The following is a 51,818-nucleotide window of genomic DNA, read 5'->3' on the forward strand; positions in this document are numbered from 1 at the left end:
GACGCAGCGGCGTGAGACGGGCATTCTTATGGATGTTCATTCGGACCCTCCGGCGAATCTGAAGCGTGGTAACTCCAGTCTCCTCGGTCAGGTCCGAATGGACAACCTTCTGAAAGCCCACAGCTAGAGCATGATGCCGAAAAGTGTGAAGCGGTTTTCGGATGACATCATGCTCTATTTCTCTGATCTTAGAGCCGGATGATTTCAGGTCGATCCGACCTGAAATCATTCGGCTCAGGGGCGAATTCTGCCCGGTGAGCAAGGCTCGCCATCAACAGCACGACGACCAGCAGGCCGGAAAGCGCGATGAAGATCGGGCCGAAGCTCGAGCGCTCCGCAACGAAGCCGATTGCCGACGGCGCCACCAGAATGCCGGAATAGCCCATGGTGGTGACGACGCTCATGCCGGTGCCGGAGGACATGCCTTCCTGGTTGCCGCCAGCCGAGAACAGGATCGGTACCATATTGGCGATGCCGAAGCCGCAGAAGGCGAAAGCGGCGATGGCAAGCCAGGGCGAGGGCGAGAGGGCCGGCCACGAACATGCCGGCGGCGGCGACGAGCGCCGAGCCGCGCAGCGTCGCCACCGCGCCGAAGCGGTTGCGCACGCCGTCGCCCAGGAAGCGCATCAACGCCATGACGCCGGAGAAGGCGGCATAGGCGAGGCCGGCAATCGCAAGGTCGGCGCCGATCTCCTGATGGAGGTAGAGCGCCGCCCAGTCGAGCACCGCGCCCTCGGAAACCATGGTGAGCAGCGCCATCAGCCCGACCAGATAGACGATCGTGTGCCGCGGCAGCGCGAATCTCTGATGTTCGGCGGCCTGCGGCTTTCCTTCCGCGATGAGGTAGCGAACAGCAAAGGCGATCACGGCGAAGGCGACCGCGGTCACCACGATCGCATGGGCGAGATAGCCGTAATTCTGGATGGTGTAGCCGCCCAACGCGCCGCCGGCGAAGCCGCCGAGGCTCCAGAAGCCATGCGATGACGACATGATGGCGCGGGACAGTCTTCTTTCCACCACCACGGCATTCGAGTTCATGGCGACGTCCATGCCGCCGATCGAGCCGCCGAAGACAAGCATGGCGATTGCCGCCAGTGGCACGTTGGGCGCGAGCGCCACGACCAGCAGGCCGAAGCTGCCGCAAAGGCCGAACCAGCGTAGCACCGGGCGCGAGCCATGCCTGGAAATGAGATGGCCGCACCAGGTCATCGCCATCACCGCGCCGACGCCGAACAAAAGGATCAGCAGGCCGAGCGTGAATTTCGAAATGTCCAGCCGGGTGAGAAACACCGGGATCTGCGGCGCCCAGCTGCCGGTGAGAAAACCGTTGGCGAGGAAGATGCCGGCGACGGCCCAACGGCCGCGGGTGGCGGCCTGCATCGTGGTTTGCGCGCCCATGGTCGAGAATCCGCTGCGAAAATGGCTTTGGCGGCAAATTAGATCGATTCAATTTTCAGCCAAGCGCTGCCGGCCGAAAGTGCTTGGGCCAAGCCACGTCAGCAATCCGGCGCTTCCCGTCCGCGCGAGAACGCGGCACAGTCTGGTCCCCATTTCCCGGACATCACAGGACCGCCGCATGACCGCTCTGCTTCCCGCCGAACTCGCCTGGTACGCCACCGGTCGCTTCTACCGCGCCAAGGACGGCTCGGTGGCCGACTACGGATATTTCCTGCATCTGCCCTTTCGCGACGTGCCAATGTTCGATGGCCAGCGCGCCGAGACCACCGCGCATTTCACCTTCGCCGCAAGGCCATTCAAGGCCCAGGGGATCGACAATGGCGCGCTGTCGCTCGGGCTCGACCCGGTGGGGGAGTTCTCGCTTTATCTGCAACGCCGGCCGATGGGGACCTTCGACGATCCGGCTTCATTCGAGCAAGGCGAACGCATCGCCACTTTCCGTCGCACGAGCCTGGTGGCGGGCACGACGGTCGCCGTCTCGGCCGGCGCGACGATGGTGCAACTGATCGGCACCAACGTGTTCTCCGCGCGTATGGTGGGAAGCAGCACATTTGAGTTCGGCGGCGGCCGCCACGATCTCGCGCACCATCTGGGTGAGGGCATCACCCAGTTCGGCACCTCCGCGGCCACGCCCATCGTGCCGCCGCCGGCCGGTTATGATCTGGTGTTGCCGTTCACGGGGTCGGCCATAGCGCTGGGCCGAGCCGGGTAGGGGTCTCAACGCGCAGGATCGAGGCCTCCGTTAGAGCAATTCCAGGAAAAGTGTGAAACGGTTTTCCGTCCGGAATTGCGTCAAAACAACGAGATAGAGCGGTTCGCCGTTTCCGTGAAACGGTGAAACGCTCTAGTGATCCTTCGGCCGCCTCGCCTCGAACTCGGCCTTCTTGGCCTCGGAGGCTTCGGTCTGGTTCAGCGCCTGCCATTCGACATAGGGCATGCCGTAAATGATCTCGCGCGACTGGTCCTTCGACAGTGCGACGCCGTCGGCCTCGGCGGCCTCGCGATACCAGTTGGACAGACAGTTGCGGCAGAAGCCGGCGAGGTTCATCAGGTCGATGTTCTGGACGTCGCCGCGCTCGCGCAGGTGCTCGACCAGCCGGCGGAAGGCGGCGGCCTCGAAATCGCGTTTTTTCTCTTCGCTGAGTTCGGTCATTGCTTGGAACTCCGTGGGCCTTTCCAGGCCTTCTTCAGACCGGCCCGGTGCGCGAGCCGAACATTTTCACCTGGTGTATATCGGCACGGCGGTCGATGGCGTCAACGATCGGGGCCAGCCGCTCGGCCCATGCAAGCGCGCCGGCGCGGTCGGCGATCAGGTCCTGGCGGATCTCGATCAGCGCATGGGCATAACCGTTGACGATGGCGTGGCGGAACATGGTGTCGCCGCGCAAAGCGCCGTCATAGGGTTCGTTGTCGCCGACGACGAGGTTCTTGTCTTCGGCCAGCATATCGATCAGCGGCCGCGCCACGCGATCGTCGCGGTCCCAGAGGATGCCGACATGCCAGCGGCGGATGAAGCCTTGCATGCGCGGGGTGAAGGAATGCACGGAGAAGATGAACGGCGCCTTGCCGGAGGCGTGCGCCACCGAGGAAATCATCGCGCCGACGGCGTCGTGGTAAGGCCGGTAGAAGCCGTCGAGCCGTTTTTCCCGTTCCTCTTCGGCCATGGGATAGTTTCCCGGCACGATGGTGCCGTCATAGAGCTGGCGGATCAGCGTCGGGTCGTCCTCGCCGCGGTTGGGGTCGATCAGAAGCCGCGAGAAGCCGGCAAGCACGGCCGGCGCATCGAGCGCCGCCGCCAGCTCGCGCGTCACCGTCTCGACGCCGATGTCATAGGCGATGTGGCGCTCGAACTCCGCCGCCGGCAGGCCGAGGCTGCCATACTCGTCCGGTATGTCGCGGCGGGCGTGATCGGCCAGAAGCACGATGCCTTTCTTGCGGTCGCCCTCGACGATGTCGAAAGGCGCGAAAACTGTGGATCGGGTCATCGGCTGAAAACGGTCGGTCGCTGGTGTCCGGGCGGGGTGGTATCGTCATTCCACGAAGAGGACGCAGGTGCAATGCCGTTGTTTGGCCACGGTTTCTGCAAAAAATCCCGGATAGGACGACTTATCGTGCGCCGGGCCCTTCTAAATCGATTGGAATTGAACAAAACGGCGCGTTGACATGCGCCCGGAGTTTGCTGAAAAGGGCTTCGAGAGATGCAGATGTGGTTCGCGAAGGGATATGGAATGGGTTTTGCCGGCAGGCTGCGCAAGCGCCTGACCCTGCCGCTCCTGATCTTTGGCGCGGCCGTGTTCGCGCTTTGCGTGACCTCGCCGGCGCGCGCCGACTTCCGCGTCTGCAATGCGACACAAAACCTGGTCGGGGTCGGCATCGGCTACCGCGCCAAGGCCGGCTGGATCACCGAAGGCTGGTGGCACATCGAAGGGTCGACCTGCAAGACGCTGATCGAGGGTCCGCTGTCATCAAGGTTTTACTATCTTTATGCAGAAGACGCCGAGCGCGGCGGGCGTTGGGACGGCCCGATCAACATGTGCGTCGCCGAAAAAGAGTTCAAGATTGCCGGCGTGAATGATTGCGTCGCCCGGGGCTTCCAGCGCGCCGGATTTCAGGAATATGACACGGGCGAGCAGGCTAGCTGGATGGTCCAGCTGACCGACGAGCCCGCAACGGGAGGCGCGCCAGCGACCCCCGCCCCGGGAACAAACAGTCAATGAGACGTAACCGCAAGGTCAAGATCCTCGCCACCATCGGCCCGGCTTCCTCGTCCGAGGAGATGCTGCGAAAGCTCTTCGAAGCAGGCGCCGATGTCTTCCGCATCAATATGAGCCATACCGACCACGAGCTGATGCGCACGCTCGTCGGCCGCATCCGCGCCGTCGAGGCGGCCGTCGGCCGGCCGATCGGCATCCTCGCCGACCTGCAGGGGCCGAAGCTCAGGGTGGGCAAGTTCGCCAACGTCAAGGAAGCGCTGACCGTCGGCCAGACCTTCACGCTCGACGACAATCCGGAGCCCGGCACGTCCAGTCGTGTCTACCTGCCGCATCCGGAAATCCTGAGCTCGGTCGAGGCCGGTCACCGTCTTTTGATCGACGACGGCAAGCTGGAGCTGAAGGCGATCAAAAGTGACGGCAAGTCGATCACCTGCAAGGTCGTCGCCGGCACCGGCATTTCCGACAAGAAGGGCGTCAGCCTGCCCGACACCGATCTGCCGGTCGGCGCGCTGACCGAGAAGGATCGCGCCGATCTCGACGCGGTGCTGGCGGCGAGCGTCGACTGGGTGGCGCTGTCCTTCGTGCAGCGGCCGGAGGATCTGGCGGAAGCCCGCAAGATCGCGCGCGGCAGGGCGCTGATCATGGCCAAGATCGAGAAGCCGCAGGCGGTGGCCCGCCTGCCCGAGATCATCGAACTGTCGGACGCGCTGATGGTCGCCCGCGGCGATCTCGGCGTCGAGATGCCGTTGGAGGCCGTGCCCGGCATCCAGAAGCAGATCACGCGCGCGGCGCGCCGCGCCGGCAAACCGGTGGTGATCGCCACCCAGATGCTGGAATCGATGATCACCGCGCCGGTGCCGACCCGCGCCGAGGTCTCCGACGTGTCGATCGCCGTGTTCGAGGGCGCGGACGCGATCATGCTTTCGGCCGAATCCGCGGCAGGCGCCTATCCGGTCGAGGCGGTCGCCATGATGAACCGCATCGCCACCAAGGTCGAAACCGACCCGACCTATGCCGGCATCATCAACGCGCAGCGCTCCGAGCCGGAAGCGACCGGAGCGGACGCGATCTCGCTCGCCGCGCGCGAGATCGCCGAGACGCTGAAGCTGTCGGCCATCATCACCTACACCGCCTCGGGCACCACCGGCCTGCGCGCCGCGCGCGAGCGCCCGCAGGTGCCGATCGTGGCGCTGTCGCCGATCGTCAACACGGCACGTCGGCTGTCGCTGTTGTGGGGCACGCATTGCGTGGTCTCGGAGGATGCCATCGACCTCGACGACATGGTGGACCGCGCCTGCCGCATCGCTCTCGACGAAGGCTTCGGCAAGCCGGGAGACCGGGTGATCATCACCGCGGGCGTGCCGCTCCGGACCCCCGGCTCGACCAACATGCTGCGGATTGCGTATGTCGGGTCGGAAACTCACTGAGGTGTGCCGATATTCAGGTGAGGCCGGCCTGCGAAGTGCGGCTTCCTGCGCTTCCGGTGCTCAGCCCGGCGCCAGCTCCGCATCCGGCACTTTGAGCTCGGGGCATCTGCCGGCGCCCTGAGCGTCGCCGGCGATGCGACCTTCCACCGTCCTGGCCATCGCCTCCAGATCGATATCCTTGCCGGCGGCCTTCTCGATGGCGCCGACGACGAGGTCGGGCGCGATCCAGTCAGGCTTGTGGCCGAGGTTGCGGACCCAGACCAATTCGGTGCCGGGAATGTCGCGCCCGAGGCCGATGGAATGGATGGTGGCGTAGACAACTTTGTCGCGATCGCCGGAGATGACGACCGTCGGGGCTTTGATCTCGCTGTAGCCGGGCGAGGCCTCGAGCACATAGTCGTAGAGCTGGGCCACATCGATGGCGTTGGCGCGGAAGGCACGCGGCCGCAGCACGAGCGGGATCGAGGTAGTCTCGACATAGCCGTCCGGCACCTTGTTCGGTGAGAAGACGCAGGCCGTGGCGCCGCCAATCTGCAGCATGCCCGCAGGATGGGCCAGAGTCTGCGAAAACAGCCAGCCGACAATCGGAGTCGCCGTCAGCTTGTAATACCAGGCGGTCGCGCCGCCTGGCCAGGGATGGCTCACGGGCGCCAGGAAGACCAGGCCGAGCGTCTTTTCGGGATGCGCGCGGGCAAAGGCGGTGGTGATCGCACCGCCGAAGGAATGGCCGACGATGATCGCCTTTTCGATGCCGAGGCGATCCATCAGCGCGGCGATGGTATCGGTCTGCGCCGCCAGCGTTTCGTTGTTGCCCGGTCCGCGTTCGGACCAGCCGAAGCCAGGCCGGTCGAGGAACAGCATCTCGGCGCGGCCTTCGAGCAGGGGCTTCAGCGGCAGCATCTGATCCTTGAGGTTGGCGCTGGCGCCATGGATGAAGACGATCGGCGGCAGATTGACATTGGCGGCGGCCGGAACGTGGACATAGTGGATTCGCGCTCCGTTGATGTCGGCGAATTCGCCGACCGGCGGATTGCGGCGCTCGATCAGCCAGGCACCGGCACGGCTGATGCCGGCGAGGGCGAAGATGAGTGCGATGAGGAAGAGAAACGCGGCGCAGATGAGGTTCATGCGGAGGAAGTACGGGGCGGATTGGAATTAGTTTGCGAGTGAGTGACTTTGACAGGTTACAGGCCGGTTGGCAGCCGGAATTTCAATGATCGCTTGTGCGCTGGAGAACCTTTGAGACGCCGGCGGGACAGCGCCCCCCTCTGCCCTGCCGGGCATCTCCCCCACTTGGGGGGAGGTCGGATGTCGCGCCGGCTTTCGCCAATCGCCAACATTGCAGGGAATGGCGCTTCGACGAAGCTGCCAATCTCCCCCCTTGTGGGGGAGATGTCCGGCAGGACAGAGGGGGGCGCGAAGGATCGCGACCTATCCCGATGGCTCTTCGCTAAACACAGGTGAAGCCGGTTTGCCCCTCAAATGCCTTCGCCGGCAAGCTCTTCGGAAAGCACCGAGACCTGGTCCTGGGCGCTGCGCATCATCGGATAGATCGTAAGCACCTTCTGCCAGGCTTCCAGCGCCGACTGCTTGTGGCCGGTTTCGGCCATGATTTGCGCCAGGCCGGAAAGCGCGCCGAAATGGCGCGGTTCGAGCTGCAGGGTGTGGTCGATGTCCGACATCGACTTCCCATAGTTCTTCATCAGGAAATGCACCGTGGCGCGGCGGTTCCAGCCTTCGGCATAGTCGGGCTGCAAGGTCACGACCTGGTCGAGGAAATCGAGCGCGACGTCGAATTTCTGGTCTTCCGTCGCCTTCTGCGCCCACTGCATCATCAGGTCGATCGAAGCGCTGCCGGACTGGTTCCACTCGCCCCAGATGCGGCCGGCGATGCGCTCGGCGGCCTTTTCGTTGCGCTCGCGTCTGAGATCGGCAAAGAGCTGGTCGAGCCGTCCCTGCCTGGTCGCAGCGACTGGCGGCGGTGTGATGGCGGGCGGCGGGGTCGCGGCGGGCGACTTGGCAGGCTCCTCAGCCCATCCGGGCATGCCGAAGAGGAGCAGGGCGGCGAAAGAAGCAAAAAGAATCCGCATCGCCGGAATCTAATGCCGGACGGCGGATCGTCAAAATGATTTTAGCGTGAAAGGGCCGGCGAACCGGCAATCGACATCAAGCGGGCGCGGCCTTCCATGTCGTTCGCCCAAAACCGCTACGCACTTTTGGGCGACATGCATCAAGCCGCGCGCAAGGGTCAGCCCTGGCGCGCCTTGTAGCGCGGAGCGGTCTTGTTGATGATGTAGATGCGTCCCTTGCGGCGAACCAGCCGGTTGTCGCGGTGACGCGCCTTGAGCGCCTTGAGCGAATTCTTGATCTTCATGGTCTTGCCTGTTCGGTCGGGGCCCGGTCCCGGGCCGAATTTTAAAGGCGCGCCCGGAAAAAGCGCGCCTTTGAACTTGCGTGGCTCATAAACGAGGAGCCTTGCCCATGTCAACCGCAAGCGCGGCTTGAATGCCGCAAATGGCGCGAGACATCAAATATTCGCCATCCGTATCGCGCGGCATTGTGCGACTCAAGGGCGGCTGGGATGGTGCGGCCGACGCAAAGCGATTGGAGATCCAGCATGCGCCGCCTCTTTCTGTCAGCCAGCCTCGTCCTTCTGGCAACCGTTCCGGCCGCCTGGGGGCAAGAATGCGACCGCAGCGACGACAGCCAGTCGATGATGACCATTTGCGCCAACACCGACTATGAGGCGGCCGATGCCAAGCTCAACGCCGCCTACAAGGATCTCGTCGGCGACAATAGCGAGAAGGCCAACAAGCTGCTGCAGACGGCACAGCGCGCCTGGATCGCCTTCCGCGACGCCGAATGCGCCTATTCGACCGCCGACAGCGAGGGCGGCTCCATCCATCCGATGGAGGTTTCACAGTGCCTGACGGAGCTGACCAACGAGCGCACAAAACAGCTCACCTCAGGCCCCAATTGCCAGGAAGGCGATCCGAGCTGCGCCAGCCCGGACGAGGGCGAAGATCAGGACATTCAGTGATTTGTTTCACGCAATTCCGGACGGAAAACCGCCATGCATTTTCCTGGAATTGCTTCAGCCCCAGCGGCTGGTCCGCGTGAAGTGGCCCATCTTGCGGCCAGGGCGCGATTCCGCCTTGCCGTAGAGATGCAGCATCAAGTCGGGCTCTGCGAGCAGCGCCGGGACCTTCAGAATGTCGTCGCCGACCAGGTTTTCCATCACGCAGTCGGAATGGCGGGCGGGTGAGCCGAGCGGCAGGCCGGCGACGGCGCGGATATGCTGCTCGAATTGCGAGACGACGCAGGCGGCCTCCGTCCAGTGGCCGGAATTGTGGACGCGCGGCGCCATCTCGTTGGCCAGCACCGAGCCGTCGGCGAGGACGAAGAACTCGACGCCGATGACGCCGACATAGCCGAGCGCCGCGAGGATTTTTGCCGCCGCCTCCTTTGCTGCCGCGGCCGTTTCGGCCTCGATTGAGGCCGGTAAGGTCGAGCTGCGCAGGATGCCGTCGCGGTGGACGTTCTCCGCCGGATCGTAGGCGGCGACACTTCCGTCAAGTCCACGCGCGGCGATCACCGAAATCTCGCGCTCGAAGGCGACCAGCGATTCGAGGATCAGCGGCACATTGCCCATCGCCTCGCAGGTGCCGGCAAAGCCGCCGGTTTCCATGTTGCGGAAGACGCGCTGTCCCTTGCCGTCATAACCCAGGCGGCGGGTCTTCAGCACGCCGCTGCCTTTGAATTTCTTCAGCGCCACCGTCAGCTGATCGTCATTGTCGACGGGGCAGAATTCGGCCGTGGGAATGCCAATGCCGTTCAGGAAGCTTTTTTCGGTCACGCGATCCTGCGCGACCTCGAGCGCGCGGGCAGGTGGATAGACGGGAACGCGCGCGGCGAGCGTTTCCACCGCTTGAACCGGGACGTTTTCGAACTCATAGGTGACAACGGCGCTGGCTGCTGTCAATTCGGCAAGCGCCGTCGAATCATCATAGGCGGCGACGATCTGCCTGTTGGCGACCTGCGCCGCTGGGCAATCGGCCTGCGGCTCCAATATGATTGTACGGTAGCCGAGGCGAGCGGCGGCCATCGCCAGCATGCGGCCAAGCTGGCCGCCGCCGATGATGCCGATGGTCGATCCCGCAGCGAGATTCACGGCGTGTCCGCCGGCTCGGCGGCGACCTTGGCGGTCTGGGCGGCGCGCCAGGCGTCGAGCCGGGCGGCGAGTTTTTCATCGTTCAGCGCCAGGACCGCGGCGGCGAGAAGGGCCGCGTTGGCAGCGCCCGCCTTGCCGATCGCCAGCGTGCCGACCGGGATGCCCGCCGGCATCTGCACGATGGAGAGCAGCGAGTCCTGGCCGGACAACGCCTTGGATTCGACGGGAACACCGAAGACGGGCAGCGGCGTCATCGCCGCCGTCATGCCGGGCAGGTGCGCCGCGCCGCCGGCGCCGGCGATGATCACCTTGTAGCCGGCCGCCTTGGCGCCCTTGGCGAATTCATAAAGACGGTCGGGCGTGCGGTGCGCGGAAACGATCAGCCTTTTGTGCGGAACGCCCAGCGCGTCCAGCGTTTCGGCCGCCTGGCGCATCGTCGCCCAGTCGGACTGGCTGCCCATAATGATGGCGACGTCGGCACGCTGATCGGTCAAGGTTTTCGCTCCCGGCGGCAAAGGCGCGCCTTAGCGGAATTCGCCGACAGCCGCAAGGATTGTCGCGGCTGCCGGCAACGCCGATGCTGATAGCGCCTAGTCCGGCCAGCGCAGCGCGCCGGCCGAATCCTTGCGCGCCGCTTTCATCGCATCCGCAGGGCGGTCCTTCGCCGTCAGCACGGCGCGCAGCCGTTCGGCCACGACCTCGGCCTCGCCGGGATGGAGGTTGCAGGGGTCGAGGAAGAAGTGTCCGCGCTCGACCTCATGGTTGCGCACGATGACCGGCGGCGAACCGGCGGCGAGCGCCGAGGCAAGGCCGGCAGCGGTGAAGCGGCTTTCCGGGCGAACGAAGACCTGAAGACGGTCGAGCGGGTTGGCGGTCGGGTCGGGCACGATCTCAGCGCCGATGCCCGGAATGCCCTGCAGCGCTTCCTTCCACAGATTGAGCGCCGCTTTCTCACGCTGGCGGATGCCGGCATGGTCGCGCTTTTCCCAGGCCTCAAGTGCGGCCATCGTGCCGGCGATGCTCTCCTTGCCGACCTTCATGGCCCGCGCGACGCCGCGGTTCTGCAGATAGGCGGCGCGGACCAGATCCTTGCGGCCGGTGACGATGCCGCTGGTCGGGCCACTGAGGAATTTGTGGCCGCTGTAGACGACGATGTCGGCGCCGCACGCCAGGAAGCTCCGCAGATCATATTCCGAAGCCGCGTCGACGATCACCGGAATGTTTTTGGCGTGACAAATCTCGCAGAACTCCTCCAGCGAAAGCATGCCGTACTGCACCGTGTGGTGCGCGACGACGTAGAGCGCCGCCACCGTGCGCTCGTTGATCGCCTCGCGTACGTGATAATCCTGCGTGACGCTGACGGTGCCGGCCGGAATTACCTTGGCGCCGGCGACGCGGATCGACTGGTCGATCGGCGCGCCGTAGTTGACGATATGGCCGAGCTGGATGACGACCTCGGACTTCAGCCCTTCGGTGTCGTCCGGCAGGCGTTCGATCGCCAAAAGGTTCGTTCCGGTCATCGCGCCGGCGATCGCCATGGTGATGCCTGAGGCGCAGCAGGCGGTGATGAAGCCGGCCTCGCCGCCGGTGAGGCGCGCGACGACCGCGCTCGCGGCGCGCTGCAAATCGTCCATCTCCACCCATTGCGAGGCGATCTCGGCCATGGCGCTGATCGCTTCGGGGACGATGATCGAAGCGCCAAGCGCGGTCATCGTGCCGGAGACGTTGATGATGGGCCTCAAGCCCAGCCGCTCGCGGATCGTGGTGTTGGAGCCGGTGTCGGAATAGGTTTTCATTTGAGTGGACTCCCTGAAAGTCAGGCGGCGATCTCGACGACCGCTTCGATTTCGACGGTGATGTTTCCAGGCAGCGAGCCGACGCCGATCGCCGAGCGCGCATGGCCGCCGATCTTGTCGAAGACGTCGGCGAAGAGATCGGAGCAGCCATTGACCACTTTCGGATGGTCGCTGAAGGTCGGCGTCGCGTTGACGAAGCCGAGCAGTTTGACGACACGCACGATACGGCCGAGGTCTCCCGCTGCCGCGTGCATGACGGCAAGCAAATTGAGGCCGGTGAGGCGGGCATGCTCATAGGCCTCTTCGACGGTCACGTCCTCGCCGACCTTACCCGTGCAAAGCGTGCCGTCGGCGCGCAGCGGCCCCTGGCCTGACAGGAAGATCAGCCGGCCGCTCTCGGCATGGGTGACGAAGTTGGCGATGGGCGTCGGCGGCTCGGGCAGCGTCAGGCCGAGTTCGGCGAGCCTGATGTAAGGCGTCATGGAAGAATGCTCCTTGGATGGTTTTTTGCCATCCGATGTCAGAATTGCGAGGCGCGGAAGCGCGCCAAAAACGTGCGGAGGCGCTCGTTTGTCGTCTCCGCGGCGAGGACCTGTTTCGGCGGGCCGACGGCGCTGACGCCGCCATCGGCCATGAAGACGATGCGGCTGGACGCGTCACGGGCGAAGGCCATCTCGTGCGTCACCATCACCATGGTCATGCCGTCCTCGGCGAGGCTCTTCACCACGGCCAGCACCTCGCCGACAAGTTCGGGATCGAGCGCAGAGGTGATCTCGTCGAGCAGCAGGATTTTTGGCTCCATGGCGACGGCGCGGGCAATGCCGACGCGCTGCTGCTGGCCGCCGGAAAGCTCCGCCGGCAGGCTGTCGGCCTTGTGAGCGAGGCCGACGCGTCCAAGCCAATGTTCGGCCATCGAGCGCGCTTCGGCATTGCTCTTGCCGCGCACCTTGGTGAGGCCGAGCATGATGTTGCCGGCTGCCGTCAGATGCGGGAACAGGTTGAAGCTCTGGAACACCATGCCGGTCTCGGCGCGCATGCTGGCCAAGTCGCGCTCGCTGCGCCGCTGGCGCGTGCCGCCGTCGCGAAAACCAACCTCCTTGCCGTCGATGCGGATCGAACCGCTGTCGTAACTTTCGAGGAAGTTGACGCAGCGCAGCAGCGTTGTCTTGCCACTGCCGGACGGGCCGATGACGGTGACGACCTCGCCCTTCGCCACCTTGAGGCTGACCGAGCGCAGCACCTCGACGGAGCCAAAGGATTTCGAGACCTCGGCAATGTCGAGAAGCGCTGGGCTGTTGTTCGAACTGGTGGCCATCGTGCTATTCCCGGATGAAGGCAAAGCGCTGTTCCAGCCGGCGGCTGGCGTAAGAAAGCGCGTAGTTGACGGCGAAATAGATGAGGGCGCCGAGGATATAGAGCGGCATCGCCTCGTAGGTGCGGCCGATGACCTGGTTGATGGCCTGCATCAGATCGGTGATGCCGAGCAGCGAGACCAGCGCGCTGCCCTTCACAGCGTCGGTGACGCCGTTGATCCAGGGCGGCAGGAAGCGGCGGAAGGCCTGCGGGAAGATGACGTAGGCCAGCCGCTGGCGGAAGGTGAGGCCGATCGCCATCGCCGCCTCCGACTGGCCTTTTGGGATCGAGGCGACCGCACCGCGCAGATATTCGACGACCTGGGCTGTCTTGAACAAGGTCAGCGCCAGCACCGCGGCCCAGAAGGACTGGAGGTGAACGCCGACGGCAGGCAGGCCGTAATAGACGAAGAAGATCAGCACCAGGATCGGGATGCCGCGAATGGTGTCGCTGAAGATGCGCACCGCCCAGCGCAGCGGCGCGGGGCTGTAGACGAGGCCGACGCCGAGGATGACGCCGGCAATCAGCGACAGCACCACGACCAGCAAAGACACCCAGAGCGTCAGCGCAAAACCTTCGGCGAGGAACGGCAGGGCATAGGCGATCTGGCCGAGCATCAGCGCGCCGTCCTGTACCAGCGCTCGACAAGTCGCAGCGCGAACAGAAGAGCGTAGCCCGTCACCAGGTACATCGCCGTCACGACGAGGTAGACCTCGACGATGCGGAAAGTGTTGAAGTTGATCCACTGCGCGCCATAGGTCAGCTCGGGCACCGAGATGACGGAGGCGACGGACGTGTCTTTGAACAGCGAGATGAAGGTGTTGGAGAGCGCGGGCAGCGTGATACGCATCATGGTCGGCAGGCGCACATGGATAAGCCGCTGCCAGGGCGTCAGGCCGATCGCCTTGCCGGCGTCGATCTGGCCGCGCGGCACGGCCTCCAGGCCGGAGCGGAACACCTCGACCAGATAGGCGCCGCTGTAGAGCGCAAGCGTCGCCACGAAGGAGGTCTGCGCGCTATAGGCGACGTCGACGACGGTCGGCAGGCCGTAGAAGACCAGATAGACCAGCAGGATCAGCGGCACGTTGCGGATGAATTCGACATAGGCCGCGATGATGCCGCGCACGACGCGCCCGGCCGAAACGTACCAGACCGCCAGCACCAGGCCGATGACGATGCCGATGGCGATCGAGATCACGGCAAGCTCGAGGCTGAGCAGCAGGCCGCCCGAAAGCTTGTCGAAATGCCGCCAGATCAGGTTGAAATTGAGCGTATAGCCCATGCTTCCGTCTCAATGGCCCGCGGTGACGGATCCAACATCCGCCACTCGCCAAGCCCGTGTCGAGGAGAAACGGGCGGAAGGAGGGGTTTCGGCACCCTTCCGCCGGCTTTTTTCAGATGGGCTTGTCAGATGATTGGGAAGCCCGGGTGGCGCGGCGGCGGCTCCTGGCCAAAATATTCCTTGAAAGCGGCATCGTAGAGCGCCGTCTCATGGCCGAACATGGCGATGGTGAAGGTCTGGTCGACGAAGGTCAGCCAATCGATGTCGCCTTGCCGGAGCGCTGCGCCGTAAAGCATCGAATACCAGCTTTTGCCGGCGTCGAAATATTTGTCCGGATTGCGCGAGGCGAGCCAGCGTACGGTGGAGAGATCGACGGCGGCGGCGTCGACGCGCTTCGATTCCAGCGCCTGCAAGACGTTGGCCTGGGTGTCGATCTGCATGACCTGCGCCTGCGGCAGGGCGTAATGCACCGAGGTTTCGGCATCGACATTCTGCAGGATCGAGACGCGGGTGGCGGAGCCGCCCGCAAGCAGCTTGTCGAAGGTCTTGTTCTCGGACGAAGGCAGCGTCAGCAGCGCGACGCCTTCGACATAGTAGGGCCTGGAGAAGTTGATGAGCTGCGAGCGCTGCGCGCTCATGGTCATGAACTGGATGGTGATGTCGACCTTGTTGGTGGTGACGTTCGGAATGCGCTGCGCCGGATCCTGCATGACGAACTCGACCTTGGTCGGATCGTCGAAAAGGCCCTTGGCGAGGATGCGGCCCATGGTGATGTCCATGCCGACCAGCTCGCCGGCATCGTTCTCGAAATGCCAGGGCGCATTGGTGCTGCCGGTGCCGACGATCAGCTTGCCACGATCGAGCACGGTGCGCAGCACGCTGTCGGATGCGGCCTGCGCGGCTGCCTTTTCGGCGCTGGCCGCGGTGAGCGCGCCGGCGGTAGCAAGTCCCGCCATTCCCAATTTCAGAAAATCACGTCTGCCGGATCTGTCGTTCACGGCGACCTCCTTTGATGGTTATTCCCCAATGAAGCAGCGATGCATGCGCCAATGGTTGATAGGTATTGTCTCTTATAAGAGACGCATGTATCCTGTACAAGACAGATACTAGCATCAGGAATCGACAATGCAAGACGGCGAAACGCTCACCGAATGGCCGGCCGTTGGCACGGACGAAGAGAAGCCCGCGAACTCGCGCGAGAAGGGCCTGAAGCGGGTGCTGGACATTCTGGAGTTCCTGCACGCCACGCAGCGCGCGATCGGCATCGGCGAGCTGGCCAAGGGGCTCAACGCGCCGCGCTCGACGACCTACACGCTGGTGCGCGAGCTGGTCGATGCCGGGCTGCTGGAGATGGCCGGCGACGGCAACCGCGTCTATTTCGGCAAGAAGCTCTACCTCTATGGAATGGCCTATATGCGCGGCAACGACCTGTTGCGGCGCGGACGGCAGGAGGTCGACACGCTGTCGCGCGAGACGGGCGAGACCTCGGAGCTGTGCATGCTGCAGAGCGGCCGCTACACGATCGTCCATTCAAGCCCGGGCACCAGGCCGTTCCGCATCAGCTCCGCAACCGGCCTGCAGATTCCGCTTCCGTGGACAGCGTCGGGAAGGCTGCTGCTCGCCGGCCTGGAACGGAGCCGGATCGAAGCCATGATCTCGCAGGACGATCTCGTGTTGCCGGACGGCCGCAAGATCGAGCTCGACGATTTCATCGACGACATCGCAAAAGCCCGCGTCACCGGCTATTGCGTGACGTCGGGCCTCGTCGACGCCTATACCAAATGCCTGGCGGCGCCGGTCTTTTCAGCGCCCGGCAAGGTCGAGGCGACGATGTGCCTGGTGGTTCCGATCGACACGTCGCAGGAGCTGACAGGCGAACTGGTCGCGCTGCTGCGCGAACGCGCGGCGCGGCTTTCGATCTCGTGATCCAGCTTATGCTGAAAGGGAAATTCCCGCTCAGGCGATAATGTCAGGGATGATGCGATCTTCGAGCGCCATCAGCCGGTCTTTCAACATCAGCTTCTTCTTCTTCATGCGCTGGATCTGCAGCGGGTCGCAACCCATGGCGATCATCGCATTGATGGCGGCGTCGAAATCGGCGTGTTCCTGTTTGAGCCGGGAATATTCTAGGCGTATTTCAGCCTGTTCCTGTTCGGACATTATCTACCGTCTGCGTATGCGTCGCCCAGGGATGGGCCTTTGGGCGGGGCCGGTGGGGTTTGTGACTTGTCGGTCTTGTCACCGGCGCGCCGCTGATATCACATTTCACATTGTCGTGGAATGCTACCACACGGCATTCGACATCGAGATTGGTTGGTGGCAGACTGTCATTGTGCCGTCACAGTAGCGACCTGCGGTGGACGTGCCTGCGACGGCTGCAATCGAGGAAACCATGAAAGGGAGAACCAATCATGTCTCTTGCATCCCATCTTGATGAGCTGCAGCGGAAGCACGGCGACATCGAGCGCGAAATCACCGATGCGATGACGCATCCTTCGGTAGACGACCTCGAAATCGCCAATCTCAAGCGGCGCAAGTTGGCAATCAAGGACGAGATTGAAAAGCTGAAGGCGAAACCGACGGCACACTGAAGCTCCTCTAGGCAACACGCGCCCATCATTTTGCGGCGCGACCATCCCGGTGGCTGCTATGCCGCCGGCGTCTGGATTTTTTAACTGGATTTTTGGCCAGTTTCGGCAGCGGCGGCGTGGCTTGGACGCCTTCGAAGCCGAACCAGGATCTTGTGGTCTCGGCAGCCGGTCAGGCAGCCGATTTGACTGGCCACTTGTCCGTTGCCATTGACAAGCCTTCTTTGCTCCTCCACCTCATGCCCGGACCCTTGAGCAGTTCTGCTCCAAGCAAAAGGCGGCCGGCATGACCGGATATTTTTCTTCTCCTTTCCCGCGCCGGGCATCTGTCGGCGTCGACGTCGGCGGCGTGATGGTCGGCGGCGGCGCGCCGGTCGTCGTGCAGTCGATGACCAACACCGACACCGCCGATGTCGACCAGACCGTCGCCCAGGTCGGGGCGCTCCATCGCGCCGGCTCGGAGATCGTGCGCATCACCGTCGATCGCGACGAGAGCGCCGCCGCCGTGCCGCGCATCCAGGAAAGGCTGTTGAGGCTCGGCGTCAACGTGCCGCTGGTCGGCGATTTCCACTATATCGGCCACAAGCTGCTCGCCGATCACCCGGCCTGCGCCGAGGCGCTGGCGAAATACCGCATCAATCCCGGCAATGTCGGCTTCAAGGAGAAGAAGGATCGGCAGTTCGCCGCGATCGTCGAGATGGCGATCAGATACGACAAACCGGTGCGCATCGGCGTCAACTGGGGCTCGCTCGACCAGGAGCTCTTGACCCGGCTGATGGACGAGAACCAGGCCCAGGGCTCGCCGCTTACCGCGCAGGAAGTCACCCGCGAGGCGATCGTGCAGTCGGCGATCCTGTCGGCCGAGATGGCGGAAGAGATTGGGCTTGGCCGCGACAAGATCATCCTGTCGGCCAAGGTGAGCGGCGTGCAAGACCTGATCGCCGTCTATACCGAGCTTGCCACACGCTCCGACCATGCGCTGCATCTTGGCCTGACCGAAGCCGGGATGGGCACCAAGGGCATCGTCGCCTCTTCCGCGGCGATGGGCATCCTCCTGCAGCAAGGCATCGGCGACACGATCCGCATCTCGCTGACGCCGGAGCCGAACGGCGACCGCACCCGCGAGGTGCAGGTGTCGCAGGAACTCTTGCAGACCATGGGGTTCCGCCAATTCGTGCCGATCGTCGCCGCGTGCCCCGGCTGCGGCCGCACGACGTCCACCGTGTTCCAGGAATTGGCCCAGAGCATCCAGGCCGACATCCGCAAGAACATGCCGGTGTGGCGCGAAAAATATCCCGGCGTCGAGAACCTCAAGGTCGCGGTGATGGGCTGCATCGTCAACGGCCCGGGCGAATCCAAGCATGCCGATATCGGCATTTCGTTGCCGGGCACCGGCGAAACGCCGACGGCGCCGGTCTTCATCGACGGCAAGAAGGCGGCGACGCTGCGCGGCCCCTCGATCGCGCAGGATTTCGAGAAAATGGTCGCCGACTATATCGAGCAGCGGTACGGACACGGCAAAGCCGCGGCGGAATGAGCCCATGCGTCGTTTGTTGAAGGCGACGCTTTTCCTGCTTTTAGGGCTGAACTCAGCCGGCCAGGCGCTGGCCGATCCGCCGCAATCGGCCGCCAAACGGCTGATTTCCCGCGTCTGCGATTTGATCGAGACTGAGGCCGAGCAAAACAGCCTGCCCAAGGATTTCTTCGCCAGGCTGATCTGGAAGGAGAGCCGCTTCGATCCCAATGCGGTCAGTCCGGTGGGCGCCGAAGGCATCGCGCAGTTCATGCCAGGCACGGCCAAGCTGCGCGGGCTTGCCGATCCCTTCGACATCGGGCAGGCCATCCCGGCTTCGGCGAAATATCTTGCCGAGATGAAGGTAGGCTACGGCAACCTCGGCCTCGCTGCGGCCGCCTACAATGCCGGCGAGAACCGGGTGTCGCGCTGGCTCTCCTCCGGCGGCTTCCTGCCAATGGAGACGGAAAGCTACGTCTTCGACGTCATGGGCGAGCCGGTCGACAAGTTTTCCGACGCCGCTTACGCCGGCGCCATCCAGCCGCTCGATCCGAAGACGAGCTTCGCGGTCGCCTGCCGCCGGCTGCCGGTGATCATGTCGCAGACCGTCGCCATGGCCTCGATCAACGTCAAGCCGTGGGGCGTGCAGGTGGCCGGCAATTTCCGCCGCTCCGCTGCGATCGGCCAGTGGCTGAGAGTCCGCGGCCGCTTCCCGGCTCTTCTGGCCAGCCATGATACGGTGGTGAGCCGCGTGCGCACGCCCATCGGCCGGCGCGGCATCTATGCGGTCAGGATCGGCGCCGACTCGCGGGCTGAGGCCAACGGCATTTGCGGCAAGCTCCATAGCGTCGGCGGCGCATGCGTGGTGCTGCGCAACCGGTAGGCGACACCGCAAAGAAAATTGGAGATGCTGGCGGGACAGCGCCCCCCTCTGGCCTGCCGGCCATCTCCCCCACTTGGGGGGAGATTGGACTTCGCCTCGGCTTTCACCAATCACCGGCGTTGCAGAATTGGCGGGGCGCGGAAGCTGCCGGTCTCCCCCCAAGTGGGGGAGATGTCCGGCAGACAGAGGGGGGCGCGAAGGAACTCGGCGTCAGGTCGTTGTCGCGACCTGATCCTTAACCTCAAGCCGTCTTCGCCGTCACCGTCTCGCTGAGCCAGGTGCCGATCTTGGCGCCGAGGCGGTCGGGCGAGACCGGCTTCGGCAGGTAGTCGTCCATGCCGGCCTCGATGCATTTTTCGCGGTCGCCCTTGAGCGCGTGCGCGGTGACGCCGATGATCGGCGTATGGCTGCCGTTCTGCCCTTCGATCGCGCGGATGGCGCGCGTCGCCTCATAGCCGTTCAGCTCCGGCATGGAGACGTCCATCAGCACCAGCCGCGGCCGCAGCGAGCGGTACATCTCGACCGCGGTGCGGCCGTTGCCGGCGATGCGGTAGCTCAAGCCAAGCCCGTTGAGGATCTGGCCGAAGACCAGCTGGTTCACGTCATTGTCCTCGGCGATCAGGATATCGATCGGGCCGCTCGGCGCTGCAGTCGATTCCGGCGCCGTGGGGACCGGAACGGCCGGGCCGCGGATGACGGTGAAAGCCGGTGGAGCTGCCTGGGCCACGGCCGGTTCGCGCACGAAATGCGCCTTGGCGCCCTGCGTGCGCGCCTTCTGGATGGCGGAGATCACGGTGCCGAGCAGCACCGCCGAGCGCGCTGGCTTGGTGAGATGCGCGACGATGCCGAAATCGATCACCATCCTGCCGAAATCGACCTGGTCGACCGAGGTCAGAAGCACGACCGGAATGGAAGAAAGGCGGTTGTCGGCGGCAATGGCTCTGGCGACATCGGCGCCGTTCATGCCGGGCATCTGATAGTCGAGGATGATGCAGTCGACCGAGGCGCCGAGCTGGCAGGCACGGTCGAGGAAGGCGAGGCCGACGGCGCCGCTTTCGGCGGCGGCGCAGTCGAAGCTCCAGCTTCTGAGCTGCTCCAGCAGGATCTCGCGGTTGACGGGGTTGTCGTCGATGACGAGCACGCGCGCGCCGGTGACGTCGACCGGCACGATCTCGTCGCGCGCGCCCTGCTTATGCACCGGCAGCGGCACGGCGAACCAGAAGACCGAGCCGCGGCCGATCTCGCTTTCGACGCCGATCTTGCCGCCCATCAGGTCGACCAGGCGGGCGGAGATGGCGAGGCCGAGGCCGGTGCCCTCGTGGCGGCGGGTGGACGAGCCGTCGACCTGGGCGAATTTCTCGAACACGCTCTGCAGCTTCTCGGCCGGGATGCCGATGCCGGTGTCCTCGACGCGGACCTTCAACTGGACCGCGCCGTCGACGACATCGCCGCCGACATCGATCAGCACATGCCCCTTCTCGGTGAACTTCACCGCGTTGCCGAGCAGGTTGGTGACGATCTGGCGGAAGCGCCCGGCATCGCCGACGACGAAGCCCGGCAGGCGCGGATCGACGCGTACGATGAGCTCGAGGTTCTTTTCGGCAACGCGGGCCGACACCAGCGTCGCCACGTCCTCGACCGCTTCGGCCAGGCGGAAGGGAGCGGGGTCGAGCGTCAGCTGGCCGGCATTGATCTTCGAGAAATCGAGGATGTCGTTGATGATGGTGAGCAGCGCGTTGCCGGATTTGACGATGACGTCGGTAAAGGTCTTCTGGCGCGGCGTCAGCTCGGTCTTGGCAAGAAGCTCGGCCATACCGAGCACCCCGTTCATCGGCGTGCGGATCTCATGGCTCATATTGGCGAGGAATTCCGACTTGGCGCGGTCCGCCGCCTCCGCCTTGAACAGCGATGCGGCGGTCTCGGCGAAGGCGCGGCGGATCGCATTCTCCATCGGCCGGAAGATCAGAACCGCGGCGACGGCGATCACGGCAAACAGCAGGCCGCTCGCCCACAACAACAACCGGTCGCTGGAGGCGTCGGCGAGGCGCCGCTCCTCATCGAGCGCGGTGCGCACGCGCACCAGCATCGGCTGGGCGAAAAGGTCGTTCTGGTTGCGGATCTCGCGATAGCTCCATTCGTCGACTTTCTGGGCCACCGACATCAGGTTGAAATTGCGCACCATGTCGCGCGTCGACCAGAACAGGTCGCCGTTCACCGAAGCCGATTCCAGCGCGTTGAGAGTGCCGCTCGACAGGCGCGGTCTGATCGCGGCAAGCTGCGCGTTGAGGATCTCGATCTCGCCCATCAGGCGTTCGGAATGGCCGCGCGCGGCGGCGGTCAGCGCATCGCGGGTCTCGGCCCGCCAGGCCGTTCCCGTCGTTTCGGCGAAATTGGTGGCGTTGCGCAGATCGCGGGAGAAGACGACGAAATTGCCGCTGAGAGCGTCGACTTCGTGGCGGTATGAATTCACGCGGTTGAGCGCGAACATGACGGCGGCCGAGGCCAGCGCGAAAACCAGCAATCCTGAAAAGTAACGAATCCGGATCGACCGGATGAAGGAGGAATATTCCGGCATGCGCAACCCCAAACCCATACGCACGATTTTAACGGTCGGGATTACGCTTGATTTACATTAAGATTTCGTTGGCGCCGCCAGGATGACCGATGCCGGGATCAAGTGAGGCGGGCCACGCAGCAGGCGGCCCGCCCCGGTTCAAATCAGGCGGTATCCTTCGCCCGGTAGGCGTCGGGAAGAATGAAGACTTCGTCGGCGCGGCCGTAGCCTCCATCAGGAACTTCTTCGATCAGCACCATGGTGTAGGGGCGCACGCCCTCGCCGAAATAGTCGACGAACATCTGCGTGGTCCTGTGGACGAGGTCTTCCTTCTGCGCTTTCGTAAGCGCGGCCTGCGGCGTCTTGAAGTTGGCAAAGGGCATTTCCAGGTTCCTCTTCGGGTTGGATTTCACGGCGCCGGATGGAGAAGGTCGGCGAGGCCGATGCGCTCCAGAAGCTGCGCCCGGACGCGGTCGGCGACGCCGTTGACGATGGCCGCGCCGTCATCGGACGGATCGATGTGGACACGCAACGGCCGGTGGCCATGCGGCATCGCGACGAGATCGACGATGGCGCGGGCGACTTCCGAAGGATCGGCATCGGCGGGCTCCAGCCCGGCAAGGCCGTGGAGCGCCTGGTCGTCCACACCGGCATAAGGTCCCGACCAATAGGCGGCGGCGCGTTCGGTGTCGGCTGGTTTGCCGGAGTGGGCGAAATGCTCCGTACCCTTTGTGAACGCGCCCGGCACCACGATGGTCGTCTCGATGCCGAAACGGGCAAGTTCGAGCGCGTAGCTTTGCGCCAGCGCATCCATGCCCGCCTTGGCGGCGAAATATGGCGCGAGGAACGGCGGCGTGCCGCCGCGCGTGCTGCTCGATCCGACCCATATCATTTGGGCTCGACCGAGCGAACGCATATGCGGAAGGATCGCCCGGTTGACGCGCTGGGTGCCGAGGACATTGACGTCGTAGAGCGCGGCCAGTTGCTCCGGCGTGAAGGCCTCGGTCGGCCCGAACACCATGTGGCCAGCATTGTGGATGACGACGTCGATGCTGGCGGCTTCCGCGAGGATCGTTTTGACGGCGGCCTCGATCGATGGTTCCGACAGCACGTCCAGCGCGACGGCGCGGAGCGCCAATTTCTCCTCGCGCGCCAGCCTTTCCATTTCGGCCGCCGCGGCGCCGCCGCGCGCCAGCGGGTCCCGCATCGAGGCATAGACCCGGTGACCGGCTCTGGCGAGCGCCTTCGCTGTCATCGCGCCGAAGCCGCTCGATGCTCCGGTGATAAGAATCGTCTGCTGCATGACTGCCTCTATCTTTTTGTTTTTTATGCAATTCCGGACGCAAAACCGCTGCGCGCTTCTGCTGGAATTGCTGCTAGATCGCGCCGCCATTGGCGCGGATGACCTGGCCGTTGACCCATTGGCTGTCGGGACCGGCGAGGAAGGCGACGAGCCCGGCGATGTCGTCGGGCTGGCCGAGGCGGCCGAGCGGGATGAGTTTCGTTATCGCCTCGATCTGCGCGGCACTCTTGCCGTCCATGAAGAGATCCGTCCCGACAGGGCCGGGCGCGACGGCGTTGACCGTGATGCGGCGCGGGCCGAGTTCCTTGGCCAGAACATGCGTCATGGCTTCGACGCCGGCCTTGGTCGCCGCGTAGACGCCATAGGCCGGCTGGTAGAAACCCACCACGCTCGAGGAAAAGTTGATAATGCGTCCGCCTTCGTTCAGGCGTCGGGCGGCTTCGCGCATGCCGCGGAACGGACCGCCGAGATTGATGGCGACCTGGCGTTCGAACGCCGCGTCGTCGGTCTCGGCGACCGGCGAGAGCCTCATCATGCCGGCGTTGTTGACGAGAATGTCGACCCCACCGAAAGCCTTTTCGGCTGCATCGAACAAAGCGCCCATGGCGGCCGGCTCGCCGATGTCGGCCTGGACCGCAAGGGCCGTGCCGCCGGCAGCCTCAATGGCGGAAACGACCGCCTCGGCATCGTCCTTGCCACGCGCGTAGTTGACGACGACCGCAATGCCGTCCTGGGCGAGCCGCTTGGCGATCGCCGCACCGATGCCTCTCGACGCACCGGTCACGATCGCCGTTCTTGTCCGCATGTTTTGCATGATTGATCTCCGTTCGTTGTTCTGGAGCGAATATAGATTGTTACGCCGGTCGGATAATCGGCCCGCTATTGACAGCAGTATTCGGATTGGTCGAACAATCCGGCATGGATCGACTCGACAGGATGCGGCTGTTCGTGCGCGTGGTGGAGCGGCGCAATTTCACCGCGGCCGCCGCCGATCTCGGCCTCCCGCGCTCGACCGCAACCGAAGCGATCAAGCAGCTGGAAGATCATCTGGGCACGAGGCTGCTGGACAGGACCACGCGCCACGTCGCCACGACGCTCGACGGGCAGGCCTATTACGAGCGCTGCCTTTCGATCCTGGGTGAAGTGGAGGATGCCGAAGCCGGGTTCCGCAGCGCCGAACCGCGCGGCCTGTTGCGCATCGATGCGCATCCGCTGCTGACGCAGCGATTCCTGCTGCCGGAATTGCCTGCGTTCCTCGAACGTTATCCTGAGGTCGATCTGCATATCGGCCAGGGCGACCGGCTGGTCGATCTGGTGCGCGAAGGCGTCGATTGCGTCATTCGCGCCGGCGAGTTGCAGGACAGCGGCATGATCATGCGACGGTTGGCGATGATCGGCGAAATCACCTGCGCGAGCCCGAGCTATCTGAAGCGCCACGGAGTGCCGGCATCGCCCGACGCGCTGGATGGCCATCGGGCCATCGGGTTCGTCTCCTCACGGACGGGCGAGGTCCTGCCGCTGGAGTTCACGATCGGCGCAAGGGTGCACCGGCTTGCGTTGCCAGGCCGGGTGAGGGTCAACAACTCGGACACCGCGGCCGCGTTGGCGCGGCTGGGCTTCGGCCTTCTGCAGGCACCGCGTTACCGGCTCGAAAGGGATCTGGCGGATGGGACGCTGGTCGAGGTGCTCAAGGATTTTCCGCCGACGCCGACGCCGCTGTCGGCGCTCTATCCACAGAACCGGCAGCTCGCGCCGCGGCTGCGTGTTTTCCTGGAATGGGCATCCCGCATTTTCGCCGAGGCAAAGCTATGAAACCGGATCGGCGCTGGGCCGGCATAACCCGTCGTCGGCCCGTGCCTGCTTCAGCTGCTCCGCGTCGCCACGAAAGTCGCGGCGGCCTTCAGCATATCCGCCTGCTCGCCATAGGGCTCGAGCAGCGCATGCGCCTGATCGATCAGGCCGTGGAGCTGCCCGCGCGCCCAGTCCGGCCCGTGCAGCGCGGCAAGCGTCGCCTTGCCGGCGGCGGCGTCTTTCTTCGTCGCCTTGCCCATCCGCTTTTCGTCGGCTGTCAGATCGAGCAGGTCGTCGGCAAGCTGGAAGGCAAGGCCGATTGCCGAGCCGAATTCCGCCAGTCTTTCACGATCCGCGGCCGGCGCGCCGGCAACGATGGCGCCCGCCTCGCAGGCGAAGCGGATCAGCGCGCCGGTCTTCATCGCCTGCAGCCGGATGATGCCGGCTTCGTCCGGCCGCTTGCGCTCGGCCTCGAGGTCGAGCGTCTGGCCGCCGACCATGCCGCCGGCGCCGGCGGCGCGCGCCAGCGCCAGCACGAGCGCCGCCCGGCGCTCGGCCGGCAGCGCGGTCGCCTCGTCGGCGATGATGTCGAAGGCCAAGGTCAGCAGCGCGTCGCCGGCCAGGATCGCGGTCGCCTCGTCGAAGGCTTTGTGCACCGTCGGCTGGCCGCGGCGCAAATCGTCGTCGTCCATAGACGGCAGATCGTCATGGATCAGCGAATAGCAATGCACGCATTCGAGCGCCGCAGCAATGCGCAACGCCGCCTCGCCATCGGCGGAGAAAAGGGCCGCACTTTCCATCACCAGAAAAGGGCGGAGCCGCTTGCCTCCGTTGAGAACGCCATGGCGCATGGCCGCCATCAGGCGCTCCGGCCGGGCTATTTCGCCGGAAAGCAGGGGCGCATCGAGGATCTGCCGCAGCAGAACCTCGATTGCGGCGGCGTGCGCGAAAAGCGCGGTTTCGAAGGCCGTCTGGTCGTCTTTCATCATGGCCGGGACCGGTAGCCGACACTCAGACATTGCGCAAGAAGCCCGGCACCTTTATGCCGTTGAGCGCGTGGCACGGGTGGGGCGGCTTGACGGAACCGATCGTCGAACATGAAAGCGAAGGGCTGGACATGGTGCGACCGCGGCGCCTGAACCGCGCCGGTCTCAAGCGCCTTGGCCGGCGTTGCCTGGTCGCGGCGATCGTGCTGGCGGCGATACCAGTCGTGCTCACATTCCTCTATCTGCCGTCCTTCGTGCATCCTGTCTCGACACTGATGCTGAAGGATCTCGCGACCTTCTCCGGCTACGACCGGCGTTGGGTGTCGATCGACGACGTGGCGCCGGTGCTGGCGCATTCGGTGATCATGTCGGAGGACGGGCAGTTCTGCTTCCACCGCGGCGTCGATCTCGGCGAATTGCGCGGCGTGGTCGACGATGCGCTGGCCGGCGAGGCGACGCGCGGCGCCTCCACCATCACCATGCAGACGGTCAAGAACCTGTTCTTGTGGTCGCGGCCGCTGGGCAGTGTGCGCAAGGTGGTCGAGCTGCCTCTGGCCATCTATTTCGACGCGGTGATGTCGAAGCGGCGTATCATGGAGATCTATCTCAACATCGCCGAGTGGGGGCCGGGCATCTACGGCATCGAGGCCGCCGCGCAGCATCATTTCGGCGTCTCGGCCAAGCAATTGTCGCGCCGGCAGGCGGCGCTGCTCGCCGTCAGCCTGCCCAACCCGATCGCGCGCAATCCGGCCAGGCCCGGCCCGGGGTTGAGGCGGCTCGCCAATCTGATCGAGCGGCGCGCAGGCCGTTCCGGCGCCTATGTCGGTTGCCTTGATTAGGGACGGTTGACGTTCATTCGCTCAAGGGGGATTCTTGCGGTGCTGACGGGGTGGCGTAACGAACCTCGCGTCAGCCTTATCCGCGATCAGAAGGAGCGGATCGATGAACACCACCAACGATCTCGAACAGGTCGTCGAGCAATACCACCGGGCGCTCGGCGCGTTCATGCAGGGAGACTACGAGCCCGCCGAGCAGCTGCTCTCCGAACAAGACGATGTCACCCTCGGCAACCCCTTCGGGCCTTTCGCGCGCGGATTGACGCAAGTCGTTGAGACGATGAAGCGTGCAGCATCGCATTACCGGGACGGCAATGCTATCGGCTTCGACACCATCTCGAAATACGTGACCCCCGGTCTCGCCTACATCGTCGAAGTAGAGCGGCTCCAATCCAAGGTGGGCGGGCGCAAGGATGTCTCCCCGGTATCTCTTCGGGCTACGAGCATCTTTCGCCACGAAGAAGGCGGCTGGAAGCTCATCCATCGGCACGCCGATCCGATAACCACAGTGCAGCCGGCGGACTCTGTCCTGCGGAAGAGTTAGGGCGAAGCGGCGGCTCAAAAAATTTCGCCAGCGGCGCTGGCCAAAACGGCGCAAGGCGTGTATAGGCACCCCACTTTCTCAGATTATGGCCTCGATGCGGCCCTTTCGCGAGGGTTGCCGGGGCATTTTGACCATGTAGTGGAGCATATCCATGGCCGTTCCAAAAAGAAAAACTTCTCCGTCGAAGCGCGGCATGCGCCGCTCGGCCGACGCTCTCAAGGCCCCGACCTATGTCGAGGACAAGAATTCCGGCGAAATGCGCCGCCCGCACCACATCGACCTGAAGACCGGCATGTATCGCGGCCGCCAGGTTCTGGAGCCGAAGGAAAGCTGAGCAGCTTCCACGTTTGTGACGTTTCAAAAGACCGGCCCCTGGCCGGTCTTTTTGTTTTTGGCGATTGCTTCATGTCGTCTGAGGAATCTCTGCGCAATGCAGGCAACCGGCTGACATCGTTATTTCATTAGGTCTCAGACCGTGTTCGTCGCAGGGCTTGAAAATTCTTGACGGCGCGCCTGCCGCGGATTTTACAAAGGGGTGCCTCATTGGAGTCGCCCAGATGTTCGGTGCCATCCCGCTGCTGATCGTGCCCTTCGTCCTCTACAATCTCGGACTGCTCGGGTTGTTCGGCGGCGGCGACGATCCATGGGCGATCGAAATGTTCTCGTTCCGCATGATGTCGGGCGGCGTGTTCTCGATGACGCTCGGCGACCTGATGGTGCTGATCGGCCTGGTGTTCCTGTTCATTGAAATCTCAAAATCGGTGCGCACCACCAATGCGTCGATCCTGGATCATCTTTTGTCGACGCTGGTCTTCGTCGCCTTCCTGGTCGAGTTCCTGCTGGTGAAGGGCGCGGCGCACTCGGTCTTCTTCACGCTGATGATCATCGCGCTGTTCGATGTGCTGGCCGGCTTCTCGGTGTCGATGCGGTCGGCAAGCCGCGATATCAACCTCAATTGACCGGCAGGCCGGCTCGAAGCGGCCTCACGCCGTGGCTGCCTCGGCCTTGCGCGCGACAACTTCTTCATAGGCTGCCTGCAGTTGCTGGCGCACGCTTGGTGTGCCAGGCGGCGTCTTCACCGGCGCGCCGAGATGTTCGTGGCGTAATTCGTCCATGAACTGCTCCCATAGCGGCGGGCCGCCTTTTTCGAGAAGCTCGGCGCGGATCGACAGCTCCTCGCTGACCGGAAGCCATACCCGCCCCCAGGCGCCGAGATGCGCCATGATCGGCACCAGCGTGATCGCCATCTCGGTCAGGCTGTAGATCGCTTTCTGCTTGTGGCTGGGATCGTCGGCCTTGGTCAGCAGGCCGAGCTCCATCAGCCGCCTCAGCCGGTCGGCCAGGATGTTGGAGGCGATGCCTTCGATCGAGCCGTTGAGCAGCTCGCGGAAATGGCGCCGGCCGCCGAAGATCATGTCGCGCAGGATGATCAGGCTCCAGCGGTCGCCGAAAACCTCGAGCGACAGATTGATCGGGCAGCCGGAGCGGTGCTCGGTGTTCATGACAGTCTCCCAAAAACCGGTTGCATTATGATATCGGTTTGATTATCGTGCAACTGATTGCAAAATGCAATCGGATTGAGAGAAGGAGGAGCAGATGACCGCGTTGCCACGTCCTGAAATCGTCTCGGAGAGTTTCGGCGATCCGGCCGATCCGGCGATCCTTCTGGTCATGGGCGCCATGGCCTCCATGCTCTGGTGGCCGGAAGTCTTCTGCCGGCAGCTTGCCGCACGCGGCCGCTTCGTCATCCGCTACGACAATCGCGATACGGGTCTCTCGACCAAATACACACCGGGCGAACCGCCCTACACGTTCGAGGACATGGACGCCGATGCCGTCCGCGTGCTCGACGATCACGACATCCGTCAGGCACATGTCGTCGGCATGTCGATGGGCGGCATGATCGCCCAGATCGTCGCGCTGAAATATCCCGAGCGCGTCAGCGCGCTCACCGTGATTTCCAGTTCGCCGCTCGGCGTCGATACGTCCGGGTTGCCGGGGGCAAGCCAGGCCTACAAGGAGCATTTCGCGGAAGGCGCCAATGTCGACTGGTCGAACCGGGGACAGGTGCTCGACTTCATGGTCAAGGACGCTCGCGCCATTGCCAGCACCTTGCATCCGTTCGACCAGGAGCGGACACGCGCGGCGATCGAGGAAGATTACGACCGTTCCGGCGGCCTCGCCAGCGCCTCCAACCATTTCCTGCTCAAAGGCAGCGGGCCGGAGCGGCGGATAAAGGACCTGATGGTGCCGCTGCTCGTCATCCACGGCACCGCCGATCCGCTCTTCCCGATCGAGCATGGCGAGGCGCTCGCCAAGGCGGTTGCCGGCGCCAGGCTGGTGCGGATCGAAGGCGGCGGCCACGAACTGCACCGCAACGACTGGCCGCAAATCATCGAAGCCATCACGACGCATCGCTAGAGCAGTTCATCGTTTCATGGAAACGCCGAACTGCTCTAACTATTTGTTTTTCCGCAACTCCGGACGGAAAACCGCTGCGCACTTTTCCTGGAATTGCTCTAGCCGGCAACGGCCGGCCTTGACTCCGGCGGTCTATGAAAATAGTTAAGTTGTTACTTCAGTATTGCCTCGACGTCCGACCGACCGGAGAAAAAATGTCCCTGACGCTGCATTTCCACCCACTTGCTTCCTTCTGCTGGAAGCCGCTGATCGCGTTCTATGAGAACGACACGCCCTTCAGGCCTGTGATCGTCGATCTTGGCGACGAGCAATCGCGCGCGGCTTTCCTGAAGGTTTCGCCGACCGGCAAGATGCCGGCCTTGCGCGACGACGCGCGGGACCGCACGATGCTGGAATCGACCATCGTCATCGAATATCTCACCGCCTACTACCCCGGCCCGGTCGAGCTCGTCCCCACCGACATCGACCTCGCCATCAAGGTCCGCCAGACCGACCGCTTCTACGACTTCTACGTGCAGCAGCCGATGCAGAAGATCGTCGCCGACCGGCTGCGGCCAAGGGACAAGACCGATCCGTTCGGGGTCGAGGAGGCGCGCGCGCAGCTGCGCAATTCCTACGCCATCGTCGAACAGGAGATGCAGGGAAAGCTCTGGGCGGTTGGCGAGACCTTCACCATGGCCGACTGCGCGGCCTCGCCGGCGCTGTTCTACGCCAACAAGGTCGAGCCGTTTGGCGACAAATTCCCCGCCGTGAAACGCTACCACGATCGTCTGCTCGCGCGCCCGGCTTTCGCTCGTGTGATCGAGGAAGCGCAGCCCTATTTCAAGCTCTTCCCGTACAATAACGGCTAGCCAGCGATGCTGCACGATCCCGCCCAGCTGGACCTGATGTTCCAGGCGCTCGCCGATCCCGCGCGGCGCCAGATGGTGGAACGCCTGTCGCGCGGGCCGGCCTCGGTCAGTCAGCTTGCCGAACCGCTGGCAATGTCGCTGTCGGCCGTCGTCCAGCACCTCAACGTGCTCGAGGCGAGCGGCCTGGTGAGCACCGAAAAGCTTGGCCGGGTGCGCACCTGCCGGATCGAGCCGCAGGCGCTCAGGGCCGCCGAGCGCTGGATCAACGAGCGGCGCCTCGCCTGGGAGCGCCGGCTGGATCGACTGGGCGATTTCCTCGCCGAGACCAAGCAAGAAAAGTGAAGGAAGCCGTCATGACCGAACGATCCGTCGTCCACTCCACCTTCGTCATTGAGCGCGTTTATCCGGCGGCGCCCGAAAAGGTCTATTTCGCGCTAAGCGATCCGGCCGCCAAGAAGCGCTGGTTTGTCGATCCCGACAATCCGATGCCGAGCCGGCATGAAATGGACTTTCGCGTCGGCGGCAAGGAAGCGAACGCTGGTTGCCCGAGCGACGGGCAGATGCATTTCTTCAACGCGGTCTACCAGGACATCGTGCCGAACCAGCGCATCGTCTACAGCTATGAGCTGCTGTTCGGCGAAACCTGCGTCTCGGTGTCGCTTGCGACGATCGAGCTCATCGCGGAAGGCCAGGGTACGCGACTGATACTGACGGAGCAGGGCGCCTTCTTCGACGGTCACGATACGTCAGCCACGCGCGAACACGGAACAGGCGAACTGCTCGACGCGCTCGGCGCCGCACTGGCCTCCGGGATCTGAGGCTTCAGCTTCCTGGCGCGCCCAGCTCCTCGACGTCCCAGAACTGGTCGAGCCAGATGTTGAGCCTGAGGAAGCCGGCGGTGCTGACGGCATAGACGCGTCTGGTGCCCTCCGCCTTGGCGTTGACCAAGCCGGCGTCGAGCAGGACTTTCAGGTGCTGGGAAACGGCCGGGCGCGATACCGGCAGCCCGGCGGCCAATTCGTTCACCGTCTTGGGGCCGCGCCGGAGCTCTTCCAAGAGATAGCGCCGGTTGGGATCGGCTATCGCCACGAAGGCGTCGGAAAAAATCATGCCTTATTTGTGAGGCAAAGCTTTCCAAATCTCAACTATCGGTTTCAACCTTTCTGCGCGGATCGAGCCGCGTGGCTTCCGGCGTGACCGCACGGTCGGCCGGCTGTGTCTTGAAGGCATCGCGGTTTTCGATCGGAACCGGCGCGCGGGCGCGGATGCGCAGCAGCGTGTAGCCGGCGAGACTGAGATGAGCGAGCGCGGTTGCGAGGAAGAGCCCTTCCGGCCGTAGCCAGCCCATCAGGGCGGCGCCAAGCAGCGGCCCGATCATGGTGCCAAAGCCATAAAGCAGAAGCAGGCCGCCCGAGACCTTTACGAAATCCTCGGCCCGCGCATGGTCGTTGGCATGCGCGACGGCGATCGAATAAAGCGTGTAGGCGAAGGCGCCATAGGCGGCGGTCAGCACGATGACGAAGACGCCCGCATGCGGCTCGATCAGGAAGATCAGCACCGCGAACAGCGCCGCGCCGAAGGCGGCGCCGGCCAGCACGAAGCGGCGGTCGGTGGTGTCGGAAAGCCGCCCCGCGGGAAGCTGCATGGCGGCACCGGCGACGACGACGAGGCTCATCATCAGCGCGATCTCGGCGGTGGAGATGCCGATGCGGGCGCCATAAACGGCGCCGAGCGTGCCCCAGGCGCCATTGGCGATGCCGATCAGAAGGCAGGCCACCGCCGACACCGGTGAATTTGCGTAAAGGCCTTTGACGTCGAGCTTGACGTCTTGCAGCGGCTTCGGATGCGACTGCGTCGAGACGGCGGTCGGAATGAGCGACAGGCAGAACAGGATGCCGGTGATCATGAACAGCGAGGCCGATTTCACGTCGCCGCCGGCGACGATCATCTGGCCGCCCATGATCGAGGCATAGGTGACCATCATATAAAGGCCGAAGACGGTGCCGCGATTCTCATTGGTGGCCTTCTCGTTCAGCCAGCTTTCGATGACCATGAAGGCGCCGGCCATGGTGAAGCCGGTGAAGGCGCGCAAAAGAATCCAGAAATACTCGTCGATGATGAGACCGGTGAGCAGCGCGATAATCGCCCCCGACGCGGCGAAGGCGCCAAAGGCCCTGACATGGCCGGCCCGGCGCACCAGCCGCGGCGCGAAGAAGCAGCCGGTGACGAAGCCGCCGGCCCAGGCCGTGCCCATCAGGCCGAGCGAGGCGGTCGAGAACCCTTCCACCTGGCCGCGCAACGGCAAAAGCAGGCCGTGCAGGCCTGACGCCGCCAGCAGGAACGCGGTGCCGCGCAGCAGCGAGAGGATCGGTCGGTAGGTTGCGAACATGGGCTGATCCGGCTGGAAATTTCAGAGCGCAGCTCTGTTTCAGAGTACAGCTCTGGCAGTCGCTTTCAGGCTTTTCCGGGGCGGGTTGGCATGCCGGCCGGATTATCCGCGGCGAAACAGCGCCTCGGCAGCGGATTTGGTGGAGCCTTTGGCCGCCCGTTCGGCTTCCAGCCTGGCGATCTCTTCGCGCAGCAGGGCAATGCGCTCGGACAATTCGTCGACGGACAGCAGCGAGAGATCCTGACCGATCTCGTGCGGGCGCGGCTTCTTCCTGGGTTCGTCGTCGAAGATCGCCATCGTCGCTCCTCCCTCACTTGGCCATTTGCCTGATTTGACAATCAGCATACATAGGGCAGGCGTGCCGATGCAAATAGCCGGCCAATGGCAGGAGGAGACGGGACAATCCATGGCAAGCGGACAGAAGATTCCCGCAAGGATGACGGCCATCGCGATCTCGCAGCCCGGCGGCCCCAGGGTGCTGAAGCCGGAGACGCGCGACGTGCCCGCGCCTGGCCCCGGCGAAATCCTCATCCGCGTGCATGCCGCCGGCGTCAACCGGCCGGACGTGCAGCAGCGCAAGGGCGCCTATCCACCGCCGCCGGGCGCTTCGGACCTGCCCGGCCTCGAGGTGGCCGGCGAAGTCGCTGCGCTCGGCGACGAGATATCGCGCTGGCGCATCGGCGACCGGGTCTGCGCGCTGACGCCGGGCGGCGGCTATGCCGAGTATGTCAAGGTCCATGCCGGCAGCGTGCTGCCGATCCCGGCCGGCTTCACCTATTCGGAAGCCGCCGCCGTGCCGGAGAATTACTTCACCGTCTGGCACAATGTGTTCGAGCGCGGCGGACTGAAGAAAGGCGAGACCCTGCTCGTCCATGGCGGCTCATCCGGCATCGGCACCACAGCCATTCAGCTTGCTTCGGCGTTCGGCGCCTATGTCGTCACCACGGCCGGTAGCAAGGAGAAGTGTGACGCCTGCCTGAAGCTCGGCGCCGACCGGGCGATCAATTATCGCGAGCAGGACTTCGTCGCGGAGGTCAAGGACGCAACCGGCGGCAAAGGCGCCGATGTCATCCTCGACATGGTCGGCGGCGACTATGTGGCGCGCAACTACGATGCCGCGGCGATCGAAGGGCGCATCGTCCAGATCGCCGTGCAGGCCGGCGCTGTCGCAAGCGCCGATTTCGCGAAGCTCATGGTCAAGCGCCTTGTCCATACCGGCTCGACGCTTCGCCCGCGCACGGTCGAATTCAAGGCGGCCATCGCGGCGGCTCTCGAGGCCCAGGTCTGGCCGCTGCTCGGCACCCGCAAGGTCGCCCCGGTCATGGACATGATCTTCCCGCTGACCGAAGCCTGGCGGGCGCATGAGCGGATGGAGGAGGGCGAGCATATCGGCAAGATCGTGCTCGACGTCGGTTGAGGGGAGTAGGGGAGTAGGGGAGTAGGGGAGTAGGGGAGTAGGGGAGTAGGGGAGTAGGGGAGTAGGGGATGCCCCTCGTTCGCCCTACTGCCCTATTCCCTTACTCCCCTACTCCCTCTCTTTTTGCTGCAATGCACAAAATGCATTGCCGCCATGCAAAAGCGTCCGTTCAATTCGTGGGCAAGGGTGCCTATTTACGCGGCATCGAAACAACTGATCCCACGAATGGAGGACTGAAATGAATCCGATCCGCGCTTTCCGCAACTGGCGCATGTACAACGAGACCGTGCGCGAGCTGAACCGGCTCAACGCTCGTCAACTGAACGACCTCGGCATCAACCGCGCCGACATCGAGAAGATCGCTCGCCAGGCTCTTTGATTTCAAGCGCGACCCGGCCGCAAGACCGGGCTGCGACCTCGAAGCCAGAGCCGTCGCAGACGCTTGCTCGTCTCCGGTTCCGAACCCGCTGGACCCTGTCCAGCGGGTTTTGTCTTTTTAGGGCCGCAAACCCTTCCTTCCAAAAACATTGCGAAATCGTGACGGAGCGTTTATACAGGCCGCGAATTTCCCATTTTGGTGGCTATAAACCACCGCCCGCGCGGGAACGCGGGCGAACGAGAAGGATTTTTAACATGGCCAATACGCTGCTGATGCCCAAGGCGACCGCCGTCTGGCTGGTCGATAACACGGCGCTCTCCTTCGAGCAGATCGCGCAGTTCTGTGGGCTGCATCCGCTGGAGGTCAAGGCAATCGCCGACGGCGAGTCGGCGCAGGGCATAAAGGGCATGGACCCGATCATGACCGGCCAGCTCACCCGCGACGAGATCGCGCGCGGCGAGAAGGACCAGAACCACCGGCTGAAACTGTCCGACCCCAAGGTGCGGGTGCCGGAATCGAAGCGCAAGGGTCCGCGCTACACGCCGCTGTCGAAGCGTCAGGACCGTCCGAATGCGATCCTGTGGCTGGTGCGCAACCATCCTGAGCTCAAGGACGCCCAGATTTCCCGCCTCGTCGGCACCACCAAGTCGACGATCGAGCAGATCCGCGAGCGCAAGCACTGGAACTCGGCCAATCTGCAGCCGATGGATCCGGTGACGCTCGGTCTGACTTCGCAGATCGACCTCGACCTGGAAGTCAACCGCGCCTCGCGCGGCCGCGAGCAGGCGCAGCCCGTCGCCGGCGACACGCTGTTGCCGGCCGCGCTTACCGAGCGGCTGGTGCCGGCTCCGGAAAAGCCGAAGGACGAGGATGCCGAGCTCGACGCCAGCGCCGTCTTCGCCAAGCTCTCCGCGCTGAAGTCGAAGGACAAGAACGAAGACGACGGCGAGGAGTGAGGAGAGGTCGGCCTTGGCCGATTGAAACGACGAACGCCCGGAGCCATAGCGAAGGGCAGCCGCTGAAACAAAAAAGCCCGCTCACGCGGGCTTTTTTGTTGGACGATCGCTTGGGAGGAGATCACGTCCGGGCGGCGCGGTCGGGCGCCATGCCATAATCCTCGCTGCGCTCCACGGCGCGATAGAAGTCGGCGAGTTGCTTGCCGCGCTCCGGCTTGTAGATGCGGCCGGCGATGACGACCGAGGCAATGCGGTCGATGCGGAAGGCGCGAAAATCGTCGCGCATCTCGCACCAGGCGACCAGGGTCCAGACCTTGCCCCAGAACCACAGGCCCAGAGGCCGGATGTCGCGCGCGGTGCCGCGGCCAGCCTCGTCCGAGTAATCGATGGTCAACACCTGGCGCTTCTCGATGGCGCGCTCGATCAGGTCGATCGCCTCGCGTGCGGCGTCGCTCACCACCCACATCGGCGTGTGGATCTCGGTGCGGGCGATGCGGTCCTTTTCGGTGTCGGGCAGCACCGCGCCGATCTTGACCAGCGCTTCGTCGGCGGCCCTTGCCATGGCGGCGCCGCCGAAGGCGCGCACCATGCGGGCGCCGGCAACCAGCGCCACGATCTCGTCACGCGTGAACATCAGCGGCGGAAGGTCGAAACCCTCCCTCATCATGTAGCCGACACCCGCCTCGCCGTCGATCGGCACGCCGGTCGACTGCAAGTCGGCTATGTCGCGATAGATGGTCCGCTCGGAAACTTCGAGCCACGTGCCGAGCTTTTGCGCGGTGACCAATCGGCCTCCGCGCAAATGCTGCACGATCTGGAAAAGCCTGTCGGCGCGGCGCATCATCTGACCCCTTGGCTTCGGCTCTACGCATGCCGCGGTCCCAAAACCGGTTCCCGCAGGTTCGAGGCTGCTTTAGTAACCCATGCCTCCTGACGACATACTGTCAGGAGGCTGCAGCCAATCCAACCCGGGGCGACGGCGTCTTTCCTGAAACCCAGCGTTTCAACCGACATTACATCTGGGCGCGGCATGGCCTCTATCCAAGTCGTGCGTCGAAAAATTTCAGTTCTTACGCACGCGGCCGTCATAAAGGTCCGGCCAGCCGATGTCCTTGCGGATGTCCGCCGGCAAAGTGTTCAGGAAACGCTGGGTGCGAATCTCATTCCGCACGGTGCGGATCTTGCCGACATAGTGCTGCACGCTACGCAGTATCGTAAAACCGTTCATGACCAGGCTCCTCTTTTTCGATGGGAGCAGTATCTCACAGCCCTGCTGACAGCAGTCTGTCAGGAGCCTGACAGATGGTCGGAGCAGTCGCCGGAAAGACTGGTGAAGCGCCGGGCAACCGGTCGTTTGTCAGGAGCGACGGGGCTGCAAGAAGCGCTTTGACAGCCACCAAAGATGCTGTTCAAAGGCGGCATGACGAAATTCCTCGCCCTTGTCATCATCGGCATCATGCTGATCCAGATCATCAAGCCGCTCGGCTGGCCGGGGCTGAAGCGCCGCAGCGATTTCTGGAAGCTGGCGCTGCTTGCCATGGCAGCGATCTCGCTGGCGGCTGTTCTCGGCCATTGGGCCTGAATACCTCAAACCGGGATGAGGACCTCGTCTCCCAGCACAAAATCCACCAGGTGCTCGGCCCAGGCGCGATAGCCCGCTTCCGAGGCATGAAAGCCATCGGAGGCAAAACCAGCCTGCGGATCGGTGATCGGCAGGCGCGCGGCCGGAACCGCGCCGCGCTCGTTGCAGAGGCGCATGCCCATCCGGTTCATCGCGATAGCGCGGATTTCGAGGATCTTGCCGAGCAATGGCGGCATCGCCGGCGCGCGGGTGAATTCCAGCACCGGCGACCAGACCACGCGCGCTTCCGGCCATTTGGCGCGCAGCGCATAGAGCAGGCCGCCGAACTCCTTCTTGAAGCGCGGCACGGAATGAAAATTCTTGGTGTCGTTGGTGCCGATGGCGAGCACGATATGCGTCCACGGATCGACCGACAGGTTGGGCAGGACGTAATCGCGGATCTGGCCGGATGTCGCCGAGTTGAAGCCGGCGGCGCGCCAGCGCACGGCGTGGCCAGTACGCTCGGCAATCAGCCCGGCTAGCTGCGCGGCGAGCCCATGCTCCGATTGTTCGATGCCAACCGATGCGGCGGACGAGTCGCCCAGGACCAGCAATGCGATTGTCGGGGCCGTGCCGGGTATCTCATGCAAGACCGGACCTTGCGCCGGCAGCATGCGGCTGGTGCGGCGGCGCACGCCAAGGCCCTGCCAGACATAGACCGGGAAAGCGAGCCAGGTGAGGAGGGCGAGCAGGCGCTGCATGGCAAATCCGTTGCTTGTTCTTGCGCAATTCCGGACGGAAAACCGCTATGCACTTTTCCTGGAATTGCTCTGGACGAAAGCCATTAGCGCATGTTTTGGCCGAGGTGAAAGAGACGGGTCACGCGCAGCAGTCCGGCCGATCCTTGGTCCTGTCCTGGTATTCGTCGTGCAGGCGCACCCAGTCCATCAGGCCATGATAGGGGCCGGTCTCGTTGCGACCCTTCGGCGTCATGTCGAGATAGTGGTAGGCGCCGATCAGCGCGTCGCCGCCGCGGGCGCGCGACATGAAGGTAAGGAAGATGTCGCCGGTTTCGTCGCGATAGAAGACGCTTGTGCCGGGCAGGTCCTTCGATCGCAGCGGGCGTTTCTCGAAATTGTAGGTGGTGTCGCCGGCCGCGATCTGTCTTTCGGTGAAGGAGACCTGCATGTCGAAGTTGAAGTCCGACGCGTAGGACGACACCCAGTCGAATTTCCAGCCCATGCGCTGCTTGTAGGGCAGGAGCTCGGCCAGCGGCGCTCGCGAGACGACAACCAGCGACACATCATGGTGCTTGAGATGCTGGTCGGCGCCGTCGATATGGTCGGCCAGGAACGAGCAGCCCTCGCAGCGGTGGTCCGATCCCGGCGTCATCATGAAGTGGTAGACGATCAGCTGGCTCTTGCCGGCGAACAGCTCGGCGAGGCGCTTCGGTCCCTGCTCGCTTTCGAAGACATAGTCCTTGCGCAGCTTGAGCCAGGGCAGTCTCCGCCGCTCGGCGGCAACGCAATCGCGAAGCCGCGTCAGCTCCTTCTCGCGCTCGAGGTGCTTTCTATGCGCCTCGAACCAGTCCTCCCGCGAAACCACGGCGTTGCGATTCATGACCATCTCCTGTCCTCTCCTGCCAAGGACGTTCGACACGGGCGCGACCCGACATGGCCGCCGCTGTTTCGACGCATCAGGTAGGAACGCGGCCAGGAAAAGACAAAACCCGGGCCAATGGCCCGGGTTTCGGTGCATTGAGAAAAGCGAGATGTCAGGCGGCTTTTTCCAGGGCCGGGCGCCATTTGCCGAGCGCCGCCAGATGGTTCATGTGGGCGCGGTGGATGAAAGCCGCCTGGCCGGCGGCGACGTTCGAGGCCTTGCCGCTCCAGGCCTTCTGCGCTGCCGCCTGCAGGGCGCGGCCGTAGGAGAAGGAGAGCTTCCACGGATGCGGGCCGATGACGTTGATGGCATTGAGGTTGGCCGTCGCCTCCTCGTCATCCTGGCCGCCGGAGAGGAAGGCGATGCCTGGCACCGCCACCGGCACGGTTTCGCGGAACAGCTTTATCGTCTTCTCGGCGACCTCTTCGGGATCGTCCTTCTTGCCCGATTTCTTGCCGGAGATGACCATGTTCGGCTTGAGGATAGTGCCCTCCAGCACGACGCGCGCCGCATAGAGCTCGCCATAGAGCTTCAGCAAGGTCGCCTTGCTCACCTCGTAGCAGGTGTCGATCGAGTGGGCGCCGTCCATCAGCACTTCCGGCTCGACGATCGGCACGATGCCAGCCTCCTGGCAGAGCGCCGCATAGCGGGCAAGCGCATGCGCGTTGGAGCCGATCGAGGTCGCCGAAGGCACCTCCTTGGCGACGTCGATATCGATCACCGCGCGCCATTTGGCGAAGCGAGCGCCGAGCTTGTAGTAGTCCGCAAGCCGCTCGCGCAGGCCGTCCAAGCCTTCGGTGATGGTGTCGCCGGGAAAGCCGGCGAGAGGCTTGGCACCCATATCGACCTTGATGCCCGGAATGGCGCCGGAAGCCTTGATGATGTCGACCAGCGGCGTGCCGTCGGCTGCCTTCTGGCGGATGGTCTCGTCATAGAGGATGACGCCGGAAATGTACTTGGTCATCGCCTCCTTGGCGCGGAACATCATCTCGCGATAGTCGCGCCGGCTGTCGGCGGTCGATTCGACGCCGATGACGTCGAAGCGCTTCTTGATGGTGCCGGAGCTCTCATCGGCGGCCAAAAGGCCCTTGCCATCGGCCACGATCGCGGCGGCTATGTCTTCGAGACGTTCGCTCATGGTGCTCTCCTTGACGGTTTCGTTCCGCGGCAAGGCAATTCAGCGGGCACCGCTGAATTGCTTAGTATCTCCCCTCTCGCAATTCCGGGCGGAAAACCGCTGCGCACTTTTCCTGGAATTGCTCCCAGCAGAACACTACCGCCAAAGGAATGACGCCGGAAAGCTCGAATCGATTGAAAGTATTCGATCCCTAGACGTGCTCGCCGAGTCTTGAGTGAACTCAGCGCTTCAGCACCTCGACGCCGGGCAGCGGCTTGCCTTCCATCCATTCCAGGAAGGCGCCGCCGGCGGTCGAGACATAGGTGAAGTCGTCGGCGACGCCGGCATGGTTGAGGGCTGCCACCGTGTCGCCGCCACCCGCAACCGACACCAGCTTGCCTTCCTTCGTGCGGGCCGCAGCATGCTTAGCCGCCGCCACCGTCGCGTGATCAAAAGGCTCGATCTCGAAAGCGCCGAGCGGGCCGTTCCACACCAGGGTCGCGGCGCGGTCGATCCAGTCGGTGACGCTTTTCACCGTCTTTGCGCCGACATCGAGAATCATGCCGTCGGCCGGCACGTCCTCGATGGCGACAGTTTCGCTGGCAGCACCGGCCTTGAATTCCTTCGCCACGACGCCGTCGGCAGGCAGGATGATGGCGCAGCCGGCTTCCGCCGCCTCGATCATGATCTGCTTGGCGGTGCCGGCGAGGTCATGCTCGCAGAGCGATTTGCCGACATCGGTGCCGCGCGCCGCCAGGAAGGTGTTGGCCATGCCGCCGCCGATAACCAGCGCATCGACCTTCTTCACCAGGTTCATCAAAAGATCGATCTTGGTCGAGACCTTGGCGCCGCCGACGATGGCGACCACGGGCCGCACCGGATTGCCGAGACCCTTTTCCAGCGCATCGAGCTCGGCCTGCATGGTGCGGCCGGCATAGGCCGGCAGCTGGTGCGCCAGGCCTTCGGTCGACGCGTGCGCCCGGTGCGCAGCGGAAAAAGCGTCGTTGACATAGATGTCGCCATTGGCGGCGAGCTTTTCGGTGAAGGCCTGATCGTTCTTTTCCTCGGACTTGTGGAAACGGGTGTTTTCCAGAAGCAGGATATCGCCATTCTTCATGGCGGCGACGGCTTCGGCGGCCTTGTCGCCGATGCAATCGGCGGCGAAGCCGACTGGCTTGCCGAGCACCTGCGCCGTCGCGCGGGCGATCGGCTCCAGCGAGAATTCGGCCGACGGGCCGTCCTTGGGGCGGCCGAAATGCGCGAGCAGGATCACCTTGGCGCCCTTGCCGGAGAGCTCGGAAATGGTCGGCGCGATGCGCTCGATGCGCGTGGCGTCGGTCACCTTGCCATCGGCAACGGGCACGTTGAGGTCGACGCGCACCAGGACGCGCTTGCCGCTGACGGCGCCGATATCGTCGAGTGTCTTGAAGCCGGCCATGGTCGTTCCTTTCCGCGAAAAACGCGGCGACCTTACCCGGCACCGGGGACGATGCAAGGGCTGCATTGAAGCACGCGCGCAAAAATGATGTCGTTGTGTGACGTCAGCTTTCGCTTGCCGCTTTTTGCGCCACAGGATCGGGCGCGGGAGCGTCTTCGGCTGGGGCCTCCACGACAGGCGCTTCCGCCGGTTTGCGCCAGTTGCGGATGAAGGCAGCGAGGCGGTCGGCAATCTCGCCGGCGCTCAGGAAGACCGGCACCCGCGCCACCGGCGCGGTCGGCTCGAAGGACAGGCCAAGCCCGGTGATGCGACCCTTCTCATCGACATCGCGCACGATCAGCTCGATCGGGCCGATCATCACACGGTCGGCATATTCGGCATGGCCGCCGAGCCGCTCGGTGACTAGCGCTGCGACGGTGAGCTTCTGCTCGGCCTCGGTGAGGCCTGGCGCGTAGGCGGCTTCCAGCTCTCCCGCCGGGCGGGCCGGATCGACGGCGAAGGCGCCGAAGAAGTCGGCATCCTCAGGGTCGACCACGGCGCGACTGGCGAACAGCTTGTCGAGCAGGCGCGGATAGCGGTCCGGCACGAAGATATAGACCTGATCGCCGGCGGTCAGCCGGCCCATGTCCTGGAAGCGCATGGAGCGGCCGTCGCGCAGCACCAGCGAAGGCCTCGCCCAGCGCGGAATGCGCTCGCCGCGCGCCACCGGGCTGCCTGGCGCCACGCGATAGGCGAGCAGCTCGTGATGCGCCGAGCCCGGCAGCTCGAGCTCGACCTTGTCGAGCGGTCCGAGCCGCGCCGGCACGATCAGGCCAAGGCGGCGCGCCAGCGGTCCGACGGTCCAGCCCTGCACCACCAGCGACACAAGCACGATGATGAAGGCGACATTGAAGATGAGGCGGCCGTTCGCCAGCCCGCCGAGCAGAGGCGTGATGGCAAGCAGGATCGAGACGGCGCCGCGCAGGCCGACCCAGGAGACGAAGGCGACTTCCGGGCGCGGCAGCCGGAATGGGGTGAGGCAAAGCCAGACGGCTAAAGGCCGCGCCACGAAGATCAGGAACAGGCCGAGCAGAACAGCAGGCACCATGATCGCGGGGAACTGCGAGGGCGTGGCGAACAGGCCGAGGATCAGGAACATGATGATCTGCGCCAGCCACGACATGCCGTCCTGGAAGCGCTTGAGGATGGTGACGGCGCGGATGTCGGAATTGCCGGCGACGAGGCCGGCGAGATAGACGGCGAGGAAGCCGGAGCCGCCGACGGCGCCGGCTGCCGCGAACACCATCAGCGAGAGCGTCAGCACGAAGATCGGCAGCAGGCCGTGGTCGAGGTTCAGCCGCTCGACGAGGCGCACGATGGCAAAGCCGCCGAGCACGCCGATGACGGCGCCAAGCCCCATATTGATGACGAAGCCGAGCGCAAGGTTGGTGGCAAGAACATCCGCTTGCGGATTTGCGTTGGCCGCAATGATCTCGACCAAAGTGATGGTGAGGAAAATGGCGATCGGGTCGTTGGTGCCGGATTCGACCTCGAGCGTCGAACGTACGCGCTCGCGCAAATGGATCTCGCCGGCGCGCAGCAGGAAGAACACGGCGGCGGCGTCGGTCGAAGCGACGGCGGCGCCGAGCAGCGAGGATTCCAGCCAGCTGAGGTTGAGCAGATAAAAGGCGGCGACGCCGAAAATGCCGGTGGTGAGGATGACGCCGACGGTCGCCAGCGACAGCGCCGGCCCGGCCGCCTGGCGCAAGGCGTTGAGCGGCGTGCCGAAGCCGGAATCGAACAGGATGATGGCTAAAGCCAGTGAGCCGGCAAAGTAAGCCAGGCGTGCATTGTCGAATTCGATGCCGAGGCCGTCGACGCCGGTGGCGAGCCCGATGCAGAGGAAGAGGAGCAGCAGGGGGGCACCGAAGCGGAAGGCGATCAAGCTCGAAAACGCGGCGGCCACGACAAGCGCGGTGCCGACCAGCGTTACAAGATAGATCGCATGCTCCATCCGGAATCGCCCCTCACATCCCCGTCCCTCCCGCTTTACGGCAGAGTGGGGCGAAGACATGACCAGTGCAAGGCGGCAACGTGGTTTTTTGGCCCGGGCTGCCGATCCTTGGGCCCAAGAGGACGAAGAGGGAATGCCTTTCTTGTCGTCATCCTAGGGCGGAGCAAGGAGCGAAGCGACGCGCGCAGACCCTAGGATCCATTCCGTGACGCTAAGGCGTTGCAGCGGTTAAGAATTCTGCTCCGTTGCACCCTTCAGCGACCGTCACGGAATGGATCCTCGGGTCAAGCCCGAGGATGACGACCGGAAAAGGCATTTCGGCCATTCTCCACCGTCTACGATCCACTGACTGAAGGATACCACCAAGTGCCAAACGAAAAACGCCCGGCCAAGGCCGGGCGTCTTCATCCGTAAACCATGCCCTGAGATCAAGCGATGGTCTTGCCGAAGGCGACGGCGGTGTCGCCCATGCGGTTCGAGAAGCCCCACTCGTTGTCGTACCAGGACAGCACCGAAACGAAGTTGCCGTCCATAACCTTGGTCTGGTCGAGCGCCGCGATCGAGGAATGCGGATCGTGGTTGAAGTCGATCGAGACATTCGGGTGATGGGTGACCGAGAGGATGCCCTTCAGCTTGCCCTTGGAGGCGGCGATCAGCGCTTCGTTGATCTCCTGCGCGGTGGTCGAGCGCTTGGCGATGAACTTGAAGTCGACGACCGAGACGTTCGGGGTCGGCACGCGGATCGAGATGCCGTCGAGCTTGCCCTTGAGGTCGGGCAGCACCAGGCCGATCGCCTTGGCAGCACCCGTCGAGGTCGGGATCTGCGAGAGCGCCGCCGCGCGGGCGCGGTAGAGGTCCTTGTGCATGGTGTCCAGCGTCGGCTGGTCGCCGGTGTAGGAGTGGATCGTCGTCATCATGCCCTTCTCGATGCCGACGGTCTCGTGCAGCACGGCGGCCAGCGGCGCCAGGCAGTTGGTGGTGCAGGACGCGTTGGAGATGACGACGTGGTCCTTGGTCAGCTTGTCGTGGTTGATGCCGTAAACGACGGTGAGGTCGGCGCCTTCGGCCGGGGCCGAGACGATGACGCGCTTGGCGCCGGCGGTCAGATGCGCGGCGGCCTTGTCGCGGGCGGTGAAGATGCCGGTGCATTCGAGCGCGATGTCGATGCCGAGTTCCTTCCAGGGCAGCTGGGTCGGATCCTTGATGGCGGTGACCTTGAACTTCTCCTTGCCGACCGAAATCTGGTCGCCGTCGACCGTCACCTCATGCGGGAAGCGGCCATGCACGCTGTCGTAGCGGAGCAGATGCGCGTTGGTCTCGACCGGGCCGAGATCGTTGACGGCGACGACGTCGATGTCCTTGCGGCCGGATTCGTGGATCGCGCGCAGGATGTTGCGGCCGATGCGGCCAAATCCGTTGATGGCAACTCTGACGGTCATTTTTCTCTCCCTGAAGGGCTGGAAAAGCGGATGGGTCCCGCAGCTTCATAGCGGCGGGCGGCCAAAGAATCCAGCCGCCGAAATCCAAATTTAAATCGATTAGGTTGGTCCAGCCCGGCACAACCCCTTGAAAGGTTTCGTCCGACCGGGCCGTCCTGCTTCTATATGTCGCTCAAAACCGTCGTGCGCTTTTGAGCGACATGAAATGGCTCACCTGCCATGCAGGCGCGCTTCCACGGCCTTCGCGGCAGCTTCCGCGGTGATGCCGAAATGCGGATAGAGCTGCTCGATCGAGCCGGAAGCGCCGAAGCCGTGCATGCCGACGAAGATGCCGTCGGTGCCGATGAGATGGTCCCAGCCCTGGCGGATGCCGGCCTCGATCGCAACCTTGATCCTGGCGTTGCCGATCGTCTTCTTGCGATAGTCCTCGCTCTGCTGGTCGAACAGCTCGAGGCAGGGCACCGAGACGACGCGGGTCGGATGGCCATGCTTCTCGAGCAACTCGCGGGCACCAAGCGCGATCTCGACCTCGGAGCCGGTGGCGAAGATCGTCACCGCCGCCTCGCCATTTGCCGCGGCGAGCTCATAGGCGCCGAAGGCGCTGAGGTTCTTCTCGCTGAATTCGGTGCGCACGGTCGGCAGGTTCTGGCGGGTCAGCGCCAGGGTCGACGGCGTCTTTGCGGATTCCAGCGCCAACTGCCAGCATTCCGCCGTTTCGACCGCGTCGGCCGGACGGAACACATTGTGGTTCGGAATGGCGCGGAGCGCGGCCAGATGCTCGACCGGCTGGTGGGTCGGGCCGTCCTCGCCGAGGCCGATCGAGTCGTGCGTCATGACGAAGATCGAACGGATGCCCATCAGCGAGGCAAGGCGCATCGACGGGCGGGCGTAGTCGGAGAAGCACAGGAAGGTGCCGCCATAGGCGATCAGGCCACCATGCAGCGTCAAGCCGTTGATCGCCGCCGCCATGCCATGCTCGCGGATGCCGTAATGGACATAGCGCTGGCCGTAGTCGTCCGGCGTGATGTTCTTGGTCTGGCTGGTCTTGGTGTTGTTGGAGCCGGTAAGGTCGGCCGAGCCGCCGATGGTTTCGGGAACCGCGCCGTTGATCACTTCCAGCGCCATTTCCGACGACTTGCGGGTGGCGACCTTCGGCTTGTCGGCCGAGAGCTTCTTCTTGTAGTCGGCGATGACGGCATCGAAGTTGGACGGCAGCTTGCCGGCGAGGCGGCGCTCGAATTCGCCCTGCAGCTTGCCGTCGGCCCTGGCGAGGCGGCCCTCCCAGTCGGCGCGCGCCTTGGCGCCGACCTTGCCGGCGGCGCGCCAGGCGTCGAGGATGTCGGCCGGCACCTCGAAGGGCGGCGACTCCCAGTTGAAGAATTTGCGGGCCCCGGCGATTTCCTCGGCGCCGAGTGGCGAGCCGTGCGCCTTGTTGGTGCCGGCCTTGGTCGGGGCGCCGAAGCCGATCGTCGTCTTGCAGGCGATCATCGTCGGCTTGTCGGAATGGCGGGCAGCCTCGATGGCATAGGCGATCGCTTCCGGATCGGTGCCGTCGATGTGGCTGGCGTTCCAGCCGCTGGCCTGGAAGCGGGCGACCTGGTCGGTGTTGTCGGCGAGCGAGACCGGGCCGTCGATCGAGATGTTGTTGTTGTCCCAGAAGACGATCAGCTTGTTGAGCTTGAGGTGACCGGCAAGCGCGATGGCTTCCTGGGAAACGCCTTCCATCAGGCAGCCGTCGCCGGCCAGCACATAGGTGTAGTGGTTGACGAGGTCGTTGCCGAAGGCGGCGTTCATAATGCGCTCGCCGAGCGCGAAGCCAACCGAATTGGCGAGGCCCTGCCCGAGCGGGCCGGTGGTGGTCTCGATGCCGGCGGCATGGCCGTATTCGGGATGGCCGGCGGTCTTCGATCCGAGCTGCCGGAAATTCTTGATCTGGTCGATCGTCATGTCCTCATAGCCGGTGAGGTACAAGAGCGAGTAGAGCAGCATCGAGCCGTGGCCGGCCGACAGGATGAAACGGTCGCGGTCGGCCCAGTGCGGGGCCTTGGCGTCGAATTTCAGGAAGCGGGTGAACAGCACGGTGGCGATGTCGGCGCAGCCCATGGGCAGGCCGGGGTGACCCGAATTCGCCTTCTCGACGGCGTCCATGGAAAGGAAACGGATCGCATTGGCCATCCGATCATGTTGTTCACGCGAGGTCATGCTTCCTCCGGAGATAGGGGTTGGAGCCTTGGGAGAGCCCGTGGAAAGGGTGCGCGACACATAGCAGGCGCGGCCCTTGAGTCAACAAATCGGTGCTTTTTTGCCGGTCTTGTGAAGACGCCGGCGGCGCTACATTAGCGTTAGCAGGGGACAGTCGCGAGAGCTTTATTGACGCGCGCTTCACCCGGCGCCTAATCTTTCTGACATAACGCGTTCTGAACGCGAGCGATTCGGTGACGGGCAGGGCATAGGACGAAGGCCATGACCGGGGAAACGACCCTCAAAGAAGTCATCGCCAGGCTCGGCAAGGCCATGGAAGGGCTGGAAAACGCCGTGGCGGCGCGGCTCGAGCATGAGCGCGACTATTCCGAAGCCGAGGCCGAGGTGCAGCGCATGAACGCCGATCGTTCGCGGCTGGCGCAGGAGCTCGACAATTCCGAGGCCCGCGCCGAACGGCTGGAAGATGCCAACAAGGAAGTGTCGCGCCGGCTGGTGACCGCCATGGAAACCATCCGCGCGGTACTGGACAGGTAAGCCAATGGCACAGGTGACGGTTTCTATCGACGGCAAGCAGTACCGGATGGCTTGCGACGAGGGCCAGGAAGAGCACCTGATCGACCTTGCCGAGCGCTTCGACCGCTATGTCGCGCATCTGAAGGATTCCTTCGGCGAGATCGGCGACCAGCGGCTGACCGTCATGGCCGGCATCATGGTGATGGACGAGCTGTCGGAGATCAACAAGCGCGTCAAGGGCATGGAGAGCGAAGTGCTGACGTTGCGCAAGACGCGCGACGAGGCGCTGACCAAGGCCGACAAGAGCGACAGCGTGTTGACCACGGCGCTCGCGGCACTTGCCCAGCGCATGGAAGACCTGGCGACGACGCTGGCGGTGAAGAAAGCTTAAAGCGCGCCTCGTCCGGACCGCAGCGTCCATCGCGGAAATTCCTGCTGTCTTTTCCAGGAAAAGACGAAATTTTTCCGCCGCTTCGATCACGCTTGCAGACACAAGCCTTTTGAACCGGGCCGTCCGGCGGTATAGAAGGCTGAGCCGCCGCTGGGGTTGGCCCATGCCGGCGACATGTCACAGGGGAGCACGTCATGAGCCTTCGTATCAACGATATCGCGCCGGACTTCATAGCCGAGACCACGCAAGGGACGATTAATTTCCACCAGTGGATCGGTGACGGCTGGGCGGTGCTTTTCAGCCATCCAAAGAACTTCACGCCTGTCTGCACGACCGAGCTCGGCACGATGGCCGGGCTGGAAGGCGACTTCAAGAAGCGCAACGTCAAGATCATCGGCATTTCCGTCGACCCGGTGTCGAGCCACGACAAGTGGCAGGCCGACATCAAGACCGCCACCGGCCAAACGGTGAATTACCCGCTGATCGGCGACAAGGACCTCAAGGTCGCCAAGCTTTACGAGATGCTGCCGGCGGGCGCCGGCGAGAGCTCGGAGGGCCGCACGCCGGCCGACAATGCCACCGTGCGCTCGGTCTACGTCATCGGCCCCGACAAGAAGATCAAGCTGGTGCTGACCTATCCGATGACCACGGGCCGTAACTTCGACGAGATCCTGCGCGTCATCGATTCCATCCAGCTGACGGCCAAGCACCAGGTGGCCACGCCGGCGAACTGGAAGCAGGGCGAGGACGTCATCATCACCGCCGCCGTCTCCAACGAGGACGCCATCAAGCGCTTCGGCGCGTTTGAGACGGTGCTGCCGTATCTGCGCAAGACCAAGCAGCCTTCGGCTTAGGGCGAGCTGATATTCAGGTGATGCCGGCCTGCAAATGGCGGCTTCCTGCGCTTCCGGTGCTCACGTACTTGAAGTACGCTCCGCTCCGGTTCTCGGAAGCCACCATTTTCGGCTCGGCCTGACCTGAATCTCAACCCGCCCTACCAGCCAAGCGAAAAAAAGGCGGCGCCGAAGCACCGCCTTTTTTCTATTCCATTTGGAGCTTGTTAAGCCGCCGGCTGCGCTTCGATGGTGCGCAGCGCCTGGGCCTGGCGCTTGGCCGCGGCCTTGACTGCGTCCTGCACCTTCTCGAAGGCGCGCACCTCGATCTGGCGCACGCGCTCGCGGCTGATGTCGAACTCGGCCGACAGCTCTTCCAGTGTCAGCGGCTCTTCGGCCAGGCGACGCGCCTCGAAGATGCGCCGCTCGCGATCGTTGAGCACCGACAGGGCGCCCGCCAGCATGGCGCGCCGGCTTTCCAGCTCGTCCTGCTCGATCAGCATCTCTTCCTGGCTTTCGTGGTCGTCGACCAGCCAGTCCTGCCATTCGCCGGACTCGCCCTCGCTCGCCCTGATCGGGGCGTTCAGCGAAGCGTCGCCCGACAGGCGGCGGTTCATCGACACCACCTCCGCCTCGGACACGTTGAGGCGCGTGGCGATCTCGGCGATCTGGTCGGGCTTCAAATCGCCGTCGTCGAGCGCCTGGATTCTGCCCTTCACCTTGCGCAGGTTGAAGAACAGGCGCTTCTGGTTGGCGGTGGTGCCCATTTTGACCAGGCTCCACGAGCGCAGGATGTATTCCTGGATCGAGGCCTTGATCCACCACATAGCGTAGGTGGCGAGCCGGAAACCACGCTCCGGTTCGAATTTCTTCACGGCCTGCATGAGGCCGACATTGCCTTCCGAGATCACCTCGCCGATCGGCAGGCCGTAGCCGCGATAGCCCATGGCGATCTTGGCGACGAGCCGCAAGTGGCTGGTGACGAGCTTGTGCGCGGCGGAAGTGTCCTGATGCTCGGCATAACGCTTGGCGAGCATGTACTCTTCCTGCGGCTGCAACATCGGAAAGCGACGGATTTCTTCCAGATAACGGGCGAGACCGCCTTCACCGGACACGATACTGGGTAGTGACTGGGCCATGATAGCGCCCCCTCTCTCTTGGAGTGATGCCCCCGTAACGCGGCGGGCATGTGACGCGAATGCCAATCGGCTCATCCGCGGCAACTGCTGTATATAGGAACAAAACCAGAAAGGACAGGCATTTGTTCAACACGAAACAGTGTGTCACGCTAAAGTGAACAACGCCAGTCAGGTTTTTTGATGGCTGGTTTGAAGCGTCTTGAAGGCGGCTCAGAGTTTGCGGAAACCGCCGACGACTTCCTCCATGTCCCTCGGCATCGGCGCCTCGAACCTCATCGTTAGATGGGTAGTCGGGTGGCGGAATTCAAGGAGCCAGGCGTGGAGCGCCTGCCGGGAAAATCCAGCGACCTCGCTTTTCAGCGGCTCTGGCAGCCGGTTGGCCTTGGTGCGGAAGGCCTGGCCGTAGTCCGGATCGCCGATCACTGGATGGCCGATATGCGCCATGTGAACCCTGATCTGGTGCGTGCGGCCGGTCTCCAGCCGGCATTCGACCAGACTTGCGGTGGCGAAAGCCTTCTGCCCTTCGCCGAAGCGTTCGACCACGTTGAAATGGGTGACAGCGTGGCGGGCGTCGTCGCGGCCTTCGGGAACCACGGCGCGGCGGACGCGGTCAGCGGCGCGGCCGAGCGCGGCGTCGACGGTGCCGCTCGGCCGCTGCGGAATGCCCCAGACCAGCGCCAGATAGGCGCGCTCGAGATCGCCGGTGCGGCCATGGTCGGCGAAGGCCTCCGACAACGCCTTGTGGGCGCGGTCGGTCTTGGCCACCACCATGACGCCGCTGGTTTCCTTGTCCAACCGGTGCACGATGCCCGGCCGCCTGACGCCGCCGATGCCGGAGAGGCTGTCGCCGCAATGGTGGATCAGCGCGTTGACTAGCGTGCCGGTCCAATTGCCGGCGCCGGGATGGACGACCAGCCCCGCCGGCTTGTTGATGACGATCAGCTCGTCGTCCTCGTAAAGGATGTCGAGAGGAATGGCCTCGCCCTGCGGCTCGGCAGGCTCCGGTTCCGGCATGACGACCGACACGCGCTCGCCGGCCGCCATCTTGCGCTTGGCCTCCTCGACCGGCTTGCCGGCGATCGAGACCGCGCCCTGCTTGATCAGGGCCTGCACGCGGCTGCGTGAAATATCGGGGCCGAGCCTGGCGGCCAGCCACTGGTCGAGGCGCTGGCCGGCGGCTTCCGTTCCGGCTTCCAGAACGACCGCTTCGCCTGCCGTCGACTCATCCCCTATCAAAATCGGGGTGTCTTCGTTATGAGCGCTCATCGAAACCCGTTGCGGATTGTTTAGCCATGGCCAGGCCGATCGCCGAAGAAGATGAGGAAAAGCCGCTCGACCCCGCGGCCGAGAAAGTGCGCCGGAAGCTCATCCGCTTCATGATCGTCAATCTCGGCCTACTGTTCCTCGCCCTTATGGTGGTGATCGGAGCGCTTGTCTACAAAGCCCGCAATGCGCCGGTTGCCGGATCGGCACCCGCCGACGATGTCCGGGCTCCGGCCGGGGCGCCGCTCAGCGGCGACATCGTGCTGCCGGTCGGCGCCAAGGTGGTCAGCCAGGCGCTGTCCGGCAACCGACTGTCGATCGATGCCGAGCTTGTCGACGGCAGCCGTTCCATCTTCGTCTACGATATTGCCGAGCGCCGCATGATCGGCCAGTTCGCGATCCGCAACAAATGAGTCCGCAACAAATGACCGGCTTCGCCGAAAACCGCAGCATCGCGACGGTGGCGCTGGTCGTCGGGAATTATGACGAGGCGATTGCCTGGTATGTCGAGCGGCTGGGCTTTGTGCTGACCGACGATGTCGACCTCGGCGGCGGCAAGCGCTGGGTGACGGTCACGCCGGCAAACGGGCAGGGCGCGCGGCTGTTGCTTGCGGAGGCTTCCGGCGAGACGCAGGCGAGCCGTATCGGCGACCAG

General features: G+C 64.2%; 60 protein-coding genes and 1 pseudogene (1 of these 61 running past the window's edge). 26 read left to right on the top strand and 35 right to left on the bottom strand.

Going from position 1 to position 51,818, the window contains the following annotated elements:
* Positions 1 to 188: 188 nt before the first annotated feature.
* Positions 189 to 1,398 (bottom strand): annotated as a pseudogene (locus AC4FWB_RS22385) (MFS transporter).
* A gap of 178 nt (positions 1,399 to 1,576) precedes the next feature.
* Between AC4FWB_RS22385 and AC4FWB_RS22390 the strand changes: the two are divergent.
* On the top strand, positions 1,577 to 2,170 hold the full coding sequence (locus tag AC4FWB_RS22390; RefSeq protein WP_491028422.1) for a hypothetical protein: 594 nt from the start codon (positions 1,577 to 1,579) through the stop codon (positions 2,168 to 2,170).
* A 132-nt stretch (positions 2,171 to 2,302) separates the two neighbouring features.
* On the opposite strand, the gene AC4FWB_RS22395 is transcribed toward AC4FWB_RS22390, so the two are convergent.
* Entirely contained in the window at positions 2,303 to 2,611 is a 309-nt protein-coding gene (locus tag AC4FWB_RS22395; RefSeq protein WP_491028423.1) for a DUF1244 domain-containing protein, read from the bottom strand.
* A 34-nt stretch (positions 2,612 to 2,645) separates the two neighbouring features.
* Positions 2,646 to 3,443, bottom strand: coding sequence for an N-formylglutamate amidohydrolase (locus tag AC4FWB_RS22400; protein WP_491028424.1), 798 nt, complete (start codon positions 3,441 to 3,443; stop codon positions 2,646 to 2,648).
* A gap of 243 nt (positions 3,444 to 3,686) precedes the next feature.
* Here AC4FWB_RS22400 and AC4FWB_RS22405 point away from each other — a divergent pair, with 243 nt between their 5' ends.
* Positions 3,687 to 4,175 (top strand): DUF1036 domain-containing protein, encoded by a 489-nt coding sequence (locus AC4FWB_RS22405; protein ID WP_491028425.1) that lies wholly within the window; start codon positions 3,687 to 3,689, stop codon positions 4,173 to 4,175.
* The gene (pyk, locus tag AC4FWB_RS22410) at positions 4,172 to 5,599 is read left to right on the top strand and encodes a pyruvate kinase (RefSeq protein WP_491028426.1); all 1,428 of its coding nucleotides are present in this window, start codon (positions 4,172 to 4,174) and stop codon (positions 5,597 to 5,599) included. Before AC4FWB_RS22405 ends, pyk begins: the two co-directional genes overlap by 4 nt.
* 60 nt (positions 5,600 to 5,659) lie before the next feature.
* Here the strand turns inward: pyk and AC4FWB_RS22415 are convergent, their stop codons facing one another.
* The 3 genes from AC4FWB_RS22415 to ykgO all read right to left on the bottom strand — a co-directional run bounded on the left by AC4FWB_RS22415 (position 5,660) and on the right by ykgO (position 7,973).
* Positions 5,660 to 6,727: an alpha/beta fold hydrolase gene (locus AC4FWB_RS22415; RefSeq protein WP_491028427.1), complete on the bottom strand. Its 1,068-nt coding sequence runs from the start codon at positions 6,725 to 6,727 to the stop codon at positions 5,660 to 5,662.
* A 350-nt stretch (positions 6,728 to 7,077) separates the two neighbouring features.
* Positions 7,078 to 7,689: a tetratricopeptide repeat protein gene (locus tag AC4FWB_RS22420; protein WP_491028428.1), complete on the bottom strand. Its 612-nt coding sequence runs from the start codon at positions 7,687 to 7,689 to the stop codon at positions 7,078 to 7,080.
* A 158-nt stretch (positions 7,690 to 7,847) separates the two neighbouring features.
* Positions 7,848 to 7,973, bottom strand: coding sequence for a type B 50S ribosomal protein L36 (gene ykgO / locus AC4FWB_RS22425; protein WP_040974291.1), 126 nt, complete (start codon positions 7,971 to 7,973; stop codon positions 7,848 to 7,850).
* A 243-nt stretch (positions 7,974 to 8,216) separates the two neighbouring features.
* On the opposite strand from ykgO, the gene AC4FWB_RS22430 reads away from it, so the two are divergent.
* Entirely contained in the window at positions 8,217 to 8,639 is a 423-nt protein-coding gene (locus tag AC4FWB_RS22430) for a lysozyme inhibitor LprI family protein (protein WP_491028429.1), read from the top strand.
* Between the two features lie 54 nt (positions 8,640 to 8,693).
* Here the strand turns inward: AC4FWB_RS22430 and AC4FWB_RS22435 are convergent, their stop codons facing one another.
* The 8 genes from AC4FWB_RS22435 to AC4FWB_RS22470 form a co-directional block, all read right to left on the bottom strand.
* Complete coding sequence (locus tag AC4FWB_RS22435; RefSeq protein ID WP_491028430.1) at positions 8,694 to 9,770, bottom strand: 5-(carboxyamino)imidazole ribonucleotide synthase; 1,077 nt, start codon at positions 9,768 to 9,770, stop codon at positions 8,694 to 8,696.
* Entirely contained in the window at positions 9,767 to 10,264 is a 498-nt protein-coding gene (purE, locus tag AC4FWB_RS22440) for a 5-(carboxyamino)imidazole ribonucleotide mutase (RefSeq protein ID WP_491028431.1), read from the bottom strand. The genes AC4FWB_RS22435 and purE overlap by 4 nt, the downstream gene beginning before the upstream one ends.
* Before the next feature lie 96 nt (positions 10,265 to 10,360).
* Positions 10,361 to 11,566: an aminotransferase class V-fold PLP-dependent enzyme gene (locus AC4FWB_RS22445; RefSeq protein ID WP_491028432.1), complete on the bottom strand. Its 1,206-nt coding sequence runs from the start codon at positions 11,564 to 11,566 to the stop codon at positions 10,361 to 10,363.
* 20 nt (positions 11,567 to 11,586) lie between these two features.
* A complete protein-coding gene (locus AC4FWB_RS22450) occupies positions 11,587 to 12,048 on the bottom strand; it encodes a RidA family protein (protein WP_491028433.1) in 462 nt (153 codons plus the stop codon).
* A 38-nt stretch (positions 12,049 to 12,086) separates the two neighbouring features.
* On the bottom strand, positions 12,087 to 12,881 hold the full coding sequence (locus tag AC4FWB_RS22455; RefSeq protein WP_491028434.1) for an amino acid ABC transporter ATP-binding protein: 795 nt from the start codon (positions 12,879 to 12,881) through the stop codon (positions 12,087 to 12,089).
* Between the two features lie 4 nt (positions 12,882 to 12,885).
* Positions 12,886 to 13,536, bottom strand: coding sequence for an amino acid ABC transporter permease (locus AC4FWB_RS22460; RefSeq protein ID WP_491028435.1), 651 nt, complete (start codon positions 13,534 to 13,536; stop codon positions 12,886 to 12,888).
* Positions 13,536 to 14,201 (bottom strand): amino acid ABC transporter permease, encoded by a 666-nt coding sequence (locus tag AC4FWB_RS22465; RefSeq protein WP_491028436.1) that lies wholly within the window; start codon positions 14,199 to 14,201, stop codon positions 13,536 to 13,538. The genes AC4FWB_RS22460 and AC4FWB_RS22465 overlap by 1 nt, the downstream gene beginning before the upstream one ends.
* A gap of 125 nt (positions 14,202 to 14,326) precedes the next feature.
* A complete protein-coding gene (locus tag AC4FWB_RS22470) occupies positions 14,327 to 15,199 on the bottom strand; it encodes a transporter substrate-binding protein (protein WP_491028437.1) in 873 nt (290 codons plus the stop codon).
* A 127-nt stretch (positions 15,200 to 15,326) separates the two neighbouring features.
* Here AC4FWB_RS22470 and AC4FWB_RS22475 point away from each other — a divergent pair, with 127 nt between their 5' ends.
* Positions 15,327 to 16,127: an IclR family transcriptional regulator gene (locus AC4FWB_RS22475; protein WP_491028438.1), complete on the top strand. Its 801-nt coding sequence runs from the start codon at positions 15,327 to 15,329 to the stop codon at positions 16,125 to 16,127.
* 30 nt (positions 16,128 to 16,157) lie between these two features.
* Here the strand turns inward: AC4FWB_RS22475 and AC4FWB_RS22480 are convergent, their stop codons facing one another.
* Positions 16,158 to 16,361 carry a YdcH family protein gene (locus tag AC4FWB_RS22480; protein ID WP_067001951.1) on the bottom strand — a complete coding sequence of 68 codons (204 nt, stop codon included), beginning with the start codon at positions 16,359 to 16,361 and terminating at the stop codon, positions 16,158 to 16,160.
* A gap of 251 nt (positions 16,362 to 16,612) precedes the next feature.
* On the opposite strand from AC4FWB_RS22480, the gene AC4FWB_RS22485 reads away from it, so the two are divergent.
* The 3 genes from AC4FWB_RS22485 to AC4FWB_RS22495 all read left to right on the top strand — a co-directional run bounded on the left by AC4FWB_RS22485 (position 16,613) and on the right by AC4FWB_RS22495 (position 19,185).
* Positions 16,613 to 16,792, top strand: coding sequence for a YdcH family protein (locus AC4FWB_RS22485; RefSeq protein WP_320223519.1), 180 nt, complete (start codon positions 16,613 to 16,615; stop codon positions 16,790 to 16,792).
* Positions 16,793 to 17,075: 283 nt separating this feature from the next.
* Positions 17,076 to 18,326, top strand: coding sequence for a flavodoxin-dependent (E)-4-hydroxy-3-methylbut-2-enyl-diphosphate synthase (ispG, locus tag AC4FWB_RS22490; protein ID WP_491028439.1), 1,251 nt, complete (start codon positions 17,076 to 17,078; stop codon positions 18,324 to 18,326).
* Positions 18,327 to 18,330: 4 nt separating this feature from the next.
* Positions 18,331 to 19,185: a lytic transglycosylase domain-containing protein gene (locus AC4FWB_RS22495; protein WP_491028440.1), complete on the top strand. Its 855-nt coding sequence runs from the start codon at positions 18,331 to 18,333 to the stop codon at positions 19,183 to 19,185.
* Between the two features lie 241 nt (positions 19,186 to 19,426).
* Here the strand turns inward: AC4FWB_RS22495 and AC4FWB_RS22500 are convergent, their stop codons facing one another.
* From AC4FWB_RS22500 to AC4FWB_RS22515, 4 genes are all read right to left on the bottom strand, one after another.
* Entirely contained in the window at positions 19,427 to 21,760 is a 2,334-nt protein-coding gene (locus AC4FWB_RS22500) for a response regulator (protein WP_491028441.1), read from the bottom strand.
* A 143-nt stretch (positions 21,761 to 21,903) separates the two neighbouring features.
* Positions 21,904 to 22,122, bottom strand: a complete 219-nt coding sequence (locus AC4FWB_RS22505) for a tautomerase family protein (RefSeq protein ID WP_491028442.1) — start codon at positions 22,120 to 22,122, stop codon at positions 21,904 to 21,906.
* Positions 22,123 to 22,148: 26 nt separating this feature from the next.
* Complete coding sequence (locus AC4FWB_RS22510; RefSeq protein WP_491028443.1) at positions 22,149 to 23,042, bottom strand: SDR family oxidoreductase; 894 nt, start codon at positions 23,040 to 23,042, stop codon at positions 22,149 to 22,151.
* 73 nt (positions 23,043 to 23,115) lie between these two features.
* Positions 23,116 to 23,856, bottom strand: a complete 741-nt coding sequence (locus tag AC4FWB_RS22515) for an SDR family oxidoreductase (protein WP_491028444.1) — start codon at positions 23,854 to 23,856, stop codon at positions 23,116 to 23,118.
* Between the two features lie 104 nt (positions 23,857 to 23,960).
* Here AC4FWB_RS22515 and AC4FWB_RS22520 point away from each other — a divergent pair, with 104 nt between their 5' ends.
* Positions 23,961 to 24,854, top strand: coding sequence for a LysR family transcriptional regulator (locus AC4FWB_RS22520; protein WP_491028445.1), 894 nt, complete (start codon positions 23,961 to 23,963; stop codon positions 24,852 to 24,854).
* A gap of 50 nt (positions 24,855 to 24,904) precedes the next feature.
* On the opposite strand, the gene AC4FWB_RS22525 is transcribed toward AC4FWB_RS22520, so the two are convergent.
* Positions 24,905 to 25,822: a polyprenyl synthetase family protein gene (locus tag AC4FWB_RS22525; protein ID WP_491028446.1), complete on the bottom strand. Its 918-nt coding sequence runs from the start codon at positions 25,820 to 25,822 to the stop codon at positions 24,905 to 24,907.
* Between the two features lie 128 nt (positions 25,823 to 25,950).
* Between AC4FWB_RS22525 and AC4FWB_RS22530 the strand changes: the two genes are divergently transcribed.
* The 4 genes from AC4FWB_RS22530 (at position 25,951) to AC4FWB_RS22545 (ending at position 28,158) form a co-directional block, all read left to right on the top strand.
* A complete protein-coding gene (locus AC4FWB_RS22530) occupies positions 25,951 to 26,658 on the top strand; it encodes a transglycosylase domain-containing protein (protein ID WP_491028533.1) in 708 nt (235 codons plus the stop codon).
* A gap of 103 nt (positions 26,659 to 26,761) precedes the next feature.
* Positions 26,762 to 27,199, top strand: a complete 438-nt coding sequence (locus AC4FWB_RS22535) for a YybH family protein (protein WP_491028447.1) — start codon at positions 26,762 to 26,764, stop codon at positions 27,197 to 27,199.
* Positions 27,200 to 27,350: 151 nt separating this feature from the next.
* Complete coding sequence (gene rpmF / locus AC4FWB_RS22540; RefSeq protein ID WP_006203806.1) at positions 27,351 to 27,533, top strand: 50S ribosomal protein L32; 183 nt, start codon at positions 27,351 to 27,353, stop codon at positions 27,531 to 27,533.
* Positions 27,534 to 27,756: 223 nt separating this feature from the next.
* Complete coding sequence (locus AC4FWB_RS22545; protein ID WP_491028448.1) at positions 27,757 to 28,158, top strand: hypothetical protein; 402 nt, start codon at positions 27,757 to 27,759, stop codon at positions 28,156 to 28,158.
* Between the two features lie 24 nt (positions 28,159 to 28,182).
* On the opposite strand, the gene AC4FWB_RS22550 is transcribed toward AC4FWB_RS22545, so the two are convergent.
* The gene (locus tag AC4FWB_RS22550) at positions 28,183 to 28,701 is read right to left on the bottom strand and encodes a winged helix-turn-helix transcriptional regulator (RefSeq protein WP_491028449.1); all 519 of its coding nucleotides are present in this window, start codon (positions 28,699 to 28,701) and stop codon (positions 28,183 to 28,185) included.
* 94 nt (positions 28,702 to 28,795) lie between these two features.
* On the opposite strand from AC4FWB_RS22550, the gene AC4FWB_RS22555 reads away from it, so the two are divergent.
* The 4 genes from AC4FWB_RS22555 (at position 28,796) to AC4FWB_RS22570 (ending at position 31,289) form a co-directional block, all read left to right on the top strand.
* On the top strand, positions 28,796 to 29,620 hold the full coding sequence (locus AC4FWB_RS22555; RefSeq protein WP_491028450.1) for an alpha/beta fold hydrolase: 825 nt from the start codon (positions 28,796 to 28,798) through the stop codon (positions 29,618 to 29,620).
* Between the two features lie 194 nt (positions 29,621 to 29,814).
* Complete coding sequence (locus tag AC4FWB_RS22560; protein WP_491028451.1) at positions 29,815 to 30,471, top strand: glutathione S-transferase family protein; 657 nt, start codon at positions 29,815 to 29,817, stop codon at positions 30,469 to 30,471.
* A gap of 6 nt (positions 30,472 to 30,477) precedes the next feature.
* Positions 30,478 to 30,813, top strand: coding sequence for an ArsR/SmtB family transcription factor (locus AC4FWB_RS22565; protein WP_491028452.1), 336 nt, complete (start codon positions 30,478 to 30,480; stop codon positions 30,811 to 30,813).
* 11 nt (positions 30,814 to 30,824) lie between these two features.
* Entirely contained in the window at positions 30,825 to 31,289 is a 465-nt protein-coding gene (locus tag AC4FWB_RS22570; RefSeq protein WP_491028453.1) for an SRPBCC family protein, read from the top strand.
* Positions 31,290 to 31,293: 4 nt separating this feature from the next.
* Here the strand turns inward: AC4FWB_RS22570 and AC4FWB_RS22575 are convergent, their stop codons facing one another.
* The 3 genes from AC4FWB_RS22575 to AC4FWB_RS22585 form a co-directional block, all read right to left on the bottom strand.
* Entirely contained in the window at positions 31,294 to 31,581 is a 288-nt protein-coding gene (locus tag AC4FWB_RS22575) for an ArsR/SmtB family transcription factor (RefSeq protein WP_491028454.1), read from the bottom strand.
* Between the two features lie 31 nt (positions 31,582 to 31,612).
* Positions 31,613 to 32,860 carry an MFS transporter gene (locus tag AC4FWB_RS22580; protein ID WP_491028455.1) on the bottom strand — a complete coding sequence of 416 codons (1,248 nt, stop codon included), beginning with the start codon at positions 32,858 to 32,860 and terminating at the stop codon, positions 31,613 to 31,615.
* Positions 32,861 to 32,962: 102 nt separating this feature from the next.
* Positions 32,963 to 33,157, bottom strand: a complete 195-nt coding sequence (locus AC4FWB_RS22585) for a DUF1192 domain-containing protein (protein WP_491028456.1) — start codon at positions 33,155 to 33,157, stop codon at positions 32,963 to 32,965.
* Positions 33,158 to 33,266: 109 nt separating this feature from the next.
* Here AC4FWB_RS22585 and AC4FWB_RS22590 point away from each other — a divergent pair, with 109 nt between their 5' ends.
* From AC4FWB_RS22590 to AC4FWB_RS22600, 3 genes are all read left to right on the top strand, one after another.
* Positions 33,267 to 34,277, top strand: a complete 1,011-nt coding sequence (locus AC4FWB_RS22590; protein WP_491028457.1) for an NAD(P)H-quinone oxidoreductase — start codon at positions 33,267 to 33,269, stop codon at positions 34,275 to 34,277.
* Positions 34,278 to 34,515: 238 nt separating this feature from the next.
* Positions 34,516 to 34,656, top strand: a complete 141-nt coding sequence (locus tag AC4FWB_RS22595) for a DUF1127 domain-containing protein (protein WP_292302837.1) — start codon at positions 34,516 to 34,518, stop codon at positions 34,654 to 34,656.
* A gap of 254 nt (positions 34,657 to 34,910) precedes the next feature.
* The gene (locus AC4FWB_RS22600) at positions 34,911 to 35,612 is read left to right on the top strand and encodes a DUF1013 domain-containing protein (protein WP_491028458.1); all 702 of its coding nucleotides are present in this window, start codon (positions 34,911 to 34,913) and stop codon (positions 35,610 to 35,612) included.
* A gap of 121 nt (positions 35,613 to 35,733) precedes the next feature.
* Here AC4FWB_RS22600 and AC4FWB_RS22605 read toward each other — a convergent pair whose 3' ends face one another.
* Both AC4FWB_RS22605 and AC4FWB_RS22610 read right to left on the bottom strand, forming a co-directional pair.
* Complete coding sequence (locus AC4FWB_RS22605; protein ID WP_059189944.1) at positions 35,734 to 36,453, bottom strand: helix-turn-helix transcriptional regulator; 720 nt, start codon at positions 36,451 to 36,453, stop codon at positions 35,734 to 35,736.
* A gap of 222 nt (positions 36,454 to 36,675) precedes the next feature.
* Complete coding sequence (locus AC4FWB_RS22610; protein ID WP_292360713.1) at positions 36,676 to 36,840, bottom strand: hypothetical protein; 165 nt, start codon at positions 36,838 to 36,840, stop codon at positions 36,676 to 36,678.
* 174 nt (positions 36,841 to 37,014) lie between these two features.
* On the opposite strand from AC4FWB_RS22610, the gene AC4FWB_RS22615 reads away from it, so the two are divergent.
* Positions 37,015 to 37,194, top strand: coding sequence for a hypothetical protein (locus AC4FWB_RS22615; protein ID WP_491028537.1), 180 nt, complete (start codon positions 37,015 to 37,017; stop codon positions 37,192 to 37,194).
* 5 nt (positions 37,195 to 37,199) lie between these two features.
* Here the strand turns inward: AC4FWB_RS22615 and AC4FWB_RS22620 are convergent, their stop codons facing one another.
* The 7 genes from AC4FWB_RS22620 to tkt all read right to left on the bottom strand — a co-directional run bounded on the left by AC4FWB_RS22620 (position 37,200) and on the right by tkt (position 47,024).
* Complete coding sequence (locus tag AC4FWB_RS22620; RefSeq protein ID WP_491028459.1) at positions 37,200 to 37,934, bottom strand: SGNH/GDSL hydrolase family protein; 735 nt, start codon at positions 37,932 to 37,934, stop codon at positions 37,200 to 37,202.
* 118 nt (positions 37,935 to 38,052) lie between these two features.
* Positions 38,053 to 38,793, bottom strand: a complete 741-nt coding sequence (locus AC4FWB_RS22625) for a DUF899 domain-containing protein (protein WP_491028460.1) — start codon at positions 38,791 to 38,793, stop codon at positions 38,053 to 38,055.
* A gap of 154 nt (positions 38,794 to 38,947) precedes the next feature.
* Positions 38,948 to 39,973, bottom strand: a complete 1,026-nt coding sequence (locus tag AC4FWB_RS22630; protein WP_491028461.1) for a class I fructose-bisphosphate aldolase — start codon at positions 39,971 to 39,973, stop codon at positions 38,948 to 38,950.
* 220 nt (positions 39,974 to 40,193) lie between these two features.
* Positions 40,194 to 41,390 carry a phosphoglycerate kinase gene (locus AC4FWB_RS22635; RefSeq protein WP_491028462.1) on the bottom strand — a complete coding sequence of 399 codons (1,197 nt, stop codon included), beginning with the start codon at positions 41,388 to 41,390 and terminating at the stop codon, positions 40,194 to 40,196.
* Positions 41,391 to 41,493: 103 nt separating this feature from the next.
* On the bottom strand, positions 41,494 to 43,383 hold the full coding sequence (locus AC4FWB_RS22640; RefSeq protein ID WP_491028463.1) for a potassium/proton antiporter: 1,890 nt from the start codon (positions 43,381 to 43,383) through the stop codon (positions 41,494 to 41,496).
* A 428-nt stretch (positions 43,384 to 43,811) separates the two neighbouring features.
* On the bottom strand, positions 43,812 to 44,822 hold the full coding sequence (gene gap, locus AC4FWB_RS22645; protein ID WP_059189937.1) for a type I glyceraldehyde-3-phosphate dehydrogenase: 1,011 nt from the start codon (positions 44,820 to 44,822) through the stop codon (positions 43,812 to 43,814).
* A gap of 210 nt (positions 44,823 to 45,032) precedes the next feature.
* Positions 45,033 to 47,024, bottom strand: coding sequence for a transketolase (gene tkt / locus AC4FWB_RS22650; RefSeq protein WP_491028464.1), 1,992 nt, complete (start codon positions 47,022 to 47,024; stop codon positions 45,033 to 45,035).
* A gap of 261 nt (positions 47,025 to 47,285) precedes the next feature.
* Between tkt and AC4FWB_RS22655 the strand changes: the two genes are divergently transcribed.
* The 3 genes from AC4FWB_RS22655 to AC4FWB_RS22665 all read left to right on the top strand — a co-directional run bounded on the left by AC4FWB_RS22655 (position 47,286) and on the right by AC4FWB_RS22665 (position 48,782).
* Entirely contained in the window at positions 47,286 to 47,558 is a 273-nt protein-coding gene (locus tag AC4FWB_RS22655) for a DUF4164 domain-containing protein (protein WP_040973690.1), read from the top strand.
* 4 nt (positions 47,559 to 47,562) lie between these two features.
* Entirely contained in the window at positions 47,563 to 47,928 is a 366-nt protein-coding gene (locus AC4FWB_RS22660; RefSeq protein ID WP_491028465.1) for a cell division protein ZapA, read from the top strand.
* Positions 47,929 to 48,122: 194 nt separating this feature from the next.
* Positions 48,123 to 48,782 carry a peroxiredoxin gene (locus AC4FWB_RS22665; protein ID WP_491028466.1) on the top strand — a complete coding sequence of 220 codons (660 nt, stop codon included), beginning with the start codon at positions 48,123 to 48,125 and terminating at the stop codon, positions 48,780 to 48,782.
* A 206-nt stretch (positions 48,783 to 48,988) separates the two neighbouring features.
* Here the strand turns inward: AC4FWB_RS22665 and rpoH are convergent, their stop codons facing one another.
* Positions 48,989 to 49,900, bottom strand: a complete 912-nt coding sequence (rpoH, locus tag AC4FWB_RS22670) for an RNA polymerase sigma factor RpoH (RefSeq protein ID WP_491028467.1) — start codon at positions 49,898 to 49,900, stop codon at positions 48,989 to 48,991.
* A gap of 210 nt (positions 49,901 to 50,110) precedes the next feature.
* Positions 50,111 to 51,166, bottom strand: coding sequence for an RluA family pseudouridine synthase (locus AC4FWB_RS22675; protein ID WP_491028468.1), 1,056 nt, complete (start codon positions 51,164 to 51,166; stop codon positions 50,111 to 50,113).
* Between the two features lie 26 nt (positions 51,167 to 51,192).
* On the opposite strand from AC4FWB_RS22675, the gene AC4FWB_RS22680 reads away from it, so the two are divergent.
* Complete coding sequence (locus AC4FWB_RS22680) at positions 51,193 to 51,576, top strand: fimbrial protein (protein ID WP_491028469.1); 384 nt, start codon at positions 51,193 to 51,195, stop codon at positions 51,574 to 51,576.
* 11 nt (positions 51,577 to 51,587) lie between these two features.
* A protein-coding gene (locus AC4FWB_RS22685) for a VOC family protein (RefSeq protein ID WP_491028470.1) crosses the window boundary here: on the top strand, positions 51,588 to 51,818 show its 5' portion. 183 nt of this gene lie beyond the right edge of the window; the window shows 231 of its 414 coding nt (coding positions 1-231); its start codon is at positions 51,588 to 51,590; its stop codon lies beyond the right edge, outside the window.

It is taken from the genome of Mesorhizobium sp. LEGMi-168a (assembly GCF_058312955.1).

What these genes read in the sequence shown, in the direction of transcription:
- AC4FWB_RS22615 (WP_491028537.1), top strand. Translation starts at nt 37,015, where the DNA reads ATGCTGTTCAAAGGCGGCATGACGAAATTCCTCGCCCTTGTCATCATC.
- AC4FWB_RS22545 (WP_491028448.1), top strand. Translation starts at nt 27,757, where the DNA reads ATGTTCGGTGCCATCCCGCTGCTGATCGTGCCCTTCGTCCTCTACAAT.
- AC4FWB_RS22390 (WP_491028422.1), top strand. Translation starts at nt 1,577, where the DNA reads ATGACCGCTCTGCTTCCCGCCGAACTCGCCTGGTACGCCACCGGTCGC.
- AC4FWB_RS22640 (WP_491028463.1), bottom strand. Translation starts at nt 43,383, where the DNA reads ATGGAGCATGCGATCTATCTTGTAACGCTGGTCGGCACCGCGCTTGTC.
- gap (WP_059189937.1), bottom strand. Translation starts at nt 44,822, where the DNA reads ATGACCGTCAGAGTTGCCATCAACGGATTTGGCCGCATCGGCCGCAAC.
- AC4FWB_RS22535 (WP_491028447.1), top strand. Translation starts at nt 26,762, where the DNA reads ATGAACACCACCAACGATCTCGAACAGGTCGTCGAGCAATACCACCGG.
- AC4FWB_RS22605 (WP_059189944.1), bottom strand. Translation starts at nt 36,453, where the DNA reads ATGCGCCGCGCCGACAGGCTTTTCCAGATCGTGCAGCATTTGCGCGGA.
- AC4FWB_RS22675 (WP_491028468.1), bottom strand. Translation starts at nt 51,166, where the DNA reads ATGAGCGCTCATAACGAAGACACCCCGATTTTGATAGGGGATGAGTCG.
- ispG (WP_491028439.1), top strand. Translation starts at nt 17,076, where the DNA reads ATGACCGGATATTTTTCTTCTCCTTTCCCGCGCCGGGCATCTGTCGGC.
- ykgO (WP_040974291.1), bottom strand. Translation starts at nt 7,973, where the DNA reads ATGAAGATCAAGAATTCGCTCAAGGCGCTCAAGGCGCGTCACCGCGAC.
- AC4FWB_RS22590 (WP_491028457.1), top strand. Translation starts at nt 33,267, where the DNA reads ATGGCAAGCGGACAGAAGATTCCCGCAAGGATGACGGCCATCGCGATC.
- AC4FWB_RS22475 (WP_491028438.1), top strand. Translation starts at nt 15,327, where the DNA reads ATGCAAGACGGCGAAACGCTCACCGAATGGCCGGCCGTTGGCACGGAC.
- rpmF (WP_006203806.1), top strand. Translation starts at nt 27,351, where the DNA reads ATGGCCGTTCCAAAAAGAAAAACTTCTCCGTCGAAGCGCGGCATGCGC.
- AC4FWB_RS22430 (WP_491028429.1), top strand. Translation starts at nt 8,217, where the DNA reads ATGCGCCGCCTCTTTCTGTCAGCCAGCCTCGTCCTTCTGGCAACCGTT.
- AC4FWB_RS22500 (WP_491028441.1), bottom strand. Translation starts at nt 21,760, where the DNA reads ATGCCGGAATATTCCTCCTTCATCCGGTCGATCCGGATTCGTTACTTT.
- AC4FWB_RS22520 (WP_491028445.1), top strand. Translation starts at nt 23,961, where the DNA reads ATGGATCGACTCGACAGGATGCGGCTGTTCGTGCGCGTGGTGGAGCGG.
- AC4FWB_RS22660 (WP_491028465.1), top strand. Translation starts at nt 47,563, where the DNA reads ATGGCACAGGTGACGGTTTCTATCGACGGCAAGCAGTACCGGATGGCT.
- AC4FWB_RS22655 (WP_040973690.1), top strand. Translation starts at nt 47,286, where the DNA reads ATGACCGGGGAAACGACCCTCAAAGAAGTCATCGCCAGGCTCGGCAAG.
- AC4FWB_RS22495 (WP_491028440.1), top strand. Translation starts at nt 18,331, where the DNA reads ATGCGTCGTTTGTTGAAGGCGACGCTTTTCCTGCTTTTAGGGCTGAAC.
- AC4FWB_RS22525 (WP_491028446.1), bottom strand. Translation starts at nt 25,822, where the DNA reads ATGATGAAAGACGACCAGACGGCCTTCGAAACCGCGCTTTTCGCGCAC.
- AC4FWB_RS22450 (WP_491028433.1), bottom strand. Translation starts at nt 12,048, where the DNA reads ATGACGCCTTACATCAGGCTCGCCGAACTCGGCCTGACGCTGCCCGAG.
- tkt (WP_491028464.1), bottom strand. Translation starts at nt 47,024, where the DNA reads ATGACCTCGCGTGAACAACATGATCGGATGGCCAATGCGATCCGTTTC.
- AC4FWB_RS22570 (WP_491028453.1), top strand. Translation starts at nt 30,825, where the DNA reads ATGACCGAACGATCCGTCGTCCACTCCACCTTCGTCATTGAGCGCGTT.
- AC4FWB_RS22620 (WP_491028459.1), bottom strand. Translation starts at nt 37,934, where the DNA reads ATGCAGCGCCTGCTCGCCCTCCTCACCTGGCTCGCTTTCCCGGTCTAT.
- AC4FWB_RS22585 (WP_491028456.1), bottom strand. Translation starts at nt 33,157, where the DNA reads ATGGCGATCTTCGACGACGAACCCAGGAAGAAGCCGCGCCCGCACGAG.
- AC4FWB_RS22505 (WP_491028442.1), bottom strand. Translation starts at nt 22,122, where the DNA reads ATGCCCTTTGCCAACTTCAAGACGCCGCAGGCCGCGCTTACGAAAGCG.
- AC4FWB_RS22395 (WP_491028423.1), bottom strand. Translation starts at nt 2,611, where the DNA reads ATGACCGAACTCAGCGAAGAGAAAAAACGCGATTTCGAGGCCGCCGCC.
- AC4FWB_RS22610 (WP_292360713.1), bottom strand. Translation starts at nt 36,840, where the DNA reads ATGAACGGTTTTACGATACTGCGTAGCGTGCAGCACTATGTCGGCAAG.
- AC4FWB_RS22625 (WP_491028460.1), bottom strand. Translation starts at nt 38,793, where the DNA reads ATGAATCGCAACGCCGTGGTTTCGCGGGAGGACTGGTTCGAGGCGCAT.
- AC4FWB_RS22565 (WP_491028452.1), top strand. Translation starts at nt 30,478, where the DNA reads ATGCTGCACGATCCCGCCCAGCTGGACCTGATGTTCCAGGCGCTCGCC.
- AC4FWB_RS22420 (WP_491028428.1), bottom strand. Translation starts at nt 7,689, where the DNA reads ATGCGGATTCTTTTTGCTTCTTTCGCCGCCCTGCTCCTCTTCGGCATG.
- AC4FWB_RS22550 (WP_491028449.1), bottom strand. Translation starts at nt 28,701, where the DNA reads ATGAACACCGAGCACCGCTCCGGCTGCCCGATCAATCTGTCGCTCGAG.
- AC4FWB_RS22465 (WP_491028436.1), bottom strand. Translation starts at nt 14,201, where the DNA reads ATGGGCTATACGCTCAATTTCAACCTGATCTGGCGGCATTTCGACAAG.
- AC4FWB_RS22600 (WP_491028458.1), top strand. Translation starts at nt 34,911, where the DNA reads ATGGCCAATACGCTGCTGATGCCCAAGGCGACCGCCGTCTGGCTGGTC.
- AC4FWB_RS22510 (WP_491028443.1), bottom strand. Translation starts at nt 23,042, where the DNA reads ATGCAGCAGACGATTCTTATCACCGGAGCATCGAGCGGCTTCGGCGCG.
- AC4FWB_RS22480 (WP_067001951.1), bottom strand. Translation starts at nt 16,361, where the DNA reads ATGTCCGAACAGGAACAGGCTGAAATACGCCTAGAATATTCCCGGCTC.
- AC4FWB_RS22555 (WP_491028450.1), top strand. Translation starts at nt 28,796, where the DNA reads ATGACCGCGTTGCCACGTCCTGAAATCGTCTCGGAGAGTTTCGGCGAT.
- AC4FWB_RS22560 (WP_491028451.1), top strand. Translation starts at nt 29,815, where the DNA reads ATGTCCCTGACGCTGCATTTCCACCCACTTGCTTCCTTCTGCTGGAAG.
- AC4FWB_RS22455 (WP_491028434.1), bottom strand. Translation starts at nt 12,881, where the DNA reads ATGGCCACCAGTTCGAACAACAGCCCAGCGCTTCTCGACATTGCCGAG.
- AC4FWB_RS22630 (WP_491028461.1), bottom strand. Translation starts at nt 39,973, where the DNA reads ATGAGCGAACGTCTCGAAGACATAGCCGCCGCGATCGTGGCCGATGGC.
- AC4FWB_RS22400 (WP_491028424.1), bottom strand. Translation starts at nt 3,443, where the DNA reads ATGACCCGATCCACAGTTTTCGCGCCTTTCGACATCGTCGAGGGCGAC.
- AC4FWB_RS22575 (WP_491028454.1), bottom strand. Translation starts at nt 31,581, where the DNA reads ATGATTTTTTCCGACGCCTTCGTGGCGATAGCCGATCCCAACCGGCGC.
- AC4FWB_RS22530 (WP_491028533.1), top strand. Translation starts at nt 25,951, where the DNA reads ATGGTGCGACCGCGGCGCCTGAACCGCGCCGGTCTCAAGCGCCTTGGC.
- AC4FWB_RS22635 (WP_491028462.1), bottom strand. Translation starts at nt 41,390, where the DNA reads ATGGCCGGCTTCAAGACACTCGACGATATCGGCGCCGTCAGCGGCAAG.
- AC4FWB_RS22485 (WP_320223519.1), top strand. Translation starts at nt 16,613, where the DNA reads ATGTCTCTTGCATCCCATCTTGATGAGCTGCAGCGGAAGCACGGCGAC.
- AC4FWB_RS22445 (WP_491028432.1), bottom strand. Translation starts at nt 11,566, where the DNA reads ATGAAAACCTATTCCGACACCGGCTCCAACACCACGATCCGCGAGCGG.
- AC4FWB_RS22580 (WP_491028455.1), bottom strand. Translation starts at nt 32,860, where the DNA reads ATGTTCGCAACCTACCGACCGATCCTCTCGCTGCTGCGCGGCACCGCG.
- AC4FWB_RS22460 (WP_491028435.1), bottom strand. Translation starts at nt 13,536, where the DNA reads ATGCTCGGCCAGATCGCCTATGCCCTGCCGTTCCTCGCCGAAGGTTTT.
- pyk (WP_491028426.1), top strand. Translation starts at nt 4,172, where the DNA reads ATGAGACGTAACCGCAAGGTCAAGATCCTCGCCACCATCGGCCCGGCT.
- rpoH (WP_491028467.1), bottom strand. Translation starts at nt 49,900, where the DNA reads ATGGCCCAGTCACTACCCAGTATCGTGTCCGGTGAAGGCGGTCTCGCC.
- AC4FWB_RS22405 (WP_491028425.1), top strand. Translation starts at nt 3,687, where the DNA reads ATGGGTTTTGCCGGCAGGCTGCGCAAGCGCCTGACCCTGCCGCTCCTG.
- AC4FWB_RS22595 (WP_292302837.1), top strand. Translation starts at nt 34,516, where the DNA reads ATGAATCCGATCCGCGCTTTCCGCAACTGGCGCATGTACAACGAGACC.
- AC4FWB_RS22680 (WP_491028469.1), top strand. Translation starts at nt 51,193, where the DNA reads ATGGCCAGGCCGATCGCCGAAGAAGATGAGGAAAAGCCGCTCGACCCC.
- AC4FWB_RS22665 (WP_491028466.1), top strand. Translation starts at nt 48,123, where the DNA reads ATGAGCCTTCGTATCAACGATATCGCGCCGGACTTCATAGCCGAGACC.
- AC4FWB_RS22415 (WP_491028427.1), bottom strand. Translation starts at nt 6,727, where the DNA reads ATGAACCTCATCTGCGCCGCGTTTCTCTTCCTCATCGCACTCATCTTC.
- AC4FWB_RS22515 (WP_491028444.1), bottom strand. Translation starts at nt 23,856, where the DNA reads ATGCAAAACATGCGGACAAGAACGGCGATCGTGACCGGTGCGTCGAGA.